Annotated in this window: 48 protein-coding genes and 1 tRNA gene (2 of these 49 running past the window's edge); 37 read left to right on the forward strand and 12 right to left on the reverse strand. The window is 38.4% G+C overall.

Features of this window, described 5'->3' with window-relative positions; translation table 11 throughout:
* Positions 1-145 carry the beginning of a Lon protease family protein gene (locus AC1M9P_RS02630; protein WP_481586647.1) on the reverse strand. 2,474 nt of this gene lie to the left of the window's left edge, so 145 of the gene's 2,619 nt are visible here — the first part of the coding sequence; it begins with the start codon at positions 143-145; its stop codon lies beyond the left edge, outside the window.
* Between the two features lie 183 nt (positions 146-328).
* Here AC1M9P_RS02630 and AC1M9P_RS02635 point away from each other — a divergent pair, with 183 nt between their 5' ends.
* The 4 genes from AC1M9P_RS02635 to rpmE all read left to right on the forward strand — a co-directional run bounded on the left by AC1M9P_RS02635 (position 329) and on the right by rpmE (position 4,428).
* Entirely contained in the window at positions 329-2,506 is a 2,178-nt protein-coding gene (locus AC1M9P_RS02635) for an AmpG family muropeptide MFS transporter (RefSeq protein ID WP_481586648.1), read from the forward strand.
* A gap of 9 nt (positions 2,507-2,515) precedes the next feature.
* A complete protein-coding gene (gene gloA, locus AC1M9P_RS02640; RefSeq protein WP_180027566.1) occupies positions 2,516-2,917 on the forward strand; it encodes a lactoylglutathione lyase in 402 nt (133 codons plus the stop codon).
* Positions 2,918-3,015: 98 nt separating this feature from the next.
* Entirely contained in the window at positions 3,016-3,987 is a 972-nt protein-coding gene (locus AC1M9P_RS02645) for a bile acid:sodium symporter family protein (protein ID WP_481586649.1), read from the forward strand.
* Between the two features lie 216 nt (positions 3,988-4,203).
* Positions 4,204-4,428, forward strand: coding sequence for a 50S ribosomal protein L31 (rpmE, locus tag AC1M9P_RS02650; RefSeq protein ID WP_004971624.1), 225 nt, complete (start codon positions 4,204-4,206; stop codon positions 4,426-4,428).
* Positions 4,429-4,484: 56 nt separating this feature from the next.
* Here rpmE and AC1M9P_RS02655 read toward each other — a convergent pair whose 3' ends face one another.
* From AC1M9P_RS02655 to epmB, 3 genes are read right to left on the reverse strand one after another with little or no spacing between them, the layout of a single operon-like run.
* Positions 4,485-6,695, reverse strand: a complete 2,211-nt coding sequence (locus AC1M9P_RS02655; RefSeq protein WP_481586650.1) for an EAL domain-containing protein — start codon at positions 6,693-6,695, stop codon at positions 4,485-4,487.
* Positions 6,692-8,449, reverse strand: a complete 1,758-nt coding sequence (locus AC1M9P_RS02660; RefSeq protein ID WP_481586651.1) for a GTPase — start codon at positions 8,447-8,449, stop codon at positions 6,692-6,694. The genes AC1M9P_RS02655 and AC1M9P_RS02660 overlap by 4 nt, the downstream gene beginning before the upstream one ends.
* 12 nt (positions 8,450-8,461) lie before the next feature.
* Positions 8,462-9,478: an EF-P beta-lysylation protein EpmB gene (epmB, locus tag AC1M9P_RS02665; RefSeq protein ID WP_481586652.1), complete on the reverse strand. Its 1,017-nt coding sequence runs from the start codon at positions 9,476-9,478 to the stop codon at positions 8,462-8,464.
* 347 nt (positions 9,479-9,825) lie between these two features.
* Here epmB and efp point away from each other — a divergent pair, with 347 nt between their 5' ends.
* From efp to AC1M9P_RS02735, 14 genes are all read left to right on the forward strand, one after another.
* Positions 9,826-10,395 carry an elongation factor P gene (efp, locus tag AC1M9P_RS02670; RefSeq protein ID WP_035265851.1) on the forward strand — a complete coding sequence of 190 codons (570 nt, stop codon included), beginning with the start codon at positions 9,826-9,828 and terminating at the stop codon, positions 10,393-10,395.
* A 170-nt stretch (positions 10,396-10,565) separates the two neighbouring features.
* On the forward strand, positions 10,566-12,659 hold the full coding sequence (locus tag AC1M9P_RS02675) for a carbon starvation CstA family protein (RefSeq protein ID WP_481586653.1): 2,094 nt from the start codon (positions 10,566-10,568) through the stop codon (positions 12,657-12,659).
* Positions 12,656-12,958, forward strand: coding sequence for a YbdD/YjiX family protein (locus AC1M9P_RS02680; RefSeq protein WP_481586654.1), 303 nt, complete (start codon positions 12,656-12,658; stop codon positions 12,956-12,958). Before AC1M9P_RS02675 ends, AC1M9P_RS02680 begins: the two co-directional genes overlap by 4 nt.
* A gap of 125 nt (positions 12,959-13,083) precedes the next feature.
* Positions 13,084-14,100, forward strand: coding sequence for a 2-dehydropantoate 2-reductase (locus AC1M9P_RS02685; RefSeq protein WP_481586655.1), 1,017 nt, complete (start codon positions 13,084-13,086; stop codon positions 14,098-14,100).
* Between the two features lie 98 nt (positions 14,101-14,198).
* Positions 14,199-15,158, forward strand: a complete 960-nt coding sequence (locus AC1M9P_RS02690) for an AAA family ATPase (protein WP_035265922.1) — start codon at positions 14,199-14,201, stop codon at positions 15,156-15,158.
* 10 nt (positions 15,159-15,168) lie between these two features.
* Entirely contained in the window at positions 15,169-16,074 is a 906-nt protein-coding gene (locus AC1M9P_RS02695) for a DUF58 domain-containing protein (RefSeq protein WP_481586656.1), read from the forward strand.
* A gap of 29 nt (positions 16,075-16,103) precedes the next feature.
* Entirely contained in the window at positions 16,104-18,116 is a 2,013-nt protein-coding gene (locus tag AC1M9P_RS02700; RefSeq protein WP_481586657.1) for a transglutaminase TgpA family protein, read from the forward strand.
* A 26-nt stretch (positions 18,117-18,142) separates the two neighbouring features.
* Positions 18,143-18,219: transfer RNA gene (locus AC1M9P_RS02705), tRNA-Val, on the forward strand.
* A 565-nt stretch (positions 18,220-18,784) separates the two neighbouring features.
* Entirely contained in the window at positions 18,785-21,016 is a 2,232-nt protein-coding gene (locus AC1M9P_RS02710) for an NADP-dependent isocitrate dehydrogenase (protein WP_481586658.1), read from the forward strand.
* Positions 21,017-21,251: 235 nt separating this feature from the next.
* Entirely contained in the window at positions 21,252-23,456 is a 2,205-nt protein-coding gene (locus tag AC1M9P_RS02715) for an OsmC domain/YcaO domain-containing protein (RefSeq protein WP_481586659.1), read from the forward strand.
* 236 nt (positions 23,457-23,692) lie between these two features.
* Positions 23,693-23,809: a hypothetical protein gene (locus AC1M9P_RS02720; RefSeq protein ID WP_092766106.1), complete on the forward strand. Its 117-nt coding sequence runs from the start codon at positions 23,693-23,695 to the stop codon at positions 23,807-23,809.
* Positions 23,810-24,259: 450 nt separating this feature from the next.
* Positions 24,260-25,579: an NCS2 family permease gene (locus AC1M9P_RS02725; protein ID WP_035265860.1), complete on the forward strand. Its 1,320-nt coding sequence runs from the start codon at positions 24,260-24,262 to the stop codon at positions 25,577-25,579.
* A 73-nt stretch (positions 25,580-25,652) separates the two neighbouring features.
* Positions 25,653-26,651 (forward strand): adenosine deaminase, encoded by a 999-nt coding sequence (locus AC1M9P_RS02730; protein ID WP_180027578.1) that lies wholly within the window; start codon positions 25,653-25,655, stop codon positions 26,649-26,651.
* 130 nt (positions 26,652-26,781) lie between these two features.
* On the forward strand, positions 26,782-27,105 hold the full coding sequence (locus AC1M9P_RS02735) for a hypothetical protein (protein ID WP_481586660.1): 324 nt from the start codon (positions 26,782-26,784) through the stop codon (positions 27,103-27,105).
* A gap of 12 nt (positions 27,106-27,117) precedes the next feature.
* Here AC1M9P_RS02735 and AC1M9P_RS02740 read toward each other — a convergent pair whose 3' ends face one another.
* The gene (locus AC1M9P_RS02740; RefSeq protein WP_481586661.1) at positions 27,118-27,675 is read right to left on the reverse strand and encodes a cytochrome b; all 558 of its coding nucleotides are present in this window, start codon (positions 27,673-27,675) and stop codon (positions 27,118-27,120) included.
* 203 nt (positions 27,676-27,878) lie between these two features.
* Between AC1M9P_RS02740 and AC1M9P_RS02745 the strand changes: the two genes are divergently transcribed.
* A complete protein-coding gene (locus tag AC1M9P_RS02745) occupies positions 27,879-28,259 on the forward strand; it encodes a hypothetical protein (RefSeq protein ID WP_180027580.1) in 381 nt (126 codons plus the stop codon).
* Positions 28,260-28,325: 66 nt separating this feature from the next.
* On the forward strand, positions 28,326-28,892 hold the full coding sequence (gene rnhB / locus AC1M9P_RS02750) for a ribonuclease HII (RefSeq protein ID WP_035265924.1): 567 nt from the start codon (positions 28,326-28,328) through the stop codon (positions 28,890-28,892).
* Positions 28,893-28,958: 66 nt separating this feature from the next.
* On the opposite strand, the gene csrA is transcribed toward rnhB, so the two are convergent.
* The 3 genes from csrA to alaS form a co-directional block, all read right to left on the reverse strand.
* Positions 28,959-29,213, reverse strand: coding sequence for a carbon storage regulator CsrA (gene csrA / locus AC1M9P_RS02755; RefSeq protein ID WP_035265869.1), 255 nt, complete (start codon positions 29,211-29,213; stop codon positions 28,959-28,961).
* 244 nt (positions 29,214-29,457) lie between these two features.
* On the reverse strand, positions 29,458-30,738 hold the full coding sequence (locus AC1M9P_RS02760) for an aspartate kinase (protein ID WP_035265871.1): 1,281 nt from the start codon (positions 30,736-30,738) through the stop codon (positions 29,458-29,460).
* 65 nt (positions 30,739-30,803) lie between these two features.
* Positions 30,804-33,497: an alanine--tRNA ligase gene (alaS, locus tag AC1M9P_RS02765; RefSeq protein ID WP_171076753.1), complete on the reverse strand. Its 2,694-nt coding sequence runs from the start codon at positions 33,495-33,497 to the stop codon at positions 30,804-30,806.
* Between the two features lie 368 nt (positions 33,498-33,865).
* On the opposite strand from alaS, the gene gap reads away from it, so the two are divergent.
* The 5 genes from gap (at position 33,866) to AC1M9P_RS02790 (ending at position 39,006) form a co-directional block, all read left to right on the forward strand.
* Positions 33,866-34,897: a type I glyceraldehyde-3-phosphate dehydrogenase gene (gene gap, locus AC1M9P_RS02770; RefSeq protein WP_035265873.1), complete on the forward strand. Its 1,032-nt coding sequence runs from the start codon at positions 33,866-33,868 to the stop codon at positions 34,895-34,897.
* A 227-nt stretch (positions 34,898-35,124) separates the two neighbouring features.
* Positions 35,125-36,291 (forward strand): ATP phosphoribosyltransferase regulatory subunit, encoded by a 1,167-nt coding sequence (locus AC1M9P_RS02775; RefSeq protein WP_481586662.1) that lies wholly within the window; start codon positions 35,125-35,127, stop codon positions 36,289-36,291.
* 70 nt (positions 36,292-36,361) lie between these two features.
* Positions 36,362-37,681: an adenylosuccinate synthase gene (locus AC1M9P_RS02780; RefSeq protein WP_035265875.1), complete on the forward strand. Its 1,320-nt coding sequence runs from the start codon at positions 36,362-36,364 to the stop codon at positions 37,679-37,681.
* A 137-nt stretch (positions 37,682-37,818) separates the two neighbouring features.
* Entirely contained in the window at positions 37,819-38,127 is a 309-nt protein-coding gene (locus AC1M9P_RS02785) for a hypothetical protein (protein ID WP_481586663.1), read from the forward strand.
* A gap of 102 nt (positions 38,128-38,229) precedes the next feature.
* Complete coding sequence (locus AC1M9P_RS02790) at positions 38,230-39,006, forward strand: M48 family metallopeptidase (protein WP_035265878.1); 777 nt, start codon at positions 38,230-38,232, stop codon at positions 39,004-39,006.
* A gap of 115 nt (positions 39,007-39,121) precedes the next feature.
* Here the strand turns inward: AC1M9P_RS02790 and AC1M9P_RS02795 are convergent, their stop codons facing one another.
* Together AC1M9P_RS02795 and crp are read right to left on the reverse strand one after the other, a co-directional pair.
* Positions 39,122-40,171: an NADP(H)-dependent aldo-keto reductase gene (locus tag AC1M9P_RS02795; protein ID WP_481586664.1), complete on the reverse strand. Its 1,050-nt coding sequence runs from the start codon at positions 40,169-40,171 to the stop codon at positions 39,122-39,124.
* A gap of 159 nt (positions 40,172-40,330) precedes the next feature.
* Positions 40,331-41,044: a cAMP-activated global transcriptional regulator CRP gene (crp, locus tag AC1M9P_RS02800; protein ID WP_035265881.1), complete on the reverse strand. Its 714-nt coding sequence runs from the start codon at positions 41,042-41,044 to the stop codon at positions 40,331-40,333.
* Between the two features lie 149 nt (positions 41,045-41,193).
* On the opposite strand from crp, the gene AC1M9P_RS02805 reads away from it, so the two are divergent.
* A complete protein-coding gene (locus AC1M9P_RS02805) occupies positions 41,194-41,619 on the forward strand; it encodes an OsmC family protein (protein WP_481586665.1) in 426 nt (141 codons plus the stop codon).
* Between the two features lie 64 nt (positions 41,620-41,683).
* Here the strand turns inward: AC1M9P_RS02805 and AC1M9P_RS02810 are convergent, their stop codons facing one another.
* Positions 41,684-42,172, reverse strand: a complete 489-nt coding sequence (locus AC1M9P_RS02810) for a rhodanese-like domain-containing protein (RefSeq protein WP_481586666.1) — start codon at positions 42,170-42,172, stop codon at positions 41,684-41,686.
* Between the two features lie 442 nt (positions 42,173-42,614).
* Here AC1M9P_RS02810 and clpB point away from each other — a divergent pair, with 442 nt between their 5' ends.
* The 5 genes from clpB (at position 42,615) to AC1M9P_RS02835 (ending at position 49,448) form a co-directional block, all read left to right on the forward strand.
* Positions 42,615-45,191 carry an ATP-dependent chaperone ClpB gene (clpB, locus tag AC1M9P_RS02815; RefSeq protein WP_481586667.1) on the forward strand — a complete coding sequence of 859 codons (2,577 nt, stop codon included), beginning with the start codon at positions 42,615-42,617 and terminating at the stop codon, positions 45,189-45,191.
* 204 nt (positions 45,192-45,395) lie between these two features.
* Positions 45,396-46,238 carry a hypothetical protein gene (locus AC1M9P_RS02820; protein ID WP_481586668.1) on the forward strand — a complete coding sequence of 281 codons (843 nt, stop codon included), beginning with the start codon at positions 45,396-45,398 and terminating at the stop codon, positions 46,236-46,238.
* The gene (locus tag AC1M9P_RS02825) at positions 46,238-47,761 is read left to right on the forward strand and encodes a GH3 family acyl-acid amido synthetase (RefSeq protein ID WP_481586669.1); all 1,524 of its coding nucleotides are present in this window, start codon (positions 46,238-46,240) and stop codon (positions 47,759-47,761) included. The genes AC1M9P_RS02820 and AC1M9P_RS02825 overlap by 1 nt, the downstream gene beginning before the upstream one ends.
* Positions 47,762-47,771: 10 nt before the next feature.
* The gene (locus AC1M9P_RS02830) at positions 47,772-48,914 is read left to right on the forward strand and encodes a hypothetical protein (RefSeq protein ID WP_035265888.1); all 1,143 of its coding nucleotides are present in this window, start codon (positions 47,772-47,774) and stop codon (positions 48,912-48,914) included.
* Between the two features lie 99 nt (positions 48,915-49,013).
* The gene (locus AC1M9P_RS02835) at positions 49,014-49,448 is read left to right on the forward strand and encodes a hypothetical protein (protein WP_481586670.1); all 435 of its coding nucleotides are present in this window, start codon (positions 49,014-49,016) and stop codon (positions 49,446-49,448) included.
* Between the two features lie 46 nt (positions 49,449-49,494).
* Here the strand turns inward: AC1M9P_RS02835 and rlmKL are convergent, their stop codons facing one another.
* On the reverse strand, positions 49,495-51,699 hold the full coding sequence (rlmKL, locus tag AC1M9P_RS02840) for a bifunctional 23S rRNA (guanine(2069)-N(7))-methyltransferase RlmK/23S rRNA (guanine(2445)-N(2))-methyltransferase RlmL (RefSeq protein ID WP_481586671.1): 2,205 nt from the start codon (positions 51,697-51,699) through the stop codon (positions 49,495-49,497).
* 213 nt (positions 51,700-51,912) lie between these two features.
* Here rlmKL and AC1M9P_RS02845 point away from each other — a divergent pair, with 213 nt between their 5' ends.
* From AC1M9P_RS02845 to AC1M9P_RS02870, 6 genes are all read left to right on the forward strand, one after another.
* Positions 51,913-52,488 carry a LysE family translocator gene (locus AC1M9P_RS02845; RefSeq protein ID WP_481586672.1) on the forward strand — a complete coding sequence of 192 codons (576 nt, stop codon included), beginning with the start codon at positions 51,913-51,915 and terminating at the stop codon, positions 52,486-52,488.
* Between the two features lie 306 nt (positions 52,489-52,794).
* Positions 52,795-53,811, forward strand: coding sequence for an aspartate carbamoyltransferase catalytic subunit (locus AC1M9P_RS02850; RefSeq protein ID WP_481586673.1), 1,017 nt, complete (start codon positions 52,795-52,797; stop codon positions 53,809-53,811).
* A gap of 10 nt (positions 53,812-53,821) precedes the next feature.
* Positions 53,822-55,057 carry a dihydroorotase gene (locus AC1M9P_RS02855; RefSeq protein WP_481586674.1) on the forward strand — a complete coding sequence of 412 codons (1,236 nt, stop codon included), beginning with the start codon at positions 53,822-53,824 and terminating at the stop codon, positions 55,055-55,057.
* A gap of 189 nt (positions 55,058-55,246) precedes the next feature.
* The gene (locus tag AC1M9P_RS02860; protein WP_035265898.1) at positions 55,247-56,146 is read left to right on the forward strand and encodes a lysozyme inhibitor LprI family protein; all 900 of its coding nucleotides are present in this window, start codon (positions 55,247-55,249) and stop codon (positions 56,144-56,146) included.
* Positions 56,147-56,273: 127 nt separating this feature from the next.
* Positions 56,274-57,299 (forward strand): lysozyme inhibitor LprI family protein, encoded by a 1,026-nt coding sequence (locus AC1M9P_RS02865; protein WP_481586675.1) that lies wholly within the window; start codon positions 56,274-56,276, stop codon positions 57,297-57,299.
* 85 nt (positions 57,300-57,384) lie between these two features.
* Positions 57,385-57,671: the beginning of a Rossmann-like and DUF2520 domain-containing protein gene (locus tag AC1M9P_RS02870; RefSeq protein ID WP_481586676.1), read on the forward strand. Its footprint extends 490 nt past the window's final position; only the first 287 of its 777 coding nucleotides appear in the window; its start codon is at positions 57,385-57,387; the stop codon falls past the right edge of the window.

Consider the following 57,671-nt stretch of genomic DNA (forward strand, 5'->3'; position numbering starts at 1 on the left):
TGAGTGCTGTTGCATTCAAGGTGTTTTGCGTGGCTTCAAGTTCAAATACGGATAGGAGCTTGTTTTGCGAGTTTTGTTCTAAGTTTGTGGATGTCGTGGTTAAAGCTACTGCGGTGGAACTAATTTGATCGTGTCTCTGGGTCACAGGTGAAATCCAAAACTATAATTTACATTTGATAGTTTAAGGTATACAGGTTTAGCCAAAAATATCAAGTTGAGATAGATCAAATTGATGAAATACTCGGTGAAGTTTGCGTAAATTATATTGAAACCAAGCGCATTACAGAGTTGAATAGCGAGAGTACTTTTCACTGAAAATAACAACGCAATGACATCACAATCTTCGTCACCAGAATCAGCTGGATGGACTTCGGCATTTAAAGCCTTTCTTGATCGACGCGCGATCATTATGCTTTTTTTGGGTTTCTCATCAGGTATCCCAATTTTTCTGATTTTTTCAACTCTATCTTTCTGGTTGAGTGAAGCCGGTATTCAGCGTAGTACCATTACCATGTTTTCATGGGCAGCCTTAGCTTATGCCTTCAAGTTCATTTGGGCACCTTTGATTGACCGATTACCATTGCCTTATTTAACAAGGAAATTGGGTAAACGACGAGGGTGGTTATTGGTTTCTCAGATTTTGGTCGCAATTGCTATTTGTTCAATGGCATTTACTGATCCGAGTATTCATGGAGGAAGTGTAGGGCCATTTTCAAGTTTAACGTTCATGGCGATATCCGCAATCTTTCTAGGATTCTCATCAGCGACACAAGATATTATCGTGGATGCTTATCGTATTGAGTTGACACAAGATACGAGTGTTCAGACGGTTATGGCTTCGACCTATAACGCAGGTTATCGAATTGCGACCATTGTAACTCAGCTCGGTGCATTACTCTTCGCTGCATCACTTGGTACAGCCATGGGTAACTATATTTATGAGGCGTGGCAGTCCACCTATTTACTCATGGCTGGATTGATGATGATTGGGATTGTGACGACTTTAGTGATTCATGAACCGGTAGTAAATCAAGAACCTCATCAATATCAAGCAACGGATTATTTTCAGTTATTTATCGTCTTTGTGATTTCAACAGTAGTTTTCGTTTGTGGGTTTCTCCAATTTGGTGCTTGGATTTCACAGTTAAATATTGATGGTAATTTTTTGTCATTTATCGGGCAAGTTTTACGTTTCTTCGCGAGTGTGGCGTTGGCTGTGCTAGTCGTATTTGGATTAATCCGAGCAAAACTCATTGATGAAAAAATAGTCGTCGAGACATGGCTATCACCGATTTTAGATTTCTTCAAACGTTATGGTTTGAAAGTTGCGTTAGCTATTTTATTACTCATTGGTTTTTATCGAATTTCAGATATTGTCGCTGGAGTGGTTGCCAATCTTTTTTATCTTGATTTGAATTTTGATAAAGAAGAAATCGCTTGGTTTAACAAGTTTTTCGCCATTTTTTTTGTAATTTTAGGTGGCTTCCTTGGAGGCTTATTAGCTCAGCGTTATAACATTATGAAAATGATGTTGGTGGGCGCTATTGTTGCCAGCACGACCAATCTCATCTTTGTGGGGCTCGTAAAATCTGGACCAACGATGAATCAAGTCTTGGTACAAATGGGAGGTCAACAGCATCAAGTGACTCCTGATGAAGTGGGGAACTGGTCTTTAAAGCTCCCTGCATCTAATTTTGCTGAACATAATAGTATTCAAGTGTTATCCACCCCTGATGGTTATGATAAAGCCCTGAATGTTGAAATCCCGCTTCAACGCTATTCGAGTCAAGATGATTCTCAGATTTTCATCCAAGCCATTGGAGGGGATAATGTTCTCTACCAAGATGAGTTAAGCAAGGATGTCATTATTCGCGGTCAACTCTCGAACTTAAAAGCTGACAGCACACTACAAACACTGAATATTCGTATTTCAAATCAGCAAGTGATACCTGCGAAGTTGGATCAAAATAATTGGAGCGTGGTTGTCCCGGGAGACAGTCTAAAAAACCATACTAAATTTACGGTGCAAGCCGTCGTGCAGCATGCAGGTCAGGCGCATGAATTAATCCAAGATCATATTTATAAAACAGTTTCAGCGATCCAACCGAAATCACGTATGACTTTATCTGATCTTCCAGCTGTTCAAGTTGATAGTGATCAAATAGTCGAACTTAAAGGTAAAGTGGTTGTCCCTTATAGCAAGGTGTGGCTGGTGATGGGCATTGTATTTGACAATCTCGCATCAGGACTTGCTGGTGCAGTATTTATTGCATTCCTATCGAGTTTGACTAGCGTTTCATTTACAGCAATGCAATATGCAATTTTTAGTTCATTGATGTTATTGCTTCCAAAGATGATTGGTGGCTATTCAGGTACAATAGTGACAAACTTCGGTTATTCATCATTCTTCTTTATGACTTTTTTAATGGGTTTACCTATTTTGTTACTTGTTATTTGGGTGGCGAAATTGTTAAATCAGTTGAAAAGTACATCTTTCAATCAATAGGTAAATTTTATGCGAATGTTACATACCATGTTACGTGTAGGCAATTTAGAGCGTTCATTGACGTTCTATACTGAAGTACTCGGTATGACTTTGCTTCGTAAACGCGATTATGAAGAAGGTCGATTCACTTTAGCCTTTGTAGGTTATGGTGATGAAGAAAACAATACTGTTCTTGAGCTAACGCATAACTGGGATACAGACAGCTATGAGCTGGGTAATGCGTATGGTCATATTGCGATCGCAGTGGATGATGCGTATAAAGCGTGTGAAGAAATCAAAGCACGTGGTGGTAATGTTGTCCGTGAAGCTGGACCAATGAAAGGCGGTGTAACCGTAATCGCTTTTGTGGAAGATCCAGATGGTTACAAGATTGAACTTATTCAACAAGACAGTAATGCGAGAAATAATTAAGTTTCACTCGCTGATTGGTGAGTAAAATTTTAAAGATAAGCCCAATCTATGAGTATTGGGCTTATTTTCAATTTAGAGAATAAAAAGAGGGATATGGGGTGCTAAAGCTCTTAGCGTTAGATCGTTTCACGATATTGCTGTTTGTTATGGTGATTTTAGCATCACTGATGCCAATTTCAGGTGTTGCTGCTCACTATTTTTCTTATTTCACCACGATTGCAATTGCAATCCTATTTTTTTTACATGGTGCAAAGTTATCACGTGAGGCGGTGATTCAAGGCATTAAACATTGGCAATTACACAGTTTGGTCTTTGCACTGACGTTTGCAGTTTTCCCAATTCTAGGGTTAATGGCTAAACCTGTATTGCTACCGCTACTTGGACAAGAATTGTATTGGGGCTTCTTGTTTATGTGCTTCTTACCCTCAACAGTTCAGTCTTCTATTGCATTTACTTCAGTAGCAGGTGGTAATGTCGCAAGTGCTGTGTGTAGTGCTTCATTCTCTAATATTATTGGTATGTTTATCACACCTATATTAGTGACCTTATTTATTTTAGGCCAGTCTGATCATGGGTTTGATCCAACCAGTGCGATCGTCAAAATTATTCTGCTGTTATTGGTTCCATTTATTTTGGGACAATTATTGCGTCCTATTGTTTTTCCTCTGATACAAAAAGCCCCGAGTATTGTCAAAACTTTTGATCAAGGCTCAATTCTTTTGGTGGTGTATGGCGCATTCAGTAGTGCAGTCGTAGCAGGTCTATGGAATGAAGTCAGTGGGGTGACCTTCATGTGGTTAATTATTGCATGCTCTGTGCTTCTGACCTTGATTATGCTTTTAGCCTATCACGCCCCAAAGTGGTTTGGATTTAATCGTGCCGATCAAATTGCTGTATTTTTTTGTGGTTCTAAGAAAACACTCGCAAGTGGAGTGCCTATGGCGCAAATTCTTTTCATTGGACAACCTATGGGGATGATCATATTGCCAATTATGATTTTCCATCAAATCCAATTAATGGTGTGCGGAATTATTGCAAATCATTGGTCCAAGCAAATTGAAAAGTCTTAAAGGAATAATTCGCTATCTGAAATAAAGTGGCGTATAATGTCGTCCACTTGTTGTGCTTAGCTCTGACGGAAGCCGTCTCGGTGGGCCAAAAGAATGGTCTGTTGTGGTGTTGATCTGCTGTATTTCAGCCTTTCCTCTGCGTCTGTTGTAATGGATGAAGAGAGTGATCAATTGCGATGACAGCTAAAGCCTTCTTAACTCTATGGAGAATCGACCATGCGCGCCGATATTCACCCAAAATACGAAAAATTAGTTGCTACTTGCTCTTGCGGTAACGTAATCGAAACTCGTTCAGCTGTTGGTAAAGAAACACTTTACCTAGACGTATGCTCAGCTTGCCACCCATTCTACACTGGTAAGCAAAAGAACGTTGACACTGGCGGTCGTATCGACAAGTTCAAACAACGTTTTGCTGGTATGTCACGTTCTATCAAACGTTAATACCCAAAATAAAAAAACAGGCGTTCAGCCTGTTTTTTTATGTCCAAAATATGGAATTAACTTTGATCTTGAACATTCATGAGCTGATCCAATTTACGCTGGTAATAATCACCTTGTAAAAATCTCACGTCGACATTCCACGCGTTGGCAAAGCTATTCATATCATTGAGATTTTTGAGTAATAAATTGACTGATCGATGAGTATTAAAGTATTCAATCGCCTGTTTAAAACGTTCAATACCTTCTTCAGTATTTAAATCATCTGTGAATTCTTCATGCAGCGTGAAATTCTGAATATTGGCAACTTTGAGAATGAGATTGCTACATTTACTTAATCCAAACTCGCAAACGGCAATATCTGCACCTTGTGCTCTCAATACCTCAATCGCAGGCAGAATTTCATTTAAATGTTGAGCAATGTATTTTTCTTTAAACTGTAAAATCAGTGGTTGAGGTGCTTTTGCTCCTACAATCATGAGCAGTTTTGAAATTAATTCTGCCAATTGATGATGCTTTAAGAGAACATGATGTCGTAAATTAATAATCAGTTTAGCTTCAGGATATTGTGTTAAAAAATTGTGCAGTTGCTTTGCTGCCTCAACCAAAATCCATCGGTCAATTTTAATAGACAACTCAGGGTCATCCACCAATTCTTCAATATCGTCCAATTGAATCCATTGGTTTTCAAAAATAAACCCACTGCTTACTTCATAGGTATTAAGACTAGTGTCTTCTTTATCATAGATTTGTTGGAACTTTAGCGTAATTTGATCGCGTTCAAGAACTTTACGAAGATGTACTAGGATATCGCCGTGAACTTCGTCTGACTGCACAGGTTCTTCAATTGCTTGAAATACAAATTCTGTTGAATGATCAGGCTCTACTTCAGAAGAAGGTGTATTTAACTGAATAGCGGTCGGCTCATCTGCTTGAGTAACTTCAAAATGAATCTCTTCAATTTCTTCAAGCGTTGTCTCTAAAGCAGCATCATTGCTCAATAAATTGGGTAGGGCAGTGTTATAAGCATTTGCAATGAGCTGTTCAAAATTATCTACATTTAAATCTGACAGTTTGAAGAGGCTATAACCAATTTTGACATGTTGTTGATAGGTTTGATCTCCCAAATTGACGAGCCTAGGTTTTTCAAGCGCATGTAGCGCAGAGAGTCTTGATTTTAGAACTTCAATCGTTTCAGCTTGAATGATAGTGGCATACAGTGCTGTTTCAATTTTAAATACAGCGCCGTTGGTCTGTTCGAGAATAAAGTCTGAAAGTTTGCCGAAATAGCCTTTAAAAGTATCCCAATCAGAACTCAAGATATAGTCTGGACAACTGGCTAGGCTGAAGATGACCAAAGCATTTTCTTGAGCAGGGTGTTCTTCAAGATGTTGTAAAATTTTTGGCAATGTTGTGTGTGGTGCAATTCTACTGTCCTGATGAGGTGCAGTCTCAAGTTGAGGACTAAATGGTTGATCATCCTGTTGAAAATGCGTTGAAATCGTAATTTCAATGATTTGATTTTGATCTGTAGGATTACATTCAATTTGGACTGGATTTTGATGTGTTAACTGTGGATTAAGAGAAATCAGTTCAAAAGGACCGTACTCAAATTTACCGAAAGCTAATTTTTTAAATCGTGCTTTAAAAGATTGAATATCCTCAGGTTGTATTAAATCAATGAGCGGGAATCCAATAACGTCATCACACGTGTTGAAGCCAAATAAATGCGCAAACTCATGGTTGCATTCAACGACAATCCCTTCTTCTATGATTGCGACTGCTTTTTTATGCTCTTCGATCCAATTTTGTTTAATTTGAACATTGTGTTTCAGTTCATCCGTTAATTGCATCTGATTTTTTTGTAAGCGACTAAAAGCCAATGCTCGAATAATTTTAAGTAAACATTGTTCAGATTGATCAATATTTAAAACATCGTAGATGCCCATCGAAATGAGTTTTACTTCAGACATTTCTAGCGCTTCTGGAGCTAGATAAAGTGTGGGGGTTAAAGCTTTATCAGAATCTGCAAGCAGTCGAAGAAAATGAGTTAAGGTCAGTTCATAGGCGCGACCAAATAGAATTAAATCCCAATCTAAATGAAGTTGCTTTTCAAGACTCACTTGATCATCGAGTAGTACTGCTTCTACCTTGTACTCGCGTTTTTCGAGTAAAGAGATAATATGGTTATAACGAATCTGGTTATCATCGACAATGAGTAAGCGCATTCCAGATTGTTTTAATTGTGTTGATAGAAGTAGGTTTTTCACTTCAATGCTTCCCATACGTCTTGAAAACGATTTGATTCAAGGTTTTGATGTTGTAAAAATTCATCAATCAGATATTGCTGCTCATCATTAAATAATTCAAATTCAAATTGAACAAAACTTTGTGTGATGAGCATGGTCTTTATCAATTCTACTTTGATATCTTGATCAGTTAAGCGTAAATAAATAGATTGTTGTTCTTTGAAAAACTGTAAATTTGGCAAAATAAGAGAATGCTGTGGAGCATCAATCTTCAAGGTTTGTACAAATAAACATGGATGATAATTAAAAGAACTTCGATCTGTATAAACTTTTGCGGCGCAAGGGTGGATGTCGGGTCCAATCACTTCAAGCCCAAGTTCATAGCTTTTTTTAACAGATTGTTTGATCCAACGAATTACACCACCTTTCCATTTGCTGTTCACCCCCTCATTGATCAGGATAAATTCACCTGTTCTTAAATTTGGTGGTGCTTCTTCTTCTAACCAACGTACGCGATAGCCATTTAAACTGATATCTAAAACTTGAGCCGCATGGATTTGACGTGCCTGTTTATCTAGAACTTTGTTTGATTTGTCTGTATAGGCATCTGGGTAGTCATTTAAATATGTAAATGCAAACTCGTCCTCTGATTTTGATTTAGGCGGTGTTAGTCGCAAGGTTTCGCTAAAAGTTTTGGTCTTTGAGAGATAATAATGTGCGGTAAGTAAACTGAAACAGAGTTGTAACTGAGCGGAATGTTCATAACGCTCATGTCTACGTTCAATGGTCGAGCCTAAAACATTTTGTACATGAAATTTAAGAGGTGCAGTTAAATAAGCTTTCTCTTTCTTAGATAGATATTCATTGTCCTTTTGAATGGTTAAGTTGATATGCTCAAGCAAAGATTGGGTTGCCACGAAAATGTTTGGTTTAAAACTTTCATGGTGTTTTCGGTTGTAAACTGGCGGATGATCTTTAGTGGTATCAATGACGTAACGAGATAAAGTGGTTTCACGTGGTAAAACTTGCACTAGTTGCGCCCAATCCGCTGTACATTGATAGAGCGCGTAGATCTCAGAAGGACGAATTTGGTGAGTATTAAATATTTCTAATAATAAGACTTGGGCATAGCACTGTTGAATATTTTTTAAAGCGTGATGAGTGCCTTGCAATAAATTAATGTTGACCGTGTGTTCTTGGTTTTTTAATGCTAAATCATACAGATAATGGGTCATTAACCATTGCTTAGACAAGGCAGAACGATAAAGCATCTGTTGTTGTACTAACAATAAACCCAATTGTTGAAGAGCGTAATAACTGGAAAGGAGTCGTGCAGTTTTCACATTACGCTTTTGAGTAAACTTCAAAATAGAAAACTTTTGTTGTTTTAGCTGCATTTCACTGCGCTGTGCAATATCTATATAGATATCAGCAAATAATGTTCTCAAGCGAGTGGTTAACTCTATAATATCTTTGTTACGGTCTGATAGAAAAAGACCTTGATTTAAAAAGTTTTTTTCAAGTCTCTCTAAAATATTTTCGATCAAAGGGTGTAGCGCTTGAATAAGATCAAAGCGCAATGTTTCCAAACATTTGAGTTCAGCGATTTCATTGAGGGCTTTCAACACCGCTTCAGAGGTGTCACCTAATTGCATAATTGAAAGTTGAGATGCCCAAAAACTCAAGTCCTGAACATTTGCATTTGCAAAACTTAGTTGATCTCGAGTCAAGGCAGTAGGATAGTGAAAAATTTCTGAAATCTGAGCCTGAAGCATGTAAATGAGTCTCTAAAAAGTGGCAACTCCATAAAGCGGTGTTTTATTCTGTTCTCCCGCAATTTCTCTAACCAGCTTTGGAACCAAGTATCCAGGCAACCTTGCCAAAACCTCTTTATAGATTGAATCAATAGATTCACTTGGTAAATCAAAATGCTGAGCACCTTTTACTTTATCCAACACATGTAAATAATAAGGCATCACACGCGCATCAAATAATCGATGACTTAGATCAACCAAAATATCAGGATGATCATTAATACCTTTTAATAACACAGCTTGATTCAACACCAAAATATTTTGTTGTGAAATTTGCATTAATTTCGAAGCGGTAAAGTCATCAATTTCAGCAGCATGGTTTGAGTGTACCACCAGAATAATACGTAGCCTACTGTTTTTTAAGAGAGAAATAAGTTCATCATCAAGCCGATTTGGAATAACGATTGGAACTCGAGAATGAATACGCAAAATTTTAAGATGTGGAATTGAACTTAATCTATCGATCCAAACGGCAAGTTTACGATTTGAAAGTGTTAGGGGATCCCCTCCGCTTAAGATCACTTCATTGATTTCTGGATGAGCGAGTAAGTAGTCTTGTATTTTTTTCCAGTCGTCATTTTTAGGTAAATTTTCTTGATATGGAAAATGACGTCTAAAACAATAACGACAATGAACAGCACATGCACCTGTTAAAGTCAGTAAAAAACGTGACTGATATTTATGTAATACACCTGGAATTAAATTGGCAGCCTCCTCATCAAGGGGGTCTGTCACAAAATCAGGATGTTCATTTAACTCTAGATGATGAGGGAGTACCTGAAGTAACAGTGGGTCATCAGGATTTGATTTTTGCATCTTCGCGACGAAGGCACGAGGAACTCTTAATTTGAATTGGGCTGATGCCAAAATTGCACCATGTATTAAATCTTCAGGTTGCAATTCCAAGAGTTCAATGAGCTCATGTGGGTCAGTGATTAAATCGCTGAGTTGATTTTGCCAATGTTGCTCTTGATACAAATAGTGGGTCATACAGTTTAAATTTAGAGGGAGATGAAAGGCTTCATTTTAAATCAAATCCCATTGAAAAACTCAGTTGTGTCCTGATTAAGCCTTCTTTATTGAATGTCGGGATGAAAATACTCAAGCCTAAAGATGATCAAATTAAGTCTACAACAGTAGTTCTGCATGGAACTTAGACAGCTTAAACATTGTATTTCGGAATTTATCATTGCGGCAGAGTAGGTTGGTCATTTAGAATACGCAACATAAATGCATGTGCATGTGGCATATCATGCACCTGTCAGACTTGCTAAATGACAGTGTAGCAGCCCATCGCATTAATAGATTAAAGTTAGTAAGTTTGGAGTGAGCCTCTCATGGCCTATTATTCTACGAACGATTTCAAGTCTGGCCTTAAGGTAATGCTTGATGGTAACCCATGCTCAATCATGGAAAACGAATACGTTAAACCAGGTAAAGGCCAAGCGTTCAACCGTGTTAAATTACGTAACCTTAAATCAGGTAAAGTATTAGAAAAAACATTCAAATCTGGTGATTCTTTAGAAGCTGCAGATATCGTAGAAGTAGAAATGGACTACTTATACAACGACGGCGAACTATGGAACTTCATGGATCCTGTAACTTTCGAGCAAATTGCGGCTGATAAAGTTGCAATGGGTGATGCTGCGAAATGGTTGAAAGACGATTCAAACGAAAAATGCACAATCATGTTGTGGAATGGTGTTCCTTTAACAGTGAATGCACCTAACTTCGTGGTATTAAAAATTGTTGAAACTGATCCAGGCGTACGTGGTGATACTTCTGGCGGTGGTGGTAAACCAGCGAAACTTGAAACAGGTGCTGTAGTACGTGTTCCATTATTCGTTCAACAAGAAGAAAGCGTTCGTGTTGACACACGTACTGGTGAATACTTAGAACGTGCATAATGGTGTAAATTTATACTATTATCGAAAGGGATGATGACAATCATCCCTTTTTTAATGCCAAGGTCTAAGGTAAAGAAGAATTATTGAGGAGTATAGTCGCAAGGGAAAACAGCAGTAACACGAATAATAAAATTGAGCTGATTGCAAATACGAAATAATGAGGGTTTGATATGGATCAAATACAACCGAAGTCATCCATGGCTTCGAAATTGATTTGGATTATTGTGGCCATAATTGGCGCAGTGTCCTTTGGAATATTAGCGGTTAGTCGTGGAGAACATGTCAACGCAGTTTGGCTCGTACTCGCTGCAGTCTGTGTTTACAGTATTGCATATCGTTTTTACAGTTTATTTATTGCAAATAAAGTATTCGAGTTAAATGCTCGGCGTTTAACACCTGCGCACCGTCTAGCAGATGGTCTAGATTATGTGCCTACAAATAAAAGTGTTCTGTTTGGTCATCACTTTGCTGCGATTGCAGGTGCTGGTCCGTTAGTTGGGCCTATTCTTGCTGCGCAAATGGGTTATTTACCAGGAACGATTTGGCTGTTAGTCGGTGTTGTACTGGCAGGTGCAGTCCAAGATTTTCTAGTTTTATTTATTTCTACACGCCGTGACGGACGTTCACTGGGTGAAATGGCAAAACAAGAACTGGGTTCATTTGCAGGGATTATTGTGATGCTTGGCGCATTAGGGGTAATGATCATTATCCTAGCTGTGCTTGCACTCGTGGTGGTTAAAGCATTAACCAATAGTCCATGGGGTGTGTTTAGTATTGCTGCTACCATTCCAATCGCATTATTTATGGGCGTATATATGCGATATATCCGTCCAGGAAAGATTGCCGAAGTTTCAATCATTGGCTTTGTACTGATGATGCTCGGTATCATCTACGGTGAAAATATTGCTCAACATCCTTATTGGGGGCAATTATTCACTTTATCTGGTACAGAGTTAACATGGGCATTGATTATCTACGGTTTCATCGCTTCTGTATTACCAGTATGGTTGTTATTGGCTCCACGTGATTATTTATCGACTTTCTTGAAAATTGGTGTAATTGCAGGTTTAGCATTGGGTATTGTATTTGCGATGCCTGAATTAAAAATGCCTGCAATTACCCACTTCGTAGATGGTACGGGACCTGTATTCTCTGGATCACTTTTCCCATTCTTATTTATTACCATTGCCTGTGGTGCAATTTCAGGTTTCCATGCATTGGTTTCATCAGGAACTACACCTAAGCTCGTAAATAATGAACGCGATATCCGGATGATCGGATACGGCGGTATGTTGATGGAATCATTTGTCGCAATCATGGCGATGATCTGTGCAACGATCTTGGATCCAGGCGTTTATTTTGCCATTAACTCACCAGCTGCGGTGATAGGAACGACGGTTGAAAGTGCCGCAGAGGCGGTACGTAATCTAGGATTTGTGGTTACACCTGAAGCTTTAACACTACTTGCTCAAGAGGTTGGTGAAAGCACAATTCTTTCTCGTACTGGTGGTGCACCGACGTTTGCGATTGGTATGGCGCACATCATCACTGAAATTTTTAATAGTCGTGAAATGATGGCATTTTGGTATCACTTTGCGATCTTGTTTGAAGCGCTATTTATTCTAACTGCTGTTGATGCAGGAACACGTGCTTGCCGTTTTATGGTTCAAGATACTGTGGGTATCGTTGTCCCTGCGGTTAAAAACTCTAAGTCGTTTGTGGGCAACTTGATTGGTACTGCCGTTGCAGTCTCAGGCTGGGGTTTCTTTGTATATCAAGGCGTAGTTGATCCACTGGGTGGTATTAATAGTTTGTGGCCATTATTTGGTATTGGTAACCAAATTTTAGCTGCGATGGCGCTGATGCTAGGTACTGTCATTTTGTTCAAGATGAAGAAAGAAAAATATGTGTGGGTCACCATTGTTCCAACAATTTTCCTATTCATTACAGCGATGACTGCTGGTTGGCAAAAAATCTTCCATGAAAATCCAAAAATCGGATTCTTGGCACAAGCAGATCGTTTCAACGCGGCTATTGAGCGAAACGAAATTTTAGCGCCTGCGAAATCAATTGCGGAAATGCAAACTGTTGCTTTATCAAATCAGATTAATGCTGCGTTATGTGCATTCTTTATGATTGTTGCTGTGGTGATGTTATTTGCTGCTATTAAAGTGATTCGTCGTGCTTTAGCAAATCCGCAGCCAACGGCTCAAGAAGCTGAAGCAATTTATACTGATCAAATCCCTGCAGGAGAGACCAAATGAGTTTGAAAGAACAAATTCGTCAAAAGCTAGCATTGGGTAAAATCATTAAATTCACGATTTTGGCTCAGCCGAAGAAGTTTTTAATGTTGAATGGAATCAAAACAGTTCAACTGATTTGGCAGCGGCTACAACAAAGTTTACGTTTAATGGTGGGTGTGCCAGATTACCAAAACTATGTAGAACATATGAAAAAGCATCACCCTGACTTAGAGCCAATGGATGAAAAAACTTTTCATCGTTATTGTGTCGATGCACGCTATCCAAGTGCAGCAGGCGTTATGAAGAAATGTCCATGTTAATTTTCTAGCTTTACATAAAAAACGGCACTGAGGTGTCGTTTTTTATTTGTCTTAATTGTATAAAACCTGACAAATTTATTGTTCTGAAACTCGTATACTCTTGATCAATAACAAAGGATAAAAACATGAAAATTGGAATTTATGGTGCTGGGTCGATTGGGTGTTATATCGGTGGAAGAATGGTCGCAGCAGGCCATCAGGTGACATTTTACTGTAGAGAAAGAAGCTATCAAAAATTAAGCCAAAATGGGTTGGAGCTCAGTGATTTAAACGGCTACCATCATAAGCTCACTCCAGATCAATTAAGACTTACAACAAATCTAGCAGAAGTCCTAGACACGGACTTAGTCATGATTTGTGTAAAATCAGCAGCGACAGAGCAAGTGGCATCTGAAATACGAAGTTGTGACACAGTCAATAAACCGAGTCTCATCAGTTTTCAAAATGGGGTGAGTAATGTTCCACGGTTAAAAAAAATGCTGCCAGAATGGGAGATTATGGAAGGAATGGTTCCATTTAATGTCGCAGAACTCAAACCGTCTCATTTCCATCAAGGTTCTGATGGAACATTAATGATAAAAAAATTTGTAGAAAGTAATCAGCTAAAAATAGTGTTAGATGCGGCGAAACTGCAAGTTGAATTCCGTGATGATATGTTAGAGGTACAGTGGGCTAAAGTCTTATTCAACTTGAACAATTCGATTAACGCTTTATCTGGTCTAACTTTAAGAAATCAACTTACTAATCGAATGTATAGAAAGTGCCTTGCTCAGGCACAGTTAGAGACGCTTCAAATTTTAAAGCAGGCAAATATTAAACCCGCACAATTAACGCCTGTACCAGCGAACATCATTCCTCATATTCTTCGACTTCCTAATTGGTTGTTTAAGTTGATCAGTCGCAAAATGTTAGCCATTGATCCACTAGCTCGTTCATCTATGCAGGATGATCTGAATTTAGGGCGCACGACGGAGGTTGATTGGATTAATGGTGAAGTGGTCAGACTTGCTAATACACTCGGGGGGAATGCACCGATCAACAGCTACTTTATTGAACAGATCAAGCTGGCGGAAAACAATAATTCAAGCCTTCAAATTGGACCTGAAGAGATGCTCACACAGTTGAAGCTTATTCAGCATTAAGTTTGATGCTGATTCTTTAATACACTGATTATTAGAAATATTTGAGAAAATAAAAAAAACCTGTATGGTAGAAATATATAGTTTTGGAAATGTAAATGATGATTTGGGGAATGAAGCAGAGTGTTCAATCAAAAGATATTATACAGCCTGAGTTAGAATCTCAGATTCAATCATTTACTCCCAAAATTTCATTATTTCTAGAACAAATCAATCAAATTGTTTTGGATAAAAATACGCAAACTGAATTGGCTTTATGTAGTTTAATTGCAGGTGGTCATATTTTATTTGAAGACTTACCTGGATTGGGTAAGACCACATTGGCCAGTAGTTTGGCATCATTATCAGGTTTATCATTTCAAAGAATCCAATTTACCAATGATATGCTCGCCAGTGATGTAATTGGCGTGAATGTTTTTAATCAAAAAGAGCATCAGTTTGAATTTAAGTACGGACCTGTCTTTACCCAAGTTCTTTTGGCAGATGAAATTAATCGCTGTAGTCCTAAGACACAGAGTGCATTGCTAGAAGCGATGGAAGAGGGCTACGCCACGATTGATGGACAGCGTTATGCTTTACCTCAGCCTTTTTGGGTGATAGCAACTCAGAATCCACTCTTTCAAAGCGGGACTTATGCACTACCAGAGTCTCAGTTAGACAGATTCCTCATGCGGTTATCTCTTGGCTATCCATCTCGCCATGCAGAAAAAATACTTCTTCAACAAGAATCACGTGCCAAATTAATCGCACAGTTGATCCATGTATTTAATGAGACTGAAATACTGAGATTGCAATCTTTGACTCATCAAGTCCATTTAAGTGATGCAATTCAAGACTATTTATTGGATTTGGCTGCGGTAACACGAAAAAGTGCGCATGGTTTATCGACGCGTGGATTATTGGCTTTAAAACGAGCATCACAAGCGAGAGCGATCGTGCATGCCAGAGCCTTTGTCATTCCTGATGATGTAAAAGCTGTATTTTCAGCAGTATGCGCTCATCGATTAAACTTGAGTGAGGATGAGACGGTCTCCCTAATGAATCAGGTTAAATTGATTTGAGGGTATGCAGGTGACCAGTATCTGGAAGCAATGGTTAAAAAAAAGATTTCGGTTTGAGCAGAGTAAAAAAATTGGTCAACGCGATATTTTGATTTTTATTTATCAGCAAGGTTTCTTATATCTTGTGTTGATTTTGATCACATTTATTGCGGGTATTAACTATGCCAATAATTTGATATTAGGTTTCTGCTTTTTAATTAGTGCAATCTTATGCATTAGTTTTTATATCACCTTTAAACAATTGCATGGTCTTGAGATAGACATCATTACTGATGAAGTTGGACAGGTAGGGCACTCGATTTTATTTAAAATCTACTTGAATCAACCTTATTCATATTCACGTTATTTATCGATCTCCATCGATTCTGAGACACAGCACATTCACATTGACCAAAAACAGTCTGAATGTGTTATACCGATTCATGTTGATCAACGAGGACAGTATAACTATCCCGATATACACATTGCTTCAGTGTATCCATTTGGTCTTGTTCGAGCTTGGACTTATATCTTTCATGGACGACATGCATGGATTGCGCCACAAGCCAAAATAAATCCCAATACAAGCTTTTCAAATGCATTTGTATTGGATCAGGAAAAAGATGAGTTTAAAGAATTAAGAAGTTTTCAGGTCGGCGACTCATTACAAAGTGTATCTTGGAAGCAGGCTGCTCGTGGACAAGGTTTGTATATTAAAGTTTTTGAAGAGCATCAACAGGATCCATGTGTTGATATTCATTATCATCATATGCCGTCAGTCGAGCATGAAGAAAAGCTTAAATATATGATGGGTGTGGTGGAGCAATGTGAGCAATTACAAATTCCTTTTAAGCTGGTGTTACCTCGTGCCGAATTGAATCAAGGATTTGGAGCTGAGCATATCAAGCAGGCTAAAATTCTGCTTGCTCAGGCATAAAGTGTGAAATAGAAAATAGGTTTAGATATATGGTACATCCTAAAGTTTCACAATCCATGCTATTGAGTTTGGCACTCATTTTATTTATCCAGATTATTTATCTGCCTTATGCTTTAATTTTGGTGCTCTGTATTGAGCTTATATATTTATGGCATATTCAAAAAAGTAAAAAAAATGTCTCCAAAGCAATAAAATTTAGTTTTACAGCAATTGCACTTGGCGCGATTTATCTGCATTACCATACCTTTGTTGGTGTTGAGGCTGGGGTAGCATCGCTGACAACTTTTCTATTTGCAAAAGCATTAGAAACTCAAAAAAAACGTGATTTGATCATCGTTTTTAATTTTGCCTTATTCGTGGCGGCAAGTACGTTTTTATACAGTCAAACGTTGTATGTTGCTTTGGGAGTAGTGCTGTGCTTAGTGAGCTGTTTTGTAGGACTTTATAGAATTCAAACCGCGGAGTTTCTGTCCACTCCTGAAACTAAAAATGGCTTAAAGCACGATATCATTCATGTCGGTAAATTCATCGGATTGGCAATTCCTTTTTTTATATTGCTCTTTATTTTTTTCCCACGATTACCTCCGCTTTGGCATCTCCCGATTCAGCAAAATAAGGGAATGACAGGAATCAGTGACTCTATGTCCCCAGGTGACATTGCTGAGCTGTCTCAGTCAAATGAATTGGCATTTCGTATTATTGGTGATATCACAAAATTACCGACGCGTTCAGAAATGTATTGGCGAGCTTTGGTCTTAGATCAATATGATGGTCAAAAATGGACGAGTCATGGATTTAATAGAGGGTTAAACGAGTTAAACTCTTATCAACTTTCTAATTTAAATCAAAAAGTTGAATATCATTATTTGGCTAAAGATCCTTCTGTAGAATGGATCATGGGATTAGAGCAATCTGTACCTAAACAACGAAATTATTATCTCCGTTATGACGGTGGTATTTCAGCTCAACGACCTATTCAAACGGCTCAACCTATAAACTTAGTTTGGTTAGGGCGTGGGACGAAAATAAATCATGAACTTAGTCAGTTTCAAATTCAGTATTACACCCAGTATCTCCGTCAGCGCGATATCAAAAGTCAAAGTTTAGCATGGGACTTATTTATTAAAAGTGGAGAGCAGCCAGAGCGTTATATCCAGCAAGTTTTAGACTGGTTTAAGCAAAATAGCTTTCAGTATTCTTTATCTCCCGGTGTTTTGAGTGGTGATCGGATAGATGCATTTATGTTTAATTCACAACAAGGATTTTGTGAGCATTTTGCTTCTAGTTTTGTCATGATGATGCGTTATGTCGGTATTCCTGCCCGAGTCGTAACAGGTTATCAAGGAGGTCAATTTGCGCCAGACCAAAAAAGTTGGGAAGTGAGGCAGTTAGATGCACATGCTTGGACTGAAGTATATTTTGGAGGTCAATGGCAGAGGATTGATCCCACTGCAATGATTGCTCCTGAACGTATTGATCAGGGAATGCAAAATTTAATTCAAAATAATCAAACACTCTACTCTGAGAATACAAATTGGTCAGTTGCAAAATATCCTTTTTTGACAAAAATTCGTGTATGGAGTGATTACGCAAGTTATCAATGGCAAAGTAAAATTGTTGGATATAACGCTGATCAACAACAGAATTGGATGACAAAATTCGGAATTCATTCAGTTGCTTCAGTGTTTGTGATTATCCTTGCAGGCTCACTGATCATATTAGGATGTTATACACTATGGATGTTGAGAAAAAAAAGAAAACACTATTCACAAATCGATTGGGTACTTCATATTTTTAATAAAAAATTAGGACTCCACAATCGCCGTTATTCTTACGAAACGGTTCGACAATGGTTGGAAAGAATTTCATCACCTTTAAGTCAAAATGATAGAGCTGTTTTCCTCGAAATTGTCATTCTGTACGAGCACTTAAGTTATTCACAATCGAGTATTTCCAAACAAGAGTTCGCAAATTTTAAGTCAATGATTAAAACTTGTTCATTTCTTTTGGTTAAATATGAAAAAGGCTTGTCAGCCAAGTGATTTTTGCATAAGATGCGAAGCATTCTAGGTGTATAGCTCAGTTGGTTAGAGCGCTACGTTGACATCGTAGAGGTCTCCAGTTCGAGTCTGGATATACCTACCAAGATTTAAAAAAAGGGCTTAAGTATTTTACTTAAGCCCTTTTTTCGTAATCAAGACATTACTTCTTTTTTTAAAAGTAAAGTATTCGTTATCACTTGCTCTATCAAGAAAAATTGCGTTTAAAAAATCTCTAAATTTGATATTAAATTATATATTTTAAGTATAAATACCCAAAATGCTTTAATCTAAATATTGGGTATTTCCGTAATTTATTAATATACCCGTACATTAACACTTACAATAACGCCCGAAATGTACGCTTTTGCCATCCTGTTTAAATATGAGACACGTATAATGTTCATATTACAGGGAAGTTGAGATCAACGTTCATTACCAGTTCTTCACTTTTCATTCAGAAGTAATGAAATTCATACAGTATTATCAAACTAAAGATGGATACTATTTTGTATGTTATTTCATCAAAATAGCGTACTAAAAGCTTATTTCATTGACTGAAATGCGACGAAGAACGATACTCTCAACGTTTTAATTTAAGCAAATCGGTTCTAAGAGACTGGACCAAAAGTTCGGTGCTCTGTAACTCAATCCAAAGCAAGGGGCTATATATGGCTGGTGGAAAGTCAACTATCATCTACACACTGACCGACGAGGCGCCATTACTGGCGACTTACTCACTACTGCCGATCATTGAGACCTTTACTAAGCCTGCTGGTGTTGAGATTGTAAAAACTGACATCTCAGTTGCAGCACGCGTGCTCGCTGAATTCTCTGAATACCTTAGCGAAGAGCAGAAAGTATCAGACAATCTTGCAGAATTAGGTCGTCTTACACAAGATCCAGACACAAACATCATCAAACTTCCAAACATCAGTGCATCTGTAGCTCAGTTGACTGCATGTATCAAAGAGCTTCAATCAAAAGGCTATGCAATTCCAGATTATCCTGAGAATCCTACGACTGAAGAAGAAAAAGCACTCAAAGCACGTTTTGGTAAATGCTTAGGTTCAGCAGTAAACCCAGTATTGCGTGAAGGGAACTCTGACCGTCGTGCGCCTGCTGCTGTTAAAAACTATGCGAAAAAACACCCACATTCTATGGGTGAGTGGAAACAGTGGTCACAAACTCACGTTTCTCACATGGATGAAGGTGACTTCTATCACGGCGAAAAGTCTATGACTTTAGATCGTCCTCGCAATGTGAAAATGGAACTGATCACCAATTCTGGTGAAACCATCGTTCTTAAAGACAAAGTTGCACTGCAAGACGGCGAAATCATCGATTCTATGTTCATGAGCAAGAAAGCACTTTGCGACTTCTATGAAAAAGAATTAGATGATTGTAAAGAAGCGGGCATCTTGTTCTCTTTACACGTTAAAGCAACCATGATGAAAGTTTCACATCCGATCGTATTCGGTCACTGTGTGAAGATTTATTACAAAGAAGCGTTCGAAAAACACGGTAAACTGTTCGACGAACTAGGTATTAACGTAAACAACGGTATGGCTGGTCTTTATGAGAAGATCGAAACTTTACCGACTTCTTTACGTGAAGAGATCATCGAAGATCTACACGCATGTCAAGAACACCGTCCTGCTTTAGCAATGGTGGATTCAGCAAAAGGTATCACTAATTTCCATTCTCCAAACGACGTGATCGTAGATGCTTCTATGCCTGCAATGATCCGTGGTGGTGGTAAAATGTGGGGTGCTGACGGTAAGCCTTACGACTGTAAAGCAGTAATGCCTGAATCTACATTTGCGCGTATTTACCAAGAAATGATCAACTTCTGTAAGTGGAATGGTAACTTCGACCCACGCACAATGGGTACTGTACCTAACGTTGGTCTAATGGCTCAAAAAGCTGAAGAATACGGTTCACACGACAAAACATTCGAAATCGCGCAAGCTGGTGTAGCTAACATCACAGATATCGAAACTGGCGAAGTGTTAATGTCTCAAAACGTGGAAGAAGGTGATATCTGGCGTATGTGTCAGGTGAAAGATGCACCGATCCGCGACTGGGTGAAATTGGCTGTTACACGTGCACGTAACTCTGGTATGCCAGCAATCTTCTGGTTAGATCCATACCGTCCACACGAAAACGAATTGATCAAGAAAGTTCAAAAATACTTAAAAGATCACGATACAGATGGTCTAGACATCCAAATCATGTCTCAAGTACGTGCAATGCGTTACACACTTGAACGTGTTGCTCGTGGTCTAGATACAATCTCTGTAACGGGTAACATTCTACGTGACTACCTCACTGACTTGTTCCCAATTATGGAGCTTGGTACTTCTGCGAAAATGCTGTCTATCGTGCCTTTAATGGCGGGTGGTGGTATGTACGAAACTGGTGCAGGTGGTTCAGCACCTAAACACGTACAACAACTTGTTGAAGAAAACCACTTACGTTGGGATTCTTTAGGTGAGTTCCTTGCACTCGCTGTTTCACTTGAAGAGCTTGGTATTAAAGAAAACAACCCTAAAGCTAAACTACTTGCGAAAACATTGGATGCTGCAACTGGTAAATTACTTGACAACGACAAATCTCCATCACGTCGTACAGGTGAGTTAGACAACCGTGGTAGCCATTTCTATTTAGCGAAGTTCTGGGCTGAAGAATTAGCAGCTCAAGACGAAGATGCTGAATTAAAAGCGACATTCTCTACTTTAGCGAAGACTTTAGCTGAAAATGAAGAGAAGATCGTTGCTGAACTTGCAGAGGTTCAAGGTAAATCTGTTGATATCGGTGGTTACTACGCAATCGATCCAGAGAAAGTAAATGCAGTTATGCGTCCAAGTGCAACTTTAAATGCTGCTATTGCAAGCATCTAATAACACTTAAGTTGAACTGAATTTCAGTTTGGCGGATTAAAAAAGCTGGTACTACGGTACCAGCTTTTTTTTGTTAAAATTTTTGTAAATAAAATACTGATTACGCCCAATTAGAGAGAGCTTAAGGGGAGGATTTAAAAAACTTTCATTCAATTTGCAAGCATTTCTGATTACAATGCGTTTTAATTTATTTTTAACTTATCTAGCTGTTTGGATAAGTTCTGTAGGTGCCCGCATGGAAATCAAAGTCAATTATCTCGACAATCTTCGACAGGAAGCAAAGTTCGATGATTTCACGGTTATTGCCGATCAACCTATTCGTTATAAAGGTGATGGATCTGCGCCAGGCCCATTTGACTATTTTCTTGCGTCTTCAGCATTATGTGCAGCTTATTTTGTAAAGGTGTATTGTGCTGCACGAGATATTCCTACAGAAAATATTCGATTATCCCAAAATAATATTGTTGATCCAGAAAACCGTTATAAACAAATTTTTAAAATTCAAGTCGAATTACCCTCAGATATCTCTGATAAGGATCGACAAGGTATTTTACGTTCAATCGACCGTTGCACTGTAAAAAAAGTGATTCAAACAGGTCCAGAATTTGTTATTGAGGAAGTTGAAAGCATTGATGCGGATGCTCAAGCTTTACTTATGCCAAATATTGCCAAGGAAAATGTGACTGTTATTCCGGGCAAAGATTTGCCGCTTGAAGAAACGATTGCCAACATGTCTGCAATTTTGGCGGGCTTAGGGATGAAGATTGAAATTGCGTCTTGGCGGAATATAGTGCCAAACGTATGGTCTTTACATATTCGCGATGCACAAGCGCCAATGTGTTTTACCAATGGTAAAGGTTCAACGAAAGAGAGTGCCTTAGCATCTGCATTAGGCGAGTTTATTGAACGTTTGAATTGTAATTTCTTCTATAACGACCAATTTTGGGGTGAAGAAATCGCAAATGCTGAATTTGTGCATTACCCAGATGAAAAGTGGTTCCAACCAGGTCCAAATGGTGAATTGCCATCAGAAATTTTAGATGAATATACACTTGAAATTTACGATCCCGAAGATGAGTTATTAGGCACACATCTGTACGACACAAATTCTGGCAATATTGAGAGAGGTATCTGTTCGTTACCATTTGTGCGCCAGTCAGACGGTGAGATTGTATATTTCCCTTCAAATTTGATCGAAAATTTGTATCTGTCAAATGGTATGAGCGCAGGAAATACCTTGGCTGAAGCACAAGTACAATGTTTATCTGAAATATTTGAGCGTGCGGTGAAGCGCGAAATTTTAGAGGGTGAAATTACCTTGCCAGATGTACCTGAACATGTTCTAGCAAAGTACCCAAAAATAGTTGAGGGTATTAAGGGACTTGAGGAGCAAGGTTTTCCAGTGCTGGTCAAAGATGCTTCATTAGGTGGGAAATTCCCAGTCATGTGCGTGACATTAATGAATCCAAGAACGGGTGGTGTTTTTGCATCATTCGGGGCTCATCCAAACTTTGAAGTTGCATTGGAACGCAGCCTTACCGAACTTTTACAAGGTCGTAGTTTTGAAGGTTTAAATGACTTACCACGTCCTACTTTCAATAGCCATGCACTGACAGAACCAAATAACTTTGTGGAACACTTTATTGATTCATCGGGCGTTGTATCTTGGAGATTCTTTAGTTCGAAATCTGATTATGATTTCGTAGAGTGGGATTTCACCAGTCAGGGTGAAAATACAAATGCTGAAGAAGCTGAAAAGATGTTCAATATCCTAAAAGAGATGGGTAAAGAAGTTTACATGGCTGTATACCAACATTTAGGTGCAACTGCATGCCGAATTCTGGTGCCAGGATATTCTGAGGTGTATTTGGTTGAGGATCTGGTTTGGGACAATACCAATAAAGCTTTAGCCTTTAGAGAAGATATTCTTAATTTACATCGTTTGGATAATGAACAGCTCGAAGCTTTGCTTGAGAAACTTGAAGAAGTTGAAGTGGATGACTATACCGATATTATTACCTTGATTGGTGTTGAATTTGACGATAATACGGTGTGGGGTCAGTTAACTATTCTTGAATTAAAATTATTGATTAACTTAGCTTTGGAAAATTTCGAAGAAGCGAAAGACCAAGTAGAACAGTTCTTACAATACAACACCAATACTGTAGAACGCGGTTTATTCTATCAATGCATGGATGTTGTATTAGAAGTATTGTTAGATGAAGAGATGGAAATTGAAGACTACGAACCAAATTTTAGACGTATGTTTGGTGATGAGAGAGTCGATGCTGCAATAGGCTCAATCGAAGGTGATGTACGTTTTTATGGATTAACGCCAACCAATATGCAACTCGAAGGCCTCGATCGTCATTTAAAACTTATTGAGAGCTATAAGAAGCTTCATGCTGCCAGAGCACGTTTTGTTTCTCAACAAAACTGATCGAATGAAAGGCCACTATGAAGAGTGGCCTTTTTATTTTAAAGATCTGAAAATTGATGCATTTAGGTGGGATATTCAATTTTTTTATAATAAAATGAAGTGGTTATGAAAAGTACTGATAGTATTTATTAAAAATAGTAATTTATTGATATTTAAGGAAAATAATTCTATTTCACTAGTATTATTTGCTAAATGCATTATCATAGTGCATGACGAGTTAACTTAAGGCGAACATTATGAATTTCTTGAAAAAAAAGAATAAAGCAAGTTTCGTTTTCTTTATTATTACTGCGTATTCCTGTCTAGGCTTTGGATTAGGTTACCTGATTTGGGAATACCTCCAAATGAAATAAAGTTCATGCTGATCGGTGAGAATGCAAATTTAGAAAGTATTCACTGTCAGCAAGCTTAATCTATTTACCATTTAAAATTAAATGATCTAAAAATCATCAGTTATTTTTTAAGGGGTATATTTAAATTTATATTTTTTAACATAATTTAAATAAAGATTAAATTTTTGCGCTTTATAACCTATGACTGTGTATTCAGCCCTTCAAATTCAGTCTATGTTATAATTAAAAATATATCCCGATAGATCGAATTGTCTAGCGACTGTTCAATTGATAGATCATCATATCAAAGCTGCTTTATTGCAGCTTTTTTAATTGTGCTTCAATTTATCGGAAATGTCATTTTGGTACGTTTATTGAATGCGTCATCTGAGCTACATTTGCCAATGAATCATTGAATAAATGATCTAAATAATTTTTACGACTCGCTCGATCTTAAGCAGGGGCTCGACAATGACAAATCCAAATTCTTCAGCGGGTTTGCTTGAACGCTTATTTAAACTAAGCGAAAACAAAACAACTTTTCGAACTGAAATGATTGCAGGGATGACGACATTCCTAACAATGTGCTACATCATCATTGTCAATCCAATGATTCTGTCTGAAACAGGAATGGATCATGGTGCGGTATTTGTTGCGACATGTTTGGCAGCAGCAATTGGTTGTTTTGTCATGGGTATTATTGCCAATTACCCAATCGCATTGGCTCCGGGTATGGGCTTAAATGCATATTTCACCTATTCGGTATGTTTAGGAATGGGTGTGCCTTGGCAAACCGCTTTAGCTGCGGTATTTGTGTCTGGTCTGGTCTTCATCGCGATCAGTATGTTTAAAATTCGTGAAGCTATCGTGAATGCCATTCCAATGTCTTTAAAATTGGCTATTGGTGGTGGTATTGGTTTATTCCTAGCATTAATCGCTTTGAAAAATGCTGGCATCATTGTGGATAATCCTGCGACTCTAGTGGGTTTAGGTGATTTAAAACAACCAACCGTTCTCTTAGCCTTATTCGGTTTTTTGATGGTTGTTGTTATGCATCACTTTAAAATACGTGGTGCGATTATCATTAGTATTTTAGTGTTGACTGCAATCTCAACATTCCTAGGATTGAGTGAATTTAAAGGTGTGGTTGGTCAAATTCCTTCAATTGCACCAACATTCATGCAAATGGATTTTGAAGGCTTATTTACCGCAAGTTTAATCGGTGTAATTTTTGTGTTCTTCTTAGTTGATCTATTTGATTCAACAGGAACGCTGGTTGGTGTTTCACATCGTGCTGGTTTACTCAAAGATGGTAAATTGCCACGCTTAAAGAAAGCTCTGTTTGCAGACTCTTCAGCGATTGTTGCTGGTGCTGCATTAGGTACATCATCAACGACACCATATATTGAGTCTTCTGCGGGTGTAGCAGCAGGGGGGCGTACAGGTCTTACAGCGGTAATAGTTGGCTTACTTTTTATTGCTTGTTTGTTCTTAGCACCGTTAGCTCAATCTGTTCCTGGGTTTGCAACTGCACCAGCCTTACTCTTTGTAGGGGTATTGATGATTCAGGGAATTACGCATATTGATTGGGATGATATTACTGAAGCGGTTCCTGCTTTCTTAACGATCGTGTTTATGCCGTTCACTTACTCAATCGCTGATGGTATTGCCATGGGCTTTATCAGTTATGCATTGGTGAAGTTACTTACAGGTAAAGCATCTACAGTACCATATATGGTATGGATTATCGCAGTATTATGGGCGCTAAAATTTGCAATGTTTGGCGGCTAATTTTTAACAGTTTTTAAAAGGGTGTAAACTCAGTTTGCACCCTTTTTATTTTTTGGTTTCATGAGGAGTAGCAATGAACCGTGTTGAGTTAATTAAAGCTTTACCTAAAGCTGAGCTTCATGTCCATATTGAAGGGACATTTGAACCTGAGTTGATGTTTGCCATTGCTCAGCGCAATGAAATTGCAATCCCATATCAATCAGTTGAAGAAGTCAAACAGGCTTATAATTTTCACAATCTGCAATCATTTCTAGATATTTACTATGCAGGTGCGAATGTATTGATTAATGAGCAAGATTTTTATGATCTTGCATGGGCATATTTTGAAAAATGTGCAGAAGATCGAGTGGTTCATACTGAAATGTTTTTTGATCCGCAAACGCATACGGATCGTGGTGTGTCATTTGAAACGGTAATTAAAGGCTTAAAACGAGCTTGCCACGATGCTGAGGAAAAATTAGGCATCACAACGCATTTGATTATGTGTTTCTTACGCCATTTGAGTGAAGAGGCCGCATTTGAAACACTTGAACAAGCGTTACCTTACAAAGACCAAATTATTGGGGTAGGGTTAGATTCAAGTGAAGTTGGGCATCCACCTTCTAAATTTGAAAGGGTATTTGCAAAAGCACGTGATGAAGGATTTTTGGTTGTTGCTCATGCAGGTGAAGAAGGTCCAGCAGAATATGTTTGGGAAGCTTTGGATGTACTTAAAGTGAATCGTATTGATCACGGCGTACGCTCTGAAGAAGATCCAAAGTTGTTGGAGCGTTTGATTGCTGAAAAAATGCCTTTAACGGTTTGTCCATTATCAAATTTAAAGCTTTGTGTTGTAGATGATATGGCAGATCATAATATTCGCCGTTTGTTACAGCAGGGTGTGCATGTAACCGTCAATTCAGATGATCCATCTTATTTCGGTGGGTATATGAATGATAACTTTATTGCGATTGCTGAGGCCTTAGATTTAACAAATCATGAATTAAAGCAACTCGCTATAAATTCATTTGAAGCATCGTTTATTTCCGATGTGCAAAAACAAAAGTGGAAAGATAAAATTCTCGCAATTTAAAACAGTTAAACTTGTTTATGTAAAATACTGGAAGGTGGGGGCAAAATCCCACCTTTGGTTTAATATGCTTTAAACAATAGAGCCGAATGTGATGTTGAAATTGAAGTCTTTGTTTTGCCTGAGTCTGCTAATGTTGCCCGTAGTTATCGCGAATGCAAATACGACATTGACACAGCGTATATTAAAGCCTGTCATCCAGTATCAATGTGAGCGTGAAGTCGACAATTCAAAAATATGGAAAATAACGACATATTTAATGAATGAAGAAAACAAAAAGAAATTAAAATTAGAAACCTGTGATTGTGTATCAAATCATGCTTTAAAAGATATTCCGGCTCAGGAACTTGCCAAAGCAACAGTTAACGAAGATATCAAGCAAGAAGTCATTCGAAAAGCCATGTTGAATAGCCTAAAAGCATGTGTGATTAGCTCTAAATCTAACTCAGAAATTTAGAGCCGTACTCAATCAATCTTTAGGTTGTTTGGTCATGCTGTCTAAGACATGATCTTTATCTATAAAGTGATGCTTTAATGCCGCAGCAATATGTCCGAGTAAAATTAAACCTGCAGCCCAAGAAATCCAAATATGTAGTGGTTTTACAATTTCAGTTACTTGAGGATTCTCACCTATTAAAGCAGGTAGATCAAATAAGAATAATACTGGTGCAGGGTAGCCGAGACTCCAACTCCATAAGCAACCCGTAATTGGTAAAGCCAGAAGCATAAAATAAAGTCCAAGATGCCCTAAATGTGCAAGTCTTTTCATGAGGGGAGACATTGTCTCTGGTAACTCGGGTGCAGGATGAGTGTAGCGCCAAAAGATACGAACCACGACCAGAAAAATAATGGTGGTTGCAATATTTTTGTGAAGCGTGATGACGTCACCTTTGAAGCTACCATCTACTTCATAACTTAAAAAATTGCCGCTATAAAAGCCGATCGCCCACGCCGTGATAAAAATAATCGCCATGACCCAATGCAAGAATTGAGCTGTACGTGTGTAATATTTGGATTTATTATTCATGATATAAACTTATGATTGAATTTCGTACATAATAATTTAAGCATAAATTATTTATAAGTATTGAAATGGGACACAGTGTTGAAAATATGCAACGGAATGCGATTTATAACTGAACATATAGTCGGGAAATACAAAAAATCTATTTCTTCATGATGTTACATTAGGCAAAATAGCTCAATTCGTAAGATCATAAGGACAATACTGTGAAAAAATTAATCGCTTTACTCGCACCAATGACATTGGTGCTCGGAGCTTGTGCTACAGGTACAACAGGGACATCATCACCTGCAGCAAATACCACTCAACAGTTAGGTTCGGCTGCACTTAAAATTGCGATCAATGCAAAATGCACAACTGAATTGAACAATATTTCTGCTTGGAAAACTGCAACGAAATTAATGACTGCAGAGCAGAAAGAAAATATCCAAGGTGAAATTTGTGGATGTGTAAGTGAAAAAGCTCCTCAAAGCGTAACTACGGTTGATTTGGCTACAGCAGCAATTGATCCAACAGCACGTGCAACAATCGTCAGCAATATCGTGACTAAAACTATTAATGAATGTGTAGCTGAAGCTGTACGTTAATTTTAAAGATATATGAATAGGCTGATTTTGATCGGCCTATTTTTTTAAGGATAAATTAGGAAAATGATGATGATTGCTGGTGCTGATGAAGCAGGGCGCGGTCCACTGGTGGGATCGGTCGTTGCTGCTGCTGTAATTTTGGATCCTAACAATCCGATTCTTGGGTTAAATGATTCTAAAAAACTCAGTGAAAAGAAACGTGAAAAATTATTTATAGAGATCAAAGAAAAAGCACTAGCTTGGGCTATAGCTGAAGCGAGTCATCAAGAAATTGATGAACTCAATATATTGAATGCTTCGTTGTTGGCAATGCGTCGTGCCGTTGAACAATTGACTGTGCAACCACAACATGTATTGGTTGATGGTAATAAAATTCCCCAAGGATTGAGTATGAGTTGTGATGCTGTAGTTGGAGGAGATGCATTACATCCAGAAATTTCTGCTGCCAGTATCCTGGCTAAGGTGACACGTGATCATCAAATGTTAGAACTTGATGCTAAATATCCTCAGTTTGGTTTTGCAAAACATAAAGGCTACCCGACCAAAGCTCATTTTGAAGCTATTGCACAGTTTGGCGTGGTTGAAGAGCACAGGCGTAGTTTTGGTCCAGTACGCAAATCATTGGGACTTTAAACAGCTTAAACACCAAAAATTTAAAGCGGCTAAATTTAGCCGCTTTAGTCACAAAATCATTTCTAATCAACGATTGAAATCATTTTGAGTGTAATTCTCTTCTTCGTAAGAAGGTTGGTAATCTTGGTCAAGATGTTGCAAGTGCTCATGCATCGCACGTTCATGCTGAATTCGTTGATAGATTTCTTCACGATGTACAGATACTTCTTTAGGCGCATTCACACCAATTCGCACTTGGTTACCTTTTACACCAAGTACAGTGACACTGACTTGATCCCCAATCATTAATGTTTCACCAACACGACGGGTGAGAATCAGCATGTTTATCTCCTTGCTTAAACGCTAAACCTGCGATAGTTTTTTCAAAAAGTGAAAATAACAACCTCGGCACCACGAAATATTTTAATAGATAAGTGTGACGAATTTAACCATTCGCACAGGACTATTGAAATTATCCCATAAACCTCTAGACCTAATATAACAGAGCCACTATAGGAAAAACTATAGTGGCTCTGAATATTTCTTCATCAAGTATGCATTGTTTCTGCTAACTCATGACAGAAAATTAAGCACGTGCGCTAGACTCGCCATGTTCGCGGTCAAGACCAAACGCAGTGTGAAGTGAGCGAACAGCAAGCTCTAAATAATTTTCTTCAATAATAACAGAGATTTTGATTTCAGAAGTTGAAATCATCAGGATATTGATGCCTTCATCAGCAAGTGCTGTAAACATTTTGCTTGCAACACCAGCATGAGAGCGCATACCAACACCTACGATAGATACTTTTACAATATCATCACGTGTTGCAACTTCACGAGCACCGATTGCTTGAGCAGTTTCTTCAAGAATTTTTTTCGCTTTAGCAAGTTCGCCACGATTGACTGTGAATGTGAAGTCAGTTGTACCATCTTCTTCAACGTTTTGGATGATCATATCCACTTCGATATTTGCATCACCAATCGGTTTTAAAATTTTAGATGCAATACCAGGAAGATCAGGCACACCTAAGATAGTTAATTTAGCTTCGTCACGGTTAAATGCGATACCAGAGATAATTGGCTGTTCCATTTTGTCTTCCAATTCAGTAGTGATAAGTGTTCCGACGTTGTTTTTGAATTCTTCGTCAAATGCGCCATCATTTTCATTGTCGAAGCTAGAGAGTACGCGTAAAGGGACTTGATATTTACCCGCGAACTCAACAGAACGGATCTGTAAAACTTTAGAACCAAGAGAAGCCATTTCGAGCATTTCTTCAAAAGAAATACGATCAACTTTCTTCGCTTTTGGTGCAACACGTGGATCTGTTGTATATACACCATCCACATCTGTATAAATTTGACATTCATCCGCTTTGAGTGCAGCTGCTAATGCAACGCCAGAGGTATCAGAACCACCACGACCCAAAGTTGTTGTGTTGCCGTTAGCATCAAAACCTTGGAAACCTGCAACAACGATGACACGACCAGCATCTAATTGTTCAGTCATGACATCTGTATCAATTGATTCAATACGTGCTTTTGTGAATGAGCTGTCAGTTTTAATACCAACTTGGCGTCCAGTCAAAGATTTAGCTTCCACACCGATAGAATTCAGTGCCATTGCTAACATTGAAATCGTTACCTGTTCACCCGTAGAAACCATTTGGTCTAATTCTCGTGGGTCAGGGGTGTCGGTAATGGCTTTCGCTAAAGCGAGTAGGCGATTGGTTTCACCACTCATTGCTGATACAACAACCACAACCTTGTGGCCGTGATCATGCCAACGCTTTACACGACGAGCAACATTTAAAATGCGCTCAGGAGTACCCATTGAAGTACCGCCATATTTTTGAACGATTAATGCCATAGTTGTTCCATATAAACCATGACCTTGAAGAGTTGTTCAAGGTCAGTTACACAAAAGGTGAAGTTTTATTTTGCAGCTAGCCAAGCAGTTAATTCTGCCATGACGGAAGCAAACTTCTCGTTAAGTGGCGCGCCACCTTGTGCCAAATCAGGCTTACCACCACCTTTACCACCAAGCTCAGTTGCTAAGTGTTTGATGATGTCACCTGCTTTTATAGAAGCTGTGAAGTCTTTAGCTACAGATGCGATCAAGCTCACCTTGTCACCCTCTACACCTGCAAGGACAATCACAGCATTTTCTAATTTTGATTTCACGCCGTCGTGTAGATTGCGAAGTGATTTCGCATCCATACCTTGAACAGTCGTGATTAACGTTTTGCGACCTGCAATTTCCTTAACTTGGCTAAGTAGTTCACCCGCCTGTAAATGTGCAAGTTTTTGATTCAATTGATCGATTTGCTTTTGTAAGCTTGATGCTGTGTCCGCTAAGGCTTCAACTTTCTCAATCGTTTGATCTTTTTGTGCTTTCAATAAGCCATTAATCGTGTTGATGTCTCGATCAGCTTTTTGAGCCACCTCAATTGCTTTCGAACCTGTAACTGCTTCAATACGACGTACACCTGCAGCAACACCGCCTTCAGAAGTGATTTTGAACAGACCAATGTCACCTGTACGTTTTACGTGAATGCCGCCACAAAGTTCGATCGAGAAGTTTTTCTCTTCAATGATTGAACCCATAGAAAGTACGCGAACTTCTTCGCCATATTTCTCACCAAACAACATCATCGCGCCTTTAGCTTTTGCAGATTCGATGTCAAGGAGTTCGGTTGTTACAGGCGTATTGGCAATCACTTCAGCATTTACCAGACGTTCAATTTCTTGAATCTGTTCAAATGTCACGGGTTGATCATTGGCAAAGTCGAAACGTAACACGTCAGAAGCAACCAATGAACCTTTTTGTTGAACATGTGAACCCAAGATTTGACGAAGTGCAGCATGTAGAAGGTGAGTCGCAGAGTGGTTACGTGCTGTTGCTGCACGGATGTCTGCTTTAACTGTTGCTTCTACATTTTGAGTAACTTTAAAGTTACCCATGGTCACGATACCTTGGTGAACGAACGCACCACCAGATTTTTTCGTGTCTTGAACTTCGAAAATACCTGTATCGTTTTTAAAGATACCTGTATCACCGATTTGACCACCGCTTTCTGCATAGAAAGGTGTTTGGTTTAGAACGATTAAAGCTTCATCACCTTCAACGACTTCATCAACTTGTTCGCCATCTTTATAGATTGCGATGATTTGACCCTCACCAGCAGTTGCATCGTAGCCGTCAAACTGAGTTTCGCCTTCAACTTTTACAACGCTGTTGTAGTCGATTGCGAATTTACCCGCATCACGTGCACGTTGACGTTGAGCAGCCATTTCTTTTTCAAAACCAGCTTCGTCAATGGTTAAATCACGTTCACGTGCGATATCCGCTGTAAGGTCAGTTGGGAAGCCGTACGTGTCGTAAAGTTTGAAGACCACTTCGCCTGGAATTACAGAACCTTTTAAGTTCGCAAGTTCACCTTCAAGCAATTTCAAACCTTGTTCTAAGGTTTTAGCAAATTGCTCTTCTTCCTTTAAAAGTTGAGCTTCAATACGCGCTTGTTGTGCTTCAAGTTCAGGATAGGCAGCGCCCATCACCTCAATTAAAGGCTTTAACATTTTGTGGAAGAATGAACCTGTCGCACCCAATTTGTTACCGTGACGTACTGCACGACGGATGATACGACGTAGTACATAACCACGGCCTTCGTTTGAAGGGTTTACACCATCAGCAATCAAGAATGAACATGAACGTGCATGATCTGCAACTACTTTTAAAGACGCAGGGTATTCAACTGGTTTGCCTTCAGCTTGTGCTTTCGCTTCAAGTTCAGCAGTATCTAAACCAATAATTTCAGCTGCAGCTTTAAGCAAATGTTGGAATAGGTCGATTTCGTAGTTTGAGTTTACGTGTTGTAAAACAGCAGAAATACGCTCTAAGCCCATACCTGTATCAACGGAAGGTGCTGGAAGAGGGTGAAGTACGCCATCAGCAGTACGGTTAAACTGCATGAATACGTTGTTCCAAATTTCGATGAAACGGTCGCCATCTTCTTCTGGTGTACCTGGTAAACCACCCCAAATGTGATCGCCATGGTCAAAGAAGATTTCAGAGCATGGACCACAAGGACCTGTGTCACCCATTGCCCAGAAGTTATCTGAAGCGTATTGACCGCCTTTGTTGTCGCCAATACGAATAATGCGAGACTCATCTAGACCGATTTCTTTGTTCCAGATGTCGAATGCTTCATCATCAGTGTGATAAACCGTTGCATATAATTTGTCTTTAGGTAGGCCTAACCATTTTTCATTGGTTAAGAAATCCCAAGCGAATTTAATCGCGTCACGTTTAAAGTAATCTCCGAAAGAGAAGTTACCTAACATTTCAAAAAACGTATGGTGACGAGCTGTGTAGCCCACGTTATCTAAGTCGTTATGTTTACCGCCAGCACGAACACATTTTTGTGATGACACTGCACGTACATAATCTCGTTTTTCTAGGCCTAAGAAGCAATCTTTGAACTGGTTCATACCAGCATTTGTAAAGAGCAAAGTTGGGTCATTGGCAGGAACTAGAGAACTCGACGCGACACGTGTGTGGCCTTGCGATTCAAAGTAACGCAAAAATGCTTCACGAATTTCAGCTGATGTCATAAAACGAGTACTCACAACCAAGTCACTCCATTAATTCTGTATTGGCAAATAATATGTCTGGGAAATAAAGTGCGAATTCACAATAAAATTCACCCCAGCATACCGGGCTAAAAGTTTAAAAACGCCAAATTATAACGGAATTTGCCACCTGTACCAATGATTTTAAAGTGTTTTAATGACAATTCTCTTTAATTCTGGTTTTAGGTGGAATTTTAAGCATTAACGTTGTTGAGACGATTCTTAAATGCTCAAGCTGTGTATCTCGTACGAAGATCAATCAAAAATATTGAGTAGTCATAAGACCATTATTTATTACTGTATAGTTTAGAAATACTTTAACATAGAGCTTTCAAGAACTTGTATTAAAGAGTTGAAGGTTACATATGCAACGTATCGCAATTAACGGATTTGGACGAATCGGGCGAAATGTTTTAAGAGCTTGGTTTGAAAATCCAAAGCAATTCAATTTTGAAATCGTTGCGATTAATGATGTGGCTGATGTAGAAACTTTAATTCATTTATTTAAATATGACACCACACATGGAAGATTTCATGGGGAAGTGGAGTTGAGTTATGTGGCAGAGCAAGTATTTCTCAATATTTATGCCTATCAAAAAAAATTATCTATTGAAGTTCACTGTCAAACAGAACCAGATCAACTACCATGGAAGCGTTTAAACGTTGATGTTGTTTTAGAGTGTACTGGTTTATTTAGATCTCGAGCAGAAGCGACACGCCATCTCAATGCTGGCGCTCAACGCGTGATAATTGGGGCTGCACCTTTTGATACGGTTGATGCTGCAATCGTCTACGGGGTAAATCATAAAGAGGTTAAAACTACGGATCAGATTATTTCGAGTGTTTCATGTACGACACAAGCATTGGTTCCTCTGGTCAAAATTATTGACGATGCCTTTGGCATAGAAAGTGCGTTAATGACAGAAATTCATGCTGTTACAGCGGATCAATCCGTTTTAGATCACGTTCACCGCGATTTACGTCGTGCGAGGGCGTCTGGGCAAAACATTATTCCAACGACTTCATCTGCTCTAGGTGCAATCAAACGTGTCATGCCAAAAATGGAAGGGCGAATAGACGGTTACTCAATTCGTGTTCCTACCATTAATGTGGCAGCTATTGATTTGACATTTATAGCGCAACAGCCAATTACAGACCATCAGTTAAATGAAGCGTTAATTTCAGCAGCACGAGAGCAATTTTCGGAAATTATGTCGGTAACAGATGAGCCTTTAGTATCATCTGACTTTAATCATTCTCCATTTTCACTCATTGTAGATTTAACTCAAACCATGGTGGTCGGGAAGCAAGCTAAAGTCTATGCTTGGTATGATAATGAATGGGGATATACCAATCGTTTACTGGATTTATGTCATTCATTTCCAGATCAGTCATGAAACTGAAATGCTGTGTCTTTTATAAAGGCTTATGTCTATAACATAGATCAACTGCTAGTGCGTTCAGAATTACCAATCGAAGCTTATGAATAATCTAAAATTCCGATTTAATTATTTAAAAGTCTGATGCACATGGGGGTTGATCGTGATAGACTAGGAGAAATCGGGTGTGTTCCCGATTTTTTTATGCGGATTTGTTCCGCGCTGACAGAATTTAGGTTTACAACATGCCCATTTCAGAGACATGGTTATTACCTGATGGTGTAGCTGATGTATTACCAGAGCAAGCGCAAGTTATTGAAACTTTGCGTCGTACCGCGTTAGATTTCCTCGCAGCTCGAGGTTATCAATTGGTGTACACGCCATTTATTGAATACATCGAATCTCTATCTTCTCTTTCAGAATCGAATCAAGATTTAGACTTAGCCACATTTAAAGTAATCGATCAACTTTCAGGTCGTTTACTTGGTGTGCGTGCAGATATGACGCCTCAGGTGGCGCGTATTGATGCACACGTGTATCCAGTTGAAGGTGTTGCACGCTATTGCTACGCTGGAACGGTACTTCATACCAAACCACAAGGTTTCAATACCACACGTGCGCCTTTACAGCTCGGTGCTGAGTTGTTTGGTTCAGACAGTATCGATGCTGACGTCGAAATGATCGATGTCATGTTGGAATTATTAAAAAATACAGGTGTAACTGAGGCGATCCATTTAGATATTGGACACGTTGGTCTATTCCGTAGCTTAGTCAAACATGCAGGATTGAACAAAGCTATAGAGTCGCATCTATCTGATTTATATCAGCGTAAAGCATTACCAGAGCTTGCTGAATATACGCAACAACTTAAATTCGGCTCTGATTTTTATGCGCTTGGTCGTTATGCAAGTGATTTAGTCGCTTTAAAATCACATTTAAGCCAAGAAATCTTAGAAGATTCGGCATTCCAAGAAGCATTTAATGCAGTTCAAAGCACACAAGATGCGATTCAGCAACGTTGGCCAAATCTGCATATTGGTATCGATGTTGTAGAGCTTCGTTCATATCACTATCACACTGGCTTAATGTATGCAGTGTATGCACCAAATCGTGCTGCACCATTAGCTCAAGGTGGACGTTATGATGGTATTGGTGAGCATTTTGGTCGTGCACGTCCAGCAACTGGCTTTTCATGTGACTTATACGCTTTAAGCGCTGGTCAATTTAAAGCATTGGAAGTGATCGTTGCACCTAAGGGAAATAATGCTGACCTAGTCAAAGCAATTCAAGGATTACGTGATCAAGGTAAAAGCGTTGTGCAGTTGCTTGGTCAAGATGAGTTGAATTCAGTACCTAACGCGACTCACCAGTTGGTGAATCAAGCGGGTGAGTGGAAACTCGAACAGATTTAATCACCTGATTTGAATACTAAATTTCAAATCATGTTCTTCAATTTTAACAGCATGATGCAATGAGGCTATTATGGGCAAGAATGTTGTGGTACTTGGTACCCAATGGGGCGACGAAGGTAAAGGTAAAATCGTTGACCTGCTCACAGATCAAGCGGCTGCAGTTGTTCGCTATCAAGGTGGACACAATGCAGGTCATACTCTCGTCGTAGGTGGTAAGAAAACTGTTTTACACCTCATTCCATCTGGTATTTTACGTGAAAACGTACTTTGCTTAATTGGTAACGGTGTAGTGCTTTCTCCTGAAGCGTTAATCAAAGAGATGACGATTCTTGAAGAGCAAGGTGTGCCAGTTAAAGAACGTTTACGTATTTCTCCAAACTGTCCATTAATTTTGCCAAACCATATTGCATTAGACCAAGCACGTGAGAAAAAACGTGGGAATGCCAAGATTGGTACAACAGGTCGTGGTATTGGTCCAGCGTATGAGGATAAAGTTGCACGTCGTGCGGTTCGTGTCGCTGATTTAGTGCGTGGTGGTGATCATCTTAAAGCATTGCTTGAAGAGTTACTTGAATACCATAACTTCCAATTAACACAGTTCTACGGTGTAGAAGCGGTTAAGCTTGAAGACGTGCTTGCGTTATGTGATCAATGGCGTGAAGTTGTTGCTCCACTGGTTGTTGATGTTACTGGCGAATTGCATAAATATCGTAAGAACGGTGACAACATCATGTTTGAAGGGGCTCAAGGCTCACTTCTTGATGTTGACCATGGTACTTATCCATACGTAACATCTTCAAATACGACTGCTGGTGGTGTGAGTTCTGGTTCTGGTCTTGGTCCATTACACCTTGACTATGTATTGGGTATTACCAAAGCTTATACAACTCGCGTAGGTGCAGGTCCATTCCCAACTGAGTTGGTTTATGATGCTGCAAACGATGTTGGTGATGCAATTGGTAAGCACCTTGGTACTGTAGGTTCAGAATTTGGCGCATCTACTGGTCGCCAACGTCGCTGTGGTTGGTTCGATGCTGAAATCCTTCGTCGTTCAGTAGAAGTAAACTCACTTTCGGGTATTTGCTTGACTAAACTTGACGTTCTTGATGGTTTAGAAGAAATCAAAATCTGTGTCGGTTATGAGGCTGCAGATTCGGGCTGCGTAGGTTCTTCTGATGCACTTGCATTTGAAACTTTAAAACCAATTTACGAAACAATGCCTGGTTGGACTGAGTCTACTTTTGGTGCTAAATCTTTAGACCAATTGCCAGAAGCAGCAATCAACTATATTAAGCGACTTGAACAGTTAATCGAATGTCCAATCGACATCGTATCAACTGGTCCAGACCGTGATGAAACGATTATTCTTCGTCACCCGTTTGAAGCTTAATTAAAAGTTTTAAAAAAGCCCTGTGATATCACAGGGCTTTTTTTGATCTAAACAACGACCAAAGTTGTATAAAAATTGGCTGTGCTGAATCTTAGAGATTGTTAAAATCGAATGTATAAAATAATAGAGTGTGCAGGATGCATAAAAATATTTCTGGAACAATGTTTTATTCGTTGTTATTTGCAATGGGGGGGGCACCCACGATTGCGATGATGATAATTCGATCTCAAACAGTAGCCGAAGAAGTGGTATACCAAGTCTTTATTGGACTGTCGATTATGATCGCTTGCGTATTGGTCCCTATTATTTTAATTCAAAACACCTATTTATTTTTTAAGCGTAAAGATGAGAAGCTCGAAACTCGTTTAAAACCGTGGAGTCAAACCTATCTCGTGCTTAATATTTTTTGTTTGGTCTTTTGGATTAGCTATCAATTTGTTTACTAAATTACATAACAAATAAAAAAGTGAAGAAAAATGAGATATTAAGCGTAGTTGAGTTTGTTTATAATTAAGAACAAGTACTTTCAAGTAGATTGGAACATTATAATGAAGAACAAATTATTGCTCGGTCTTACTGCGTCTGCGGTGATCTCGATTTCAGGGTGTACAACATTTGCGGATATGGCGGGTGCAGACTCAGCGACATTAAATGCAGCTGCTGCACAAAGTTACTCGCAAGCCATTGATACAGCTCGCAGTAAGGGCTTATTGGATACAAGCTCAAATACCTATAAGCGTATTACCAATGTCTACAATCGTTTGCGTCCATATGCTGATCAAATGAATCAAACGGGTCAGCCATTCCAATGGCAAGTGTCTGTAATTAAATCAAGTGAATTAAATGCTTCTGTCATGCCAGGTGGTAAAGTTGTTTTTTATACAGGTATTGTGGAACGTTTAAATTTAACAGATGCTGAAATTGCGGCCATCATGGGGCATGAAATGATCCATGCTTTGGAAGAGCATGCAAAAAGCAAATTGGGTGCTCAAGCTTTAACTGACTTGGCTTTAGGTGTTGGTTTAAGTGCAGCTGGGGTAGGTCAAGGTGGCGCAGCAGTTGCACAAATTGGTTCTCAACTGGGTGTAGGGTTGCCTTATTCACGTAACTTGGAGAGCCGTGCTGATCAGGGTGGATTAATGTTAATGGCTAGAGCTGGGTATAACCCACAAGCAGCGATTACGTTATGGGAAAAGATGGCTAAAGCAAGTAATGGTGGCAATGCATCTTTCTTATCAACACACCCTTCAAATGCTCAACGAATTGAGGCGATGCGTAAAAACTTACCTGCAGCTCAAGCGATTTATAACCAAAGTCGCCGTTAAAAGAATAAAGCTAAAAAGGATGCGATAGCATCCTTTTTTTATATTCACCACTCAGTAAATTGTTATCACAGTATGGCTTTGATTCAAATGTATTGAAATCGAATTTATTAGACACTTAAGGTGCTGGATTTGGTTGTTGTTTATGGATAATCTCAATTTCCTGAAGTATTTCTTCTGACAATGACACATTAAAAGCATCAATATTTTCTTTGAGTTGATTTAAATCGGTTGCACCAATGATTGTGCTGGTCACGAAGAACTGCTGCTTAATGAAAGCTAACGCTAATTGCGTTAATGTCAGTCCATGTTTTTCTGCTAAGAGTGCGTATTGTTCAGTTGCCCATTCACTTTCAGGATTACTATAACGCGAAAATCTAGAGTATAAGGTGACTCTGGCATTTGCAGGTCTCGCACCATGTCTAAATTTTCCTGTTAAATAGCCAAAAGCGAGTGGTGAATAGGCCAGTAAACCGATGCCTTCAAATTTAGCAATCTCCGACATGCCGATTTCATAGGTACGATTTAATAAGTTATAGGGGTTTTGTACAGAAACAAATTTAGACAGCCCTAACTTTTCAGCTAAATGTAGAAATTTCATGGTTCCCCATGGTGTCTCATTGGAGAGTCCGATATAACGAATTCTACCTCTATTAATTTCCGCTTGAAGGGCAGATAAGGTTTCCTCGAGTGGTGTGATATCTAGTGTACTGTGAGCATGGTGATTGGTATAACCCAATTGACCAAACATATTGGTTGGGCGTTGAGGCCAATGCAGCTGATAAAGATCAATATAGTCAGTTTTTAAGCGTCTAAGATTTGAGTCTAAGGCTGAGCTGATGTCGCTGGCAGTATAGCGAGTTGTGCCGCCTCTAATATTGCTACCACCTTGGCCTGGACCTGCAATTTTTGAAGCAAGAAAAAGTTGATCACGTTGGCCGCGCTGCTGAATCCAATTGCCGATAATTTCTTCCGTCGCTCCTTGAGTTTCGACTTTAGGTGGTACTGGGTACATCTCTGCAGTATCCCAAAAATTTAACCCCCGCTCGAGTGCATATTCCAGTTGTTGGAAAGCCTCGGACTGGCTATTTTGCTCACCAAAGGTCATTGTTCCTAAACAAATTTCGGGAACGTGTATATCTGTTTGCCCAAGTCGATTAAATTTCATGCTCAACATCCTTGCTGTATTTTTTAAGTTGATATATTTAAATCATACCTAATCTAAGATTCAAAACGTATGTAAAATAAATTCGAAAGTTTTCAGAAAAAAGGCAATAAAAAAGCAAATCGTCAGATTTGCTTTTTTGAATGTAGATCAGATGAAAATTTATTCATCATCATTGTTGTCAAAGTCTTCTTCAACAGAATTTACTGCTTCTAATGATGAATCAAAAATTAAGATAGCTTTACCATCAGTTTCAATCATGCCTTGTTCTTCAAGTGTTTTAAGAACACGACCAACCATTTCACGTGAACAACCTACAATACGACCAATTTCTTGACGAGTAATACGAATTTGGCGTCCATTTGGAAGAATCATTGCTTCAGGTTGAGCTGACAAGTCGATTAAACAACGTGCAATACGACCCGATACATCAATAAATGCTAGGTCAGTTACTTTTCGAGTTGTATTTTTTAAGCGACGAACGAGCTGTGCGAACACCGCATAGCTAAGATCTGGATACTGCTTACTTACTTCATGGAAGTTAGCATATGAAATTTCAGCAATCTCACATACATCACGTGTACGTACTTCTGCAGTACGCTGAGGATTACTTTCAAATAATCCCATCTCTCCAAAAAAGTCCCCTGGGTTTAAATAGGCTACAACAATTTCACGTTCATCATCTTCACGTAAAATAATTGAAACCGACCCTTTTAAAATTAGATACAGAGATTTCGACTCTGAGCCCGCATCAATAATTGAAGTTCGTTTTGGAAATCTATTGATGTGCGCACGCTTGAGCAAAGCTTTGACAGATTCAGGTAATTGACCTGGCGACAAAGCATCTGTACTAAGTTGTGAAAAATTAGAAGTCATGCTTTTTAAATTCCGATTTGGATAGTAACTAGATCTTTAGACCTAAATAAACTTGCCACGTGAAGCATAAGAGGTGAAATTCCTTATCAGCTCAATATATGCTAGTGTACAGTCCTAAGTAAATTTATAGTTTTTTTTAGGTAGTTGCAATGCATACTAGCGTACATTGGTTAGAGAATGTTGCTTTTGAAGCAAAATCTGAAAGCGGTCACCAAATTATCATGGATGGTGCTGAAGCTTACGGTGGTGAAAACCGTGGTCCACGTCCGATGGAACTCATTTTAATGGGGCTTGGTGGGTGTGCTTCGTTTGATATTGTGACCATATTAAAAAAATCTAGACAAGATGTGACTGGTGTTCAATGTCAGTTGAAAGCTGAGAGGGCAGATACAATTCCTGCGGTTTTCACGAAGATACATTTGCATTTTGTGGTTACAGGAAAAGCAATTAAAGAAAAGCAAGTCGCTAAAGCTGTTGAGCTATCTGCAGAAAAATATTGCTCAGCAAGTAAAATGCTTTCAGATGGCGGTGTTGAAATTACACATGATTTTGAAATCATTGAAGCCGGAGCTTGATTTTATCGAGTTAAAAAAAGCAACCTTAAGGTTGCTTTTTTTATGTAAGTTGAGCGAATCAATTTTACTCTTGTACCCATGGCAGATTGTGAAATCGCCAGCCATTATAAGTACCACGATGGGAGTTGGGATCTAAATCACCTTCAAAACCTTGATCGATATTGTATACGTTCGTGAAACCAGCGTTATACGCCACACTCGCTGCTGCTGCAGAGCGCTTTCCACTACGGCACATGAGCAAAATGATGTCATATGCATTAACAAAAGATTGTAACTTCTCTAAAAACTCAGGGTTACGTTCAAGTGAGATGCCTGTGAGCCAAGGAATATGTTCTGAATGTTCGACATAACCTACGAATTTTCGCTCTTCATGTGTTCTGACATCAATAATGATCGCTTGTTGGGATTGGAACAAAAGCCACGCATCTTGGGGTTTTAAAGAGCCTGCAAAGAGGAGTGTATGATCTTCTATATTTTTTTTTGCTTCAGATAAAATAAATTTAATTTTATCTTGATGAACTTTATTTTCTGAGAGATTTATAAAATGATTCATGAAAGTATGCCTGAATGATTAAATCATCCGTTTAAGGAAAACGGTGATTATTATAAGTTTTATCTATATTCTTTAAATAAATATAAAATTCATTGTTTATCTTATAAATTCATATTGAATGATTTTGCACAACATGTACCGATTAAGTCGATATAAGTTCGGCGTACTCCTATGTGATGATTTGAGAACAATAATGACCGTTTACGGGGAATATATTTTCTTTGTCATATCTAGTGAATATTAGATAAATATCACAATCACCATGAAAAAATTGTGAAGTGGTATTGAAAAATGTATGAGCAGCACAAATATTATAATTATAATCTATCTTTATTTTTTAAATAATTGAAATATAAGAAAATAATTAAAAAACCGACTTGAAATATGACGCTTCTCACCCATTAACTAAGCAAGTACCAAATTTGTTGTGAGGAAAATAATAATGCGTTTTGAAAAATTTACAAATCGCTTACAGCAAGCCTTATCTGATGCGCAATCTTTAGCAATGGGCAAGGATCATACAGCGATTGAAGGCATCCATATACTATCGACACTGCTTGAAGAGCCATCAAATATGAGTTTGTTGCAGCAGGCAGGGGCGAATTTACGAGAATTAAGCACAAAGTTGCAACAGGCGCTTGCTGATGCTCCAACACTTGCTCATCCAACTGGTGATATTAATCTCAGTCCAGATGCGGTTAAAGCGCTTAACTTGGCAGATAGTTATGCACAAAAATCGGGTGATGAGTTTCTTTCAACAGATTGGGTGTTACTTGGTTTAGCAGAAACAGGTGCAACCAAAACTATTTTAAATGCGGTTGGTGTTCAATCCGCAGGTTTAAAAGCGGCGATAACTAAAGTTCGAGGTGATGAAAAAGTCATGAGTAACAATCATGAAGATCAACGTGATTCATTAAACAAATACACCATTGATCTCACTGAGCGAGCACTTTCTGGCAAGCTTGATCCAGTGATTGGGCGAGATGATGAAATTCGTCGAACAGTCCAAGTTTTATCACGCCGTACAAAAAATAATCCTGTTTTGATTGGTGAGCCGGGTGTTGGTAAAACTGCCATTGTAGAGGGTTTAGCACAGCGTATCGTCAATGGAGAAGTGCCTGAAAGTTTAAAAAATAAACGTGTCTTATCACTTGATCTTGGATCGCTTTTAGCTGGTGCAAAATATCGTGGTGAATTTGAAGAGCGCTTAAAAGCAGTATTAAAAGATCTTGCTAAACATGATGGTGAAATTATTCTGTTTATCGATGAGTTGCACACTCTAGTCGGTGCAGGTAAAGGCGACGGTGCAATGGATGCAGGTAACATGTTGAAACCTGCTTTAGCACGCGGAGAATTACGTTGTGTAGGTGCTACAACTTTAGATGAATATCGACAATTCATTGAAAAAGATGCAGCACTTGAACGTCGTTTCCAGAAAGTATTGGTTGACGAGCCTAGCGTTGAAGACACGATTGCGATTTTACGTGGATTAAAAGAGCGCTATGAAGTACATCATGGTGTCAAAATCTTAGATTCTGCCATCATTGCTGCAGCTAAAATGTCACATCGTTACATTACAGATCGTCAACTACCAGATAAAGCGATTGATCTAATTGACGAGGCGGCATCTCGAATTAAGATGGAGCTTGATTCAAAACCTGAGTCTCTAGATAAATTAGAGCGTCGTCTTATTCAACTCAAATTACAGCTTGAGGCTGTAAAAAAAGACGAAGATGCGGGAAGTAAAGCTGAAGTTTCACACTTAGAAAAACAAATTGCTGAAGTGGAGAAGGAATACAGCGATCTTGAAGAAGTGTGGGTTTCTGAAAAGCGTTTGGTCCAAGGCGATCAACAAATTCAGGCTGAGCTTGATCAAGCACGTATTGCGATGCAAAAGGCACAACGTGAAAATGATCTAGCTGAAATGGCTCGTCTTCAATACGGTGTTATTCCTGATTTGGAGAAACGACTCAGTGAAGAAGCATCTGAAGAGAAAGTTGAACCTAAATTATTGCGTAATAAAGTGACGGACAATGAAATTGCCGAAGTTGTAAGTGCAGCAACAGGAATTCCTGTAGCAAAAATGCTACAGGGTGAGCGTGAAAAATTACTCAGTATGGAAACATTTTTACATAACCGCGTCGTAGGCCAAGATGAAGCGGTAGTTGCAGTTTCTAATGCTGTACGACGCTCACGTGCTGGACTTTCAGATCCGAATCGCCCAAGTGGTTCATTCTTATTTTTAGGTCCAACAGGTGTTGGGAAAACTGAGTTAACTAAAGCTTTAGCAAACTTCTTATTTGACAGTGACGATGCCATGATCCGTATCGATATGTCTGAATTTATGGAGAAACATTCTGTTAGTCGTTTGGTGGGAGCACCTCCTGGTTATGTTGGTTATGAAGAGGGTGGTGTGCTAACTGAAGCAGTACGCCGTAAGCCTTATAGCGTGGTGTTATTTGATGAAGTAGAGAAGGCTCATCCAGATGTATTTAACATTCTGCTTCAGGTACTTGACGATGGTCGCTTGACTGATTCGCAAGGGCGTGTGGTGGATTTTAAAAATACCGTGATCGTCATGACTTCAAACTTAGGTTCAAATGAAGTGCGCGAATTAGGTGACATGGCGACGGAACAAGATGTACGCAGTGTTGTGATGGCTGCTGTTTCTGAGCATTTTAGACCAGAGTTTATTAACCGAATTGATGAGCTTGTAATCTTCCATGCACTGAAAAAATCGCAGATTCGAGGTATCGCGGATATTCAGTTAGATCGCTTACGTGCTCGTTTGGCTGATCGTGATTTAAGTTTGACTGTAGATGACACTGCTTTCGATGAATTAATTGAGGCAGGATATGACCCAATCTATGGGGCTCGACCACTTAAACGTGCTATTCAACAAAAGGTTGAAAATACATTGGCTCAAAAAATCTTGGCGGGAGAATTTTTGCCAGGAGATACAATTGTTATACAAAGCACTGATGGAAATTTGAGTTTTAGTAAACTTAAATTAAATTAGAATTTAATAAACAAACTTAGAAAACCTGAATTCGTTCAGGTTTTTTTTCATTTAAGTGATTTAAAAATAATAAATTTATTTTTTAATAAAATTGCTACTCAAATCTATTAAGTATAAGATTGCACTCAATATTTTTGTGAATAAATGTTTAATTTGTTTATTGATTCACAAAAGGAATTCATTGTTTAGCTTAATGGGATCAATATGCTAGAATTAAAACGACTCCGAAAATTAAAAAAAGAACCTTATAGTGAGTTTGTTAAGGTAAAAGATTTAAAACCCCGTGATATTGAAAAGATGTTCAATATTTACAGTAACTATTATTCAAATACAGTCTTTGAAATTTTTGAAAGAGACCTTCTGGAAAAGACTGGTGTGTTTATCATTCGAGAACCCAAAAAAGATTTTTTAGTGGGTTTCTCAACTGTAATGGAGCGAAATTTTACCGTGAACGGTAAAACTGCCCATGCTTTTTTTAGTGGTGATACCATTATTGAGGAGGCGTATTGGGGTAGTCGAGCATTACAACGTGCGATGTTCCGTTATGTAATGACCTTCAAATTACGTCATACGGGTGTACCGATCTATTGGATGCTGATCTCAAAGGGCTTTAAGACCTACTTACTTCTTGCAAATAATTATTATCACTATTATCCAAATCCTGAAAATAAAGATGAATATTTAAAAGATTATGTTGAAGCGTATTGTCGTGAGTATTTTGCAGAATACTATGATGATGAATCAAAGCTGATTGATTTTGGAGAAAACTATCAGTGTCTGAAACCTGATGTGGCCCCAATAACAGAAGAAATGCGCCAGAAAAATCGTAAAATTGAGTTTTTTGAGGAATGCAATCCATCTTGGGTTCAAGGTACTGAATTACCGTGTATTGGTGAGCTGCGTTGGGTTGATATTTTGCAAACAGCGGTAAGGTTTGTGAAAAAATCATCGCTCAAAAAAAATAAGTCGAATCTGAATAAAGATAAATTATCTAAATCGGCTCAAACCAAAGATCAAGATCAAGATCAAGATTCTAAGGTGGCCTAATGTCTGTGATATTTGCAGCTCATCAAGTTTTAAATTTGGCCTGTAAAAAATCATTTAAAGACTTTTATCAATACGCTGATCAATTGGAAAAAGTTCAGCGTGATAAATTAAAAGTTATATGTGATGATCCAAAGATGGAATATGAGTCGTTTGCTCAACATTTTCCAGTAACACGTTATGCTGATTGGAAGCAGAAAGTTGAAGCATCACGTAATCAAGGCGTAAATTTACTTAATAAAAGTAAAATTATCCGATTCCAGCCTACAAGTGGTTCAAGTGAAGCACTCAAATTTATTCCATATACCCAACAATTTTTAGGTGAAATAGATCAGGCGATTGGTTTATGGCTCACGAGTTTATATCGTCGTTATCCTGAATTAAAACGTACAACACACTATTGGTCTGTATCTTGGTTGCCTGAAAGCCAGCGTCAACTGACGACCACTCATAATTTAAATGATGATAGTGCCTTACTTTCTTTTTCAAAACGAATTTTAACTCAAATTACGCAGGCCGTGCCTGCTGACATTGCTTTGGCAGAAACTGCTGAAGATGCGATGTTCGCTACAGCTGTGTATTTAGTCAGAGATGCAAATCTCGGCATGATTTCGGTTTGGAGTCCAACTTTTGCACTGCAACTGATCGAAATTATCCAAGAAAATAAGAGTGAAATCGTTGAAGTTTTATCGACTGGTCAGTGGAGTCGTCAGAGATTAGATTTCTTAAAAATCAAAAAATCTGTGCAACGTAGCCAGATTTTAAAACAATTAGATTTGGAAGACCCGACTTGTTGGAAAAAATTATGGCCAAAGCTATTTTTAATTTCATCTTGGGATACAGCAAGTGCACAGCACTGGGCACAAATTCTAAAAACCAAAATTAAGGGTGTAAGTTTTGAGGGTAAAGGGCTTTGGGCCACTGAAGGTGTGGTAACTATACCTTTAGAAGATCATTATCCACTGATGTATCAAGCTCATTTTTATGAGTTTCAGGATTTAGATACTCAGCAAATTTATCCTGCTTGGCTGCTTAAACCAGGTCAAATCGTGAGTCCTATTATTACGACGGGGTCAGGTTTGAAACGCTATATTATTGATGATGAGTTATTGGTTGATACTTTTTATCAGGGTATCCCTTGCTTTAAATTCCTTGGTCGAAAGATGACAGTTGATTTGGTCGGTGAGAAGATTGATCAAACGGTTGCTTTGAGTGTGATCGATACATTTAAACAAAACGGTTTTTTACCCATTAGTTTACTTGGAATAGAACAGACCGAATCGAAACCTTATTATGTTTTGCTTTCTGAGGGTAGTGTGAGTGGGCAGCCGTCTGATCAACAGTTAGATCAATTGCTAAAACAAAATTTTCATTATGAGCTGGCGCGTAATTTAGGGCAATTAGATGAAGCGCGCGTGATGCATGTGGAAGATGCATGGCATGAATATAAGACTATCGCAATGCGCAATGGCATGATTGAGGGGAATATCAAGCCAGAACCTTTGAAGAAAATGAAATTTATTTAAGAATTTAAAAATGACAGAGCAAAATTTACTATATCGATCAAAAATATCGCCTGAATTTTATCTACGTTATGCTGCGGAGCAAGATGATCCTCAATTGATTGAGCTGATTTCTGAAAGTATGCCGAGTAACGGTATGGTGATTTCATTTGAGCGAAAACCGAGTTATTTTCGGGCCACACATGCACAATATAATAAGCCCGAAATTTTGGTTGTCGTACATCAAGATCAACCTGATCAGATTATTGCCATGATGAACATCGGTTGGAAATTGTATTGGATTAATGGTGCCGCTGAACAATTACGCTATGTTTCAGATCTACGGATCAAGCTCACTGCCCGGGGTAAAAAAGCCTTTAATGTCTTTATGGAATACATTTTTGACTGCTTACCACGTGAAATTATCTTTCAAAGCGTGATTTTAGAAGATAATAAAGTAGCTCGAAATATGATGCATCGTGAAAGAGAAGGATACGCTTTACCTTATATCTTTGATTCGATGACTACTTTTACCATTTCTAAGGTACCTAAGTTTAAGCAGTCTGCTGGACTTCGCCTTGAAACACTGACCATAGATAAGATTGATGCGGTCAATGGTTTTATACAAGAAATGGCTTCTCATTATAATTTTTTACCTGATTATGACTTTAAACAGTTACTGGAAGCTAATCATCCTTTTTGGTATGGGTTGAGGTTAGAAGACTTTCATTTAGTGCTCAATTCAGATCAAAAAATCGTAGGTTTATTTGGTTTGTGGGATCAAAAAGATTTTAAACAAACTAAAGTGGCGAGTTATTCTAAAACGTTAAAACTGTTGAAGCCTGTTTATAACACTTATGCTCGTATTACTGGACAGTTAACGCTTCCAGAAGAGGGGCAATCCTTTGATTATCTCATGACGCATAGTTTCCTCTGTCATCCAAATGCGGTTGAAGTATTAAAGTTTATGCTGACCAATGTAAACACATTGGTGAAAGCTCAGGGTAAAACATCATTTTGTGTGACAGTGGTTGAGAATGATCCACGTAAGCAAGTTCTAGAACAGTGTTCATCACATAAAATGAAAGCAGTTCACACGCTTCATAGTTATGAAAGTAAACCCTATGACGTGATTGATCGTTCTAAATACTCTTACTTTGAAGTGAGTCGTATTTAAGAATGTGGTGCGTTCATCGGAATGCGGGTGAACGCACTTGATTAGCTGTAATTAATAAATATATAAATAAAACTACAATAATAATTTTCGAGATAAAAAATGGAATTTATAAGTGTTACTTTTCGACGGTCAATTTTAATTTCTGGCATGCTGATGTGTAGTTTTCAATGGGCAACTGCACAGAAATTAGATGAATCTGAACTTATCGAACAGCAAGTGATTGATCAAAATTTGAATGAAAATTTAGTGCAAGAATTAAAAAATGAAGTAGCACAAAGCACTGAAGAACAAATACAGAATCAACAACATTTGGCTCAGATTCAAGCAGAAGAATTTAATCAGAAGCAATTGGTTTCAAATGCGGTTTCTGATTTTGAGTTGACCAAAAAAGCAGATCCAGAGCAGATTAGCAAAACCATTAAACCACTGACGTATTATCCTTATGATACGCTACCACGCACTGTCTATGTTTCAACTGATCCTATCATTATTGTGACTAAGGAATATCCACCTTCAAAAAATTTAAGAAAATAAAAAGGGCAAACGAATTGCCCTTTTTATTGGTCAAGCTCTCTAATCATTAGGCTTGAAGATGTCTAATTTTCCATGAACGGTGAATTTTAGTATTACGTTTAAAGTCTAGACCAATTGTTTCATGGGTGAGTTCTTCAATGTCATAAAACGCTTTGATTTCGTCGTCTAATTCAAAACCACGATAGTTATTTGAGAAATACAGTGTACCAACAGTGGTTAAACGATTCATTGCACGCTTAATCAGGGATAAGTGATCACGTTGAACGTCAAACGTACCATGGAATTTTTTAGAGTTCGAGAACGTTGGCGGATCGATAAAGATTAAGTCATATTGTTCATGACCTTCTTTTAACCATTCAAAACAATCACTGGCAAAGAACTGGTGTTGTTGGTCAGCATGATCAACCGTTAAACCATTTAAGACAAAGTTTTCTTTAGACCAGTTCAAATAAGTATTTGAAAGGTCGACACTGGTCGTGCTCGCAGCACCACCTAACGCAGCATGTAAACTTGCAGTTGAGGTATAACTATATAGATTAAGGAAATGTTTACCTTTCGCTTCAGCAGCGATGCGTAAGCGAATTTGGCGATGATCGAGGAAAAGACCAGTATCTAAATAATCTGTGAGGTTAACCAAGATTTTCGCTTTGCCTTCTTGAACGATAAAGCGTTTAGAGGCAGTACTTTGTTTAGTGTATTGGTTTTTACCTTCCTGACGAGCACGAGTCTTGATAAAAATGGCATCGCGACCTAAACCTGTGACAGCACGGATTGCTTGTAAAGCAAGATTAAAACGTTTTTTCGCTTTTTCAGGATCGATTGATTTTGGTGGGGCATATTCTTGAACATGCAATCGGTCACCATATAGATCTACAGCGACATTGAAGTCTGGTAGATCAGCATCATAAATTCGCAAACAATAGATATTTTCTTTTACAGCCCATTTTTTCAAATTCTGCATATTCTTTTGCAAACGATTTGTAAAATCTTCAGCACCTTCAATTTTATCGAATTGAAGTGGTAGCCAATTGGCTAAGAAAGGTTGTGTCACAACAGGTGGCTTAATCTTACCTGAGCGAATATAAATAGGTAGCTTACCATTCATTAAGCGAAGCGTTTGAGTTTCGCTAAATGCCAACACGTCTGCTTGTTCAATTTGAGCTGCAATAACTGCGGCAGTTTGGTTGGCAAAGTTCTTTTGAAGTAAGCCAGATAGACCAAGATAGAATGAACGGCTAGAGCCTTTATCACCAAGACGCTCACCATAAGGTGGGTTAGTGACAACGACCACAGATTTACCTTCTGCTTTAAAATCTGGCCAATCAGAAAGGGTACGCTCTTCAATTTGAATTTGATCAAGCAACGCCTCAAATCCTGCTGCGCGGATATTATTTTTGGTTGCTTTTACTGCTTCCCAATCTGCGTCAAAGGCATAGAATTTTGGAAGCGGTTTTTCTAAGGCAACTTTGTGACGTTCCGCAGCTTCACCTTTAATTTGCATCCAAAGATCATGATCATGACCATTCCAGCCATTAAAGCCGAAACGACGAACCAAACCAGGCGCGCGGTCAGTTAACATCATTAAAGCTTCAATAATAAATGTTCCTGAACCACACATTGGATCAAGAACAATATCTGGATTCTTTTCAATTAATTGTGCGTGTTGAAGAATGGCTGCAGCCAAGTTTTCTTTGATAGGTGCATCAGTCATATAGTGGCGATAGCCACGTTTATGCAATGAATCGCCAGACAAATCTAAACAGAAAGTATGTTCTTTTTTACCAGCCAAAGCGTAAATGGTTATTTCTGGTTGTTTGATATCGATGCTTGGACGCTTACCGACAGCCTCCATGAAGGAATCTACGATACCGTCTTTCACACGTAAGGTGGCGAATTGGCTGTTGACTTTGATCTCACGTTCGACATGTAAACGCACAGCAAATGTACTTTGAGGTGCAAAAATAAGCGACCAGTCAAAACTATTTGCACCTTCGTAGAGTTCTTCAGCTACATCGCGTGCATCGTGAGTAAATTCAACTTCAAACGTATGGATAGGCGTCAAAACACGTGATGCAAGACGAGACCACATACAAATGCGGTAGGCATCAGCCAATTGACCTTTGAAAACCAATCGCCCAGGGAAACGTTCAACGTTTTGTACTCCTAAACCTTCAATTTCTTCTTGAAGTAAGGTTTCAAGCCCATCTGCACAGGTAACCCAATATGTAGAAAGACGAGGTTTAGAATTCATGAACATTCCCAAAGACTAATAAAGCAATCGTATATTTTAACTTATTTTTGATTTTAAAACTGCTTTAATGCGTTGATCCAACCATTTTAAAAATAATTTAAATTTAAAAGATTGATTGAAACTGGTTGATATAGCCCCATAAAACTAAAAAACACTAAAAGATAAAAAAATATGCTGGCTTTAATTTTCTCTATGTTTACCTTTTCATTATCGATGTCTATCTCTCCTGGACCTGTTAATTTAACTATTCTCAGTAGCAGTATGAACTTTGGTGTTCGAAAAACTTTTGCTTTTATTTCAGGTGCTACCATTGGATTTACTGCTTTACTTGCAGCAGTTTGCTTTGGTTTATATCAGATTATTTTATTGTATCCGGTTCTTTTGGACGCTATTGCGCTGTTAGGAACGGCTCTATTGGTTTGGATTGGCTGGAATATTTTAAGTGCTAAAGGCGAGAAAATTCAAACGGATCAACAAGATCTAGAGAAAATTCCAAATTTTACGCAAGGTGCTTTAATGCAGTGGCTGAATCCAAAAGCTTGGATTGCCGCCGTTTCAGGTACAGCCCTATTTTCAGCTCCAGAGAATAGTGTTTATTTAGCGCTTTTTGTTTTGATTTATTTTATGGTCTGCTATGTCTCTTTATGGCTTTGGGGATATGCAGGGGAAAAATTGGCTCAGTTTCTTAATGTGGGAAATCGAGCAAGAATTTTGAATAGGGTGATGGGAAGTCTTTTAATCGTGATTGCTATACAGATGTGTCTCACTCATTTTTTAACATATCCATAAAACTATGAGTGGATCATTTATTAAAAATTTCTAATTTTATAATCTAACTCACTATTTCAGGAAATTTGATTGAACAGATGTATCAAAATAAAGATAAACAAGCTTTTATGTAGGAGTTAGGAGCCTAATTTTGAGGGAATTAGAAGATTTCAACGGAATACTTTTGGTTAAATTAAGTTTCTGAAAAATTTTATGAAACGTCATAAGTCGTGATTAAGTTAGATATTGATCAGCTGCAGTGTGGGTCACTGCCAAATCATTTTAGAATCTGTATAATACGTTGACTTAACGTATAAGGAATCTCTCATGCACTTCGCTGCATTGCATACACCGAGCCAGATTCAACTCAACCAAGATGGGAATCTCAAACACTTCCTCACCATCGAAGGCCTTTCAAAAGAAACTCTTATAAAAATATTGGACACTGCACAGTCCTTTTTTAATGACCAAAATCAGCTCATTACCAATAATATGCTTGAAGGCAAAACGGTAATGAACCTGTTTTTCGAAAATTCGACACGTACACGAACGACATTTGAAGCAGCGGCAAAACGTCTTTCTGCCAACGTACTCAATATTGATATTGCTCGCTCAAGTACTTCAAAAGGCGAAACACTGAGAGATACACTGTGGAATTTAGAAGCAATGGCGGCCGATATCTTTGTTGTTCGACATTCTTCATCAGGTGCTGCACATTTTATTGCGAAGGATGTGTGTCCAACTGTTGCCATTATTAACGCGGGTGATGGACGTCATGCGCATCCAACACAAGCAATGTTGGATATGCTTACAATTCGCCGTGAAACCAATAAAAAATTTGAAGATATTTCCATTGCGATCATTGGGGATATTAAACATTCACGTGTTGCACGTTCTGATGTGGCTGCATTGCAAACATTAGGTTGTAAAGATATTCGTGTGATTGCGCCGAATACGTTACTTCCTTACGGCTTTGATGAATATGGTGAAGGTGTTCGCCTATTCAATAATATGGAAGCTGGGATCAAGGATTGTGATGTCATCATTACTTTACGTATTCAAAACGAACGTATCGATTCACCTGCATTATCTTCACAAGCTGAATTTTACAAAATGTATGGTTTGAACAAAGAGCGTTTGGCTTTGGCCAAACCTGATTGTATCGTGATGCATCCAGGGCCGATGAATCGTGGTGTTGAGATTGATTCAAGTATTGCAGATGGTCCTCAATCAGTGATTTTGAATCAGGTGACCAATGGTATTGCGGTGCGTATGGCAGTTCTCGCGCTGGCGATGCAGGGTCAGTTACAAGAACAAGGTTTAATTGAAGCAGTTGCGGTATAAGGAATCAGTCATGTCTATTGTTAAAGTCGAAAATGTACGCGTCCTAGATCCAATTGCTCAAACTGATCAAATACAAACTATTTTTATTCAAGATGGAAAACGCATCGAAGCGACTTCAGATGTGCATGAAAGCATCGATGGGCAAGGCAAATGGTTGATGCCAACGATGGTTGATTTGTGTGCACGTTTACGAGAGCCAGGTCAACAACAACATGGAACGTTGAAATCTGAAGGTAAAGCAGCACGTGAAAATGGCATTTTACATGTATTTACCCCACCAGATTCAAAACCTATCGTTCAGGACAATGGTGCTTTAATTCATGGTCTTGTTGAAAAGGCAATGTTAGATGGCGGGATTTACCTTGAAGTGATAGGTGCACAAACACAAGGGCTTCAAGGAAATCAACCAGCCAACATGGCAGGTTTAAAAAAGGGTGGTTGTACTGCTGTATCAAATGCAAATGCACCTTTTGCGAATGACGATGTGGTGCTTCGTACGCTTGAATATGCTGCAGGTTTGAATTTAACTGTCGTATTCTATGCTGAAGAGCCTCAAATTGCGAAAGATGGCTGTGTGCATGAAGGCTTTATTGCTTCACGCCAAGGTTTACCAATGATTCCTGCTTTGGCAGAAACGGTCGCGATCGCAAAATATCTATTAATGATAGAGGCGACAAAAGTCCGCGCACACTTCGGATTACTGTCTTGTGGTGCTTCGGTTGAGTTAATACGTATCGCGAAGGAAAAAGGATTGCCAGTCACGTGTGATGTTGCAATGCATCAATTACATCTTACGGAATCTTTAATTGATGGATTCAATTCCTTGGCACATGTACGTCCACCTTTGCGTTCAGAATCTGATAAAGAGTTACTTCGTCAGGGGGTAAAATCTGGGGTAATTGACGCGATCTGTACGCATCATGAACCACTTAGTAGTTCTGCAAAAATGGCACCTTTTGCAGAGACTTTGCCAGGTTTTACTGCGTTTGACTCGTATGTTCCTTTTGGAATCAAATTGATTGAAGAAGGTTTATTTAGTCCATTAGAGTGGGTTGAAAAAGTAACTAGTGCGCCAGCTGCTGTCGCACAAATGACTGAGACATGGAAAGCACAGGCTGGATGGGTGCTGGTTGATCCAGATTTGGAATGGACACTTGATAAATCTTCTATTATTTCTCAAGGTAAAAATACACCGTTGATTAATCAAAAAGTCAAAGGTAAGGTAATTCGCACTTTCATAAAATAATGTGAATTAAATCATTTAAAGGTCGATTAATATCGGCCTTTTTTATTATGGATGATTGAATAATTCATGATTCAGTATATTTTATGAAGATCTTTATTTTTTAATAAAATTTTACTGAGAGCTTCAAGAAGAATAAAAAAAACCAATGAGGTTTGGTATCAAGAGCTTGAGTTTGATTGGGGGAGTAGCATGAAACTTCAGATGAAAACATTGACCACATTGTGCATGGTTGGTGTGTTGTCAGGATGCCAACAAGTGTATTCAATCATGTATGCTTTTAATCGTTGTGATCAACCTGAAGTGCAATTAAAACTCGAACAAGTCATCCATAAAGACATCGCGAATATCTCAGCGACTCAACTCAAAAGTATTATAGAAAATGATCAAGTTATTATAGATGGTCAACTCTTACAGCGTAGTTTGAAACCAGTTCAATTTAAAATTGAAAACATTGATAAAATAAAGAAAATGAGATCCTCTGATCAGACGATGTGTACAGCAAGAGTCACTGCTGAACTACCATCAAATTATCTGACGGATGCTGATGTATCACGCGCATTAAATCGAGAGTCAAATGTTTTAGAATCAGCCGCACTTTCTCAATTAAACTTTGAGAACAATCAGATTTCTACTGAGTTAAATTATAGTGTACGAATTTCAGAGCATGAAGTAACTGTACAATTGGTGAATGCACTACATTTCACCAGCTTTATGCAAAAAGTTCTAATAGATGCACATTTAAAACCTTCACGTTTGACGGCTTTAGCGTTAGATCGTCAAAAGAAACAAGCACTTTTAAATAATCAAAATAAAACCTCAGACGATTATCAATCCGTTCTTATTGCTGAAGCACAACTTAAATTAGATCAAGCCAATGAAGATCTAAATTCTGTATGGAGTAGATCTTCACTTCAAGCACGCCAAAAAATACAATACGAGCAAGAACTGTGGGCTAAAAAGCGTAATTTAGAATGCAAACTAAATAGTGAAGGTGCCGATAATCCTGAAGTTTTTAGATTGAATTGCGAAACAAATATGGCGATTAGTCGAACATCTGAATTACAGCAAAAAATTTTCACTCTAAGTTAGGCCTCGATTAAACAGGGTTGTTGAGCGGTAGCTTTTACGCATCAATTTTAAAAAAATAAAAATGTGATGGAGTTGTTGTTTTTAATTTGATTAAATATGTCAAAATTATAAATATGCGGTATAAAAAATGACGTATAAGATTAAATTGGCTTTGATTATCTCTACCATCTTCGTTACAGGTTGTGATCTGAATAAGAAAAGCAAAGACACCTCACAGAATGTAGAAATTGCTGATTGGAGTTGTACTTATCCTACGAATGTCAAAGAAATTGAACGCTTTGCGCAACAGGAATATAACAACATTTTAGATCGTCGTTTAAAAGCAACAGATCAGTATGAGTCAGATTTAAAATTACTTTCCCAAATCAACTCATCGCTTAGATTTGAACTAAAGTCCATTACAACAACGAATGATCCTTCAAATGCAACAAACAAACTGACGTGTTCAAGCCAGTTTGTTATCCACCTGCCGAAGGGGCTTCAACGTCGTGCTGAAAATGCATACCTTGAAAAACCTTGCGAATACGAATGTGAACATGACGAAGGTAGTTATACGCTCCAACATTGGATTAATGATGTTCATGGCAATATCAGTTATGGGCAAGATAAGCTCACAGGCACTTTGAATTATGAGATTACCAAGACAGATAAAGAAGGTTTAATGCTGAGTGTGCAACCTGATAATGCATTGTTAGATATTGCTGCAAGTATGACGAGATATGCTGTTCAATTTGAAGCATTTCGTAAAGCAAATCAGAATGAATCAAAAGCTTACGAAGAATATGAGGCTGTACAACAAAAACAAAAGGCCTTGGCACTCAAAGCCATGCAATTGAGAAAATCTGATTTAGATAAAGAGCAAGCACGAGCTGTCGAGCGACTTAATTTAACTTGGGATAATTTGAGCAGCGAACAAAAAGAGCAGCTAAAGAGCGATCAAACTGAATGGTTCGAACGTCGTGACGTGGACTGTAAAGTGGTCTCTCAAAAGTCAATTGAGAGTATCCCAGAAAAAGAACGTGAAACTTATCAGCAACATTATCAATATTGGGACAATGAAATGAATCAAATAAATGTTGAGATGCAATATTCTAAATGTTTCATTCAAAAGACCAATGAGAGAATTGTGTACCTAAACAATGTGTTTAATTAATTCATTACAATATAGCAAAAGGGCGAATTGATTCGCCCTTTTTTTAACGGCATGCTTAGGTATACAGAATATATGTGGAAGCGATATGCGTATTAGTGTGATTGGAGCAGGGCGCGTAGCTCATCATTTGGCTCAGGTGTTGAGTCAACATCATGAGATTGTTCAAGTGTTTAGTCGAGAGCAATCTAAAGCCAATTTGTTGGCGGCTTTAGTAAGAGCTAGACCATGCAATGCGATTGAAGATCTCGAAAACACCGTTGATATTGCATTATTGGTGGTGAGTGATAAGGCAATTGAAGATGTTGCTGAAAAAGTTGCAAAACAGCTTCCTCAGGCTTTAATTGTACATACGTCTGGCAGTACCCATATCTC

The organism is Acinetobacter sp. 25-47-122 (genome assembly GCF_056779695.1).

Bases quoted from the DNA above. Each gene is read 5' to 3' on its own strand.
- AC1M9P_RS02775 (WP_481586662.1), top strand. From the start codon at position 35,125: ATGCCCATTTCAGAGACATGGTTATTACCTGATGGTGTAGCTGATGTA.
- AC1M9P_RS02720 (WP_092766106.1), top strand. From the start codon at position 23,693: ATGAATTTCTTGAAAAAAAAGAATAAAGCAAGTTTCGTTTTCTTTATT.
- AC1M9P_RS02680 (WP_481586654.1), top strand. From the start codon at position 12,656: ATGAGTTTGAAAGAACAAATTCGTCAAAAGCTAGCATTGGGTAAAATC.
- AC1M9P_RS02660 (WP_481586651.1), bottom strand. From the start codon at position 8,449: ATGCTTCAGGCTCAGATTTCAGAAATTTTTCACTATCCTACTGCCTTG.
- epmB (WP_481586652.1), bottom strand. From the start codon at position 9,478: ATGACCCACTATTTGTATCAAGAGCAACATTGGCAAAATCAACTCAGC.
- csrA (WP_035265869.1), bottom strand. From the start codon at position 29,213: ATGCTGATTCTCACCCGTCGTGTTGGTGAAACATTAATGATTGGGGAT.
- AC1M9P_RS02685 (WP_481586655.1), top strand. From the start codon at position 13,084: ATGAAAATTGGAATTTATGGTGCTGGGTCGATTGGGTGTTATATCGGT.
- AC1M9P_RS02805 (WP_481586665.1), top strand. From the start codon at position 41,194: ATGCATACTAGCGTACATTGGTTAGAGAATGTTGCTTTTGAAGCAAAA.
- AC1M9P_RS02700 (WP_481586657.1), top strand. From the start codon at position 16,104: ATGGTACATCCTAAAGTTTCACAATCCATGCTATTGAGTTTGGCACTC.
- gap (WP_035265873.1), top strand. From the start codon at position 33,866: ATGCAACGTATCGCAATTAACGGATTTGGACGAATCGGGCGAAATGTT.
- AC1M9P_RS02740 (WP_481586661.1), bottom strand. From the start codon at position 27,675: ATGAATAATAAATCCAAATATTACACACGTACAGCTCAATTCTTGCAT.
- AC1M9P_RS02860 (WP_035265898.1), top strand. From the start codon at position 55,247: ATGAAACTTCAGATGAAAACATTGACCACATTGTGCATGGTTGGTGTG.
- AC1M9P_RS02810 (WP_481586666.1), bottom strand. From the start codon at position 42,172: ATGAATCATTTTATAAATCTCTCAGAAAATAAAGTTCATCAAGATAAA.
- AC1M9P_RS02635 (WP_481586648.1), top strand. From the start codon at position 329: ATGACATCACAATCTTCGTCACCAGAATCAGCTGGATGGACTTCGGCA.
- AC1M9P_RS02850 (WP_481586673.1), top strand. From the start codon at position 52,795: ATGCACTTCGCTGCATTGCATACACCGAGCCAGATTCAACTCAACCAA.
- gloA (WP_180027566.1), top strand. From the start codon at position 2,516: ATGCGAATGTTACATACCATGTTACGTGTAGGCAATTTAGAGCGTTCA.
- AC1M9P_RS02725 (WP_035265860.1), top strand. From the start codon at position 24,260: ATGACAAATCCAAATTCTTCAGCGGGTTTGCTTGAACGCTTATTTAAA.
- AC1M9P_RS02730 (WP_180027578.1), top strand. From the start codon at position 25,653: ATGAACCGTGTTGAGTTAATTAAAGCTTTACCTAAAGCTGAGCTTCAT.
- AC1M9P_RS02785 (WP_481586663.1), top strand. From the start codon at position 37,819: ATGCATAAAAATATTTCTGGAACAATGTTTTATTCGTTGTTATTTGCA.
- AC1M9P_RS02855 (WP_481586674.1), top strand. From the start codon at position 53,822: ATGTCTATTGTTAAAGTCGAAAATGTACGCGTCCTAGATCCAATTGCT.
- AC1M9P_RS02830 (WP_035265888.1), top strand. From the start codon at position 47,772: ATGACAGAGCAAAATTTACTATATCGATCAAAAATATCGCCTGAATTT.
- AC1M9P_RS02835 (WP_481586670.1), top strand. From the start codon at position 49,014: ATGGAATTTATAAGTGTTACTTTTCGACGGTCAATTTTAATTTCTGGC.
- AC1M9P_RS02675 (WP_481586653.1), top strand. From the start codon at position 10,566: ATGGATCAAATACAACCGAAGTCATCCATGGCTTCGAAATTGATTTGG.
- clpB (WP_481586667.1), top strand. From the start codon at position 42,615: ATGCGTTTTGAAAAATTTACAAATCGCTTACAGCAAGCCTTATCTGAT.
- AC1M9P_RS02820 (WP_481586668.1), top strand. From the start codon at position 45,396: ATGCTAGAATTAAAACGACTCCGAAAATTAAAAAAAGAACCTTATAGT.
- AC1M9P_RS02790 (WP_035265878.1), top strand. From the start codon at position 38,230: ATGAAGAACAAATTATTGCTCGGTCTTACTGCGTCTGCGGTGATCTCG.
- efp (WP_035265851.1), top strand. From the start codon at position 9,826: ATGGCCTATTATTCTACGAACGATTTCAAGTCTGGCCTTAAGGTAATG.
- AC1M9P_RS02760 (WP_035265871.1), bottom strand. From the start codon at position 30,738: ATGGCATTAATCGTTCAAAAATATGGCGGTACTTCAATGGGTACTCCT.
- rnhB (WP_035265924.1), top strand. From the start codon at position 28,326: ATGATGATTGCTGGTGCTGATGAAGCAGGGCGCGGTCCACTGGTGGGA.
- AC1M9P_RS02690 (WP_035265922.1), top strand. From the start codon at position 14,199: ATGATTTGGGGAATGAAGCAGAGTGTTCAATCAAAAGATATTATACAG.
- AC1M9P_RS02865 (WP_481586675.1), top strand. From the start codon at position 56,274: ATGACGTATAAGATTAAATTGGCTTTGATTATCTCTACCATCTTCGTT.
- AC1M9P_RS02795 (WP_481586664.1), bottom strand. From the start codon at position 40,171: ATGAAATTTAATCGACTTGGGCAAACAGATATACACGTTCCCGAAATT.
- AC1M9P_RS02825 (WP_481586669.1), top strand. From the start codon at position 46,238: ATGTCTGTGATATTTGCAGCTCATCAAGTTTTAAATTTGGCCTGTAAA.
- AC1M9P_RS02715 (WP_481586659.1), top strand. From the start codon at position 21,252: ATGGAAATCAAAGTCAATTATCTCGACAATCTTCGACAGGAAGCAAAG.
- crp (WP_035265881.1), bottom strand. From the start codon at position 41,044: ATGACTTCTAATTTTTCACAACTTAGTACAGATGCTTTGTCGCCAGGT.
- rpmE (WP_004971624.1), top strand. From the start codon at position 4,204: ATGCGCGCCGATATTCACCCAAAATACGAAAAATTAGTTGCTACTTGC.
- rlmKL (WP_481586671.1), bottom strand. From the start codon at position 51,699: ATGAATTCTAAACCTCGTCTTTCTACATATTGGGTTACCTGTGCAGAT.
- AC1M9P_RS02845 (WP_481586672.1), top strand. From the start codon at position 51,913: ATGTCTATCTCTCCTGGACCTGTTAATTTAACTATTCTCAGTAGCAGT.
- AC1M9P_RS02710 (WP_481586658.1), top strand. From the start codon at position 18,785: ATGGCTGGTGGAAAGTCAACTATCATCTACACACTGACCGACGAGGCG.
- AC1M9P_RS02780 (WP_035265875.1), top strand. From the start codon at position 36,362: ATGGGCAAGAATGTTGTGGTACTTGGTACCCAATGGGGCGACGAAGGT.
- AC1M9P_RS02735 (WP_481586660.1), top strand. From the start codon at position 26,782: ATGTTGCCCGTAGTTATCGCGAATGCAAATACGACATTGACACAGCGT.